We start from the raw sequence: 51,324 nt of genomic DNA, 5'->3' as shown, positions 1-51,324 counted from the left end.
GTGCTCGGCCCGCAACGGCTCGGCCAGCAACGGGTTGTCCAGCAGGTAGATCTGACCGACCGACAGATAGTTGGCCGCGCGCCAGTAGGCGTCGACGTGCGCGAGTGCGTCCATACATCGACAGTTCCTCAACTGAGGCGTTCGAACCCCGGACGGCGAACTCCCCCTACCGCATTGGGGTGGAATGTACGAAGATCTCCGGATGAGTCGAGAGCGACGTACGGGTGCGTTCGAGGCTGCTGTGGTTCCCGTCACCGGGAGCATCGGGAGTGAACGATGAGGTTTGTCGGTTTTCGGGATGGGCGCCAGATCCAGGTGGGCGTGCTGACCGGTGGAGACCGGGTGGCGCCGCTGGCCGAGGCGGGCGAGTTCTACGAGGATCTGCCCCGCTGGACCGCGAGGGCGCGCGAGCTCACCAGGCAGGAACTCGCCGGGCGGGAGCTCGCCGGGCTGAGCCTGGCCCCGGCGGTGGCCGGTTCCGCGCGGGTGGTGTGCGTCGGGCTGAACTACCGGGCGCACGCCGCCGAGGGCGGTTTCCCGATCCCGGAGACACCGGCGATCTTCGGGCGGTGGACGGCGTCGCTCGCGGTCGACGGGACGCCGGTCCCGGTGCCGCCGGACGAGGCGGGCCTGGACTGGGAGGTCGAGCTGGTCGCGGTGGTCGGCGCGGAGCTGCGGTGCGTGGACGAGGAGACCGCGCTGGCGGGGGTGTTCGGCTACGCGACCTTCAACGACCTGAGCGCCCGCCGGGCGCAGCGGCTGACCGCGCAGTGGACGCTCGGCAAGAACTCCGACCACAGCGGGCCGATCGGGCCGGTGGTGACCGCCGACGAGGTGGGCGACCCGGCCGGCGGGCTCCGGCTGGTGACCCGGGTCAACGGCGAGGTCGTCCAGGACGGCGACACCAAGGACATGATCTTCCCGGTCGGGCGGGTGCTGGCGCACCTGAGCCGGACCATGACGCTGCGCCCCGGCGACCTGGTGGCGACCGGCACCCCCGCCGGGGTGGGGCACGCGCGCACCCCGGCACGCTTCCTGCGGCCCGGGGACGTGGTCGAGGTGGAGATCGACCGGCTGGGGTCGGTGCGCAACCCGATCGTGGCCTGGCCGGAGAGCTGACCGATGTCGCAGACCTCGCATTTCAGCCATTCCCCTCATGAGGGTTTCAGCCACTCCTCCCATGAGCAAGACACCCACCCTCGCGCCGGGCGGGTGTCGCGCTCGGGGCTGGAGGAACGGCCGGGAGACTTCAACGTCACCCTCATCACCTTCGCCGCGATGGCACTGTACGACGCCCTGGACGGCGAGCAGCGGGCCCGCGCGCTGCTGCCCTTCGACGACGCCGACCGCTCGAACTGGAACTTCCTGCCCGCCTCGGGACGCGCCGGGGTGCCGCTGCGGGACCTGAGCTTCGACCAGGGCATCCTGGCGCACCGGCTGATCGCCCAGTGCTGCTCGGAGCGGGCGTACGCGCAGGTGGTGCAGGTGATCTCGCTGGAGCACGTGCTGCGCGAGCTGAACCTGGAGCGGTTCGGGCACGTGGCCAGGGAGTTCCGTAATCCGGGGATGTACTTCCTGACCTTCTTCGGACAGCCCAACCCCGACTCGGTGTGGGGATGGCGGCTGGTCGGCCACCACCTGTCGCTGAACTTCACGGTCGTCAACCAGGACCACCTGGCGGTGACGCCGTTCCTGCTGGGCTCGGAACCGGCCCGCTTCGGCCCGTACCGGGTGCTGGGCGAGGAGGAGGACCTGGGGTTCGCGCTGCTGCGCTCCCTGGACGACGGGCGGCGGGCGCGGGCGATCATCCACCCGGTGCCCCCGGCGGACTTCGTCACCCGCACGGTTCCGAGGATCGGCGAGGTGGAGCTGCCCGACCTGCACGGGGTCGGGCGGCGGGACGCGATGATCACCGAGGCCGACCGGCAGGCCCTGCGCTACATCAGGTCGCACCCGCGCGGGATCGCCGCCGCCGACCTGACCGCCCCGCAGCGGCGCGCGTTCGACGAGCTGCTGGAGTGCTATCTCGACCGGGCCAGGCCCGGCCAGGTGGCCGCCGAGATGGACCGCGTCCGCGCCGCCGGTGGCAGTGGCGGTGAAGGCGACCTGCACTTCGCCTGGGCCGGCGCCGACGACTACGGGCTCGGCCACTACTACCGGATCCAGGGCCCGGTCACGTTGATCGAGTTCGACAACACCGAGGACGACGCCGACCACGCCCACAGCGTGTGGCGCGACCCGTCCAACGACTTCGGCGAGGACCTGCTGATGAGACACCTCATCGAGGAGCACCGCGGTACCGCGGGGTGAGACGCCGCCCGACGAGAGGAACCCCTGAGTGAAGATCGCCATTGTCGGAGGAGGCCTCGGCGGGCTGGCCACCGCGCTACTGCTGCGGCAGGCCGGCCTCGAGGCCGTCGTGTACGAGCAGGCCGCCGAGCTGCGCGAGGTCGGCGCGGGGATCGTGGTGGGCCCCAACATGGTCCGCCCCCTGGTCCGGGCGGGGCTCGGCGAGCGGCTGGCGTCCTTCGCCGTACCCCTGGAGACCGCCTGGGAGTTCAGGCGCTGGGAGGACGGCCGGGTGCTGTCCTCCCAGCCGATGGGAGAGGAGTGCCGGCGGCTGTACGGCACCGACTGCTACGTCGCGCACCGGGCCGACCTGCTCGACATGCTGCTGGAGGCACTGCCCGCCGACGCGGTCAGGACCGACCGGCGGCTGGAGGTGCTGCGGCAGGACCGCGAGGGGGCCGAGCTGGTCTTCACCGGCGCCGGCGGCGTGAAGACGACGGTGACCGCCGACGTGGTGATCGGCGCGGACGGCATCCACTCGGCCGTACGGCCCGCGATCGTCGACGAGGAGCCGCCGCGCTTCTCCGGGCTGTGCGCCTACCGGTGCCTGGTCGACGCCGAGCGGGCGCCGGAGCTGGCGCTGCGCCGGGTGCAGACGCTCTGGCTGGGTCCTGGCCGCCACTTCGTCCACTATCCCATCAGGGACAGAAAGCTGATCAACATCGTCGCGATCGTGCCCGCGGGCGAGTGGCGCGTCGAGTCGTGGACGGCCGACGGGCGGCTCGAGGACCTGGCGCGCGAGTTCGAGACCTGGGACCCCCGGCTGGGACGGCTGATCGCCGCGGCCACCGAGACCAAGCGCTGGGCGCTGTACGACCGCGCCCCCCTGGAGCGCTGGACGTCGGGGCGGGTGGCCCTGCTGGGTGACGCCGCCCACTCGATGCTGCCCTTCTTCGGCCAGGGCGCCGCCCAGGCGGTCGAGGACGCGGTGGTCCTCACGAGCTGCCTGCGCGAGGCCACCGGCGACACGGTGGCCAAGGCGCTGACCCGCTACGAGGAGATCCGCAGGCCCCGGGCCTCGCGGGTGCAGCTGATGAGCCGGGGCCGTGAGGTGCAGAACCACCTGCCCGACGGGCCGGCCCAGCTGGAGCGCGACGCGGCCCTGGCCGGCAGCGACCCGCTCCGGCAGAGCGCCTGGCTCTACGGCCACGACCCCGAGACCGCCATGGCGGGCTGAGCGGCGGGCCGGACGACGGGCCCGGCGGGTGCGACGGGCGGGCGGTGCGGCGGGACGGCCCGGCCGTCGGGCAGCAGCTCGCCGGTGTCCTCGAAGAGCACCACCCCGTTGCAGAGCAGGCTCCAGCCCTGCTCGGGGTGGGAGGCGATCGGCCTCGCGGCCTCCCTGCCGGGGGCGTAGGCCGGGGGACACGGGGTTTCGTGCCGGCACATGGCGTACCTCACTGATCTGCGCTGGTCTGCCTCGTGGCGGCGGTCCGCCGCCGTCTTCCCGCAGGATGCGCCTGCGGGGACATCCTGTCCCGGTACAAATCCGCACAGGGGTCCCTCGGGAGGCGATATGTGAGAACCGCGCCTCCCGCCGGGCCTCACTCGGTCTTGCGCACCCTTCCCAGGAACCGGTGGGCGATCACCACGAGGGCGAGGAAGAGCCCGCTGACCACCTGCTGGAAGGAGGCGTTGAGGTTGCCGACCGGGTTGATCAGGTTCTGGATCACGCCGAGCAGCAGCGCCCCGGCGATCGTGCCGCCGAGGGCTCCGGCTCCCCCGGTGAGCGGGGTGCCGCCGATGGCGTAGACGTTCTGCCCGAAGCCGGTGCGCCGCAGCAGGACCATCCCCGCGCCCAGCAGGACGGCGGCGGCGAACACCGGGTAGCCGACGTTCAGGACGGAGCCCTGGCCGAGCAGCGCGAAGGACGGGTCCTCGGCCAGGTAGGTCGCGGCGCCCTCGTCGGAGACGGCCAGCATCAGCCCCCGCGCGCCCAGCAGCCCGGCCAGGGTGACGATGAACGGCGCCATCCCGGTCCTGGCGATGATCAGCCCGTGGACCAGGCCGAACAGCCCGGACACCGCGAGCGGCAGGGCGAGCGCGACCAGGAACCCGTACTGCGATCCGTACGCCGCCAGGACGCCGCCGAGCACGAAGAGCGACCCCACCGACAGGTCGATGCCGCCGGAGATGATGAAGAAGGTCATGCCGATCGCGATGATCGCCAGGAACGAGGAGGATGTGGCGATGTTGCCGACGTTCGCCACCGTGGCGAAGGAGTCGAAGGCCGGCGAGCCGAAGACGGCGGGCACGGCGAGCACGCCGGAGATGACGTAGACCAGCAGCGCGGCGACTCTTCCCGGACGACTCGTGAGCAGGGTCATGGTGCCCTCCTGGACAGGAGGATGGAACGTCGATGCGCTCGATGTTCATCCGGCCAGGAAACAAAATCGTAAAGAAATGGACATCAATGGATCACGATTGATCGTATCCGATCAGATTCGGTCACCAGATTGTCGGAACCTCAGCCTTTCCCGATCGTCAGATCCGGGCGACGTGGATCCGCACCCCCCGCCCCGTCAGGTCGTCCAGCACCTCCCTGGGCGCCTCGTCGTCGGTGATCAGGTGGGTGATCTCCTCGGTCGGCACGGTCTGCACCATCGTGTCGACCCCCACCTTGGTGTGGTCGATCAGCACGACCACCTCCTCGGCCGCCGCCGCCAAGGCCCGGTCGACGCTCGCGACCTGCATGTTGGGCGTCGACAGGCCCCGCTCCGCGGTCAGCCCGTTGCCCGAGATGAAGGCCCTGCGCACCCGCAGGCCGGCCAGGGAGCGCTCGGCGGCGCTGCCGACCAGGGCGTGGATGGAGCCGCGCAGGGTGCCGCCGGTCATGACCACCTCGACCCGGGGCGAGTCGGTGAGCGCCTGCGCGACCAGCAGGGAGTTGGTCACCACGGCCAGCTCCGTCACCCGGGCCAGGCGCCGGGCGAAGTCCTGGGTGGTGGTGCCCGCTCCGACCACGATCGCGTCGCCGTCCTCGACCAGGGAGACCGCGAGATCGGCGATGGCCCGCTTCTCCGCGGCCGCCGTCTGCGTCTTCTGCGAGTACGTCGGCTCGCGCGACAGCTCGCCGGGGAGCGTGGCACCGCCGTGGTGCCGGTTGAGCAGGCCCTCGGCCTCCAGCGCGCGCAGGTCGCGCCGGACCGTCACCTCCGACGACTGAACCGACTGGGCCAGATCCCGGAGGGAGACCGCGCCGTTGGCGCGTACCAGCTCAAGGATGCGCTGACGACGCTCCGCGGCGAACACGGGACGACGATACTCCGCCTGACCCGGACTCTCTCCCCCACTTTTCACGACCGACCCCGTCCGCTCCGAATCATATGATCTGAGCCGATCATAATCGGTCGTCGAGTGACAGGCCGGGCCGCGAAACCGCTAGCCGCGCGCCTCGGCGCGCAACTCGGCGAGCAGCTCACCCTGCTCGGCGAGCACCTCGGCCAGGATCGACCGCGCCACGGACATCAGCTCGGCCAGGTCCTGGGTGGACAGGGCGTAGACGACGGTGGCGCCGTCCCGGGTGGCGGTCACGACTCCCGCGCGGCGCAGCACAGCGAGCTGCTGGGAGAGGTTGGAGGCCTCGACGTCGATGGCGCTCAGGAGATCCCGCACCGGCAGGGGGCCGTCCCGCAGCAACTCCAGCACCTGGATGCGGACCGGATGGCCGATGGTGCGGAAGAATTCGGCCTTGGCCTGGTGCAGCGGCACCGGCATGATCACACAGCTCCGGCGACGGGCCCGCCACCGGCGTACCGCACGTCGACGCCGTGCCGGTCGGCGATGCGCAGCAGGTTCTCCAGCCGCCCGGACAGGACCTCGACCGCGTGATCGTCGAAGGCCTGGCGCATGAGCTCCAGCTCGCCGTCGACATCGGCGATGCGCGCCCGTAGCTCCGCCGCGAACTCGCTCATGTCCCCCACCTCCCGTGGATCAGGTCACTCCCCGGCGTCTGGTTTATCGGCACACCGTTCCTCATGATGTGGCAAATTGCATAATTCTTCAAATCGTAATGACGTTGGCTATGATGGCGAAGGCCGTTTTCCAACAGGGCCCGCAGCCGGTTCGAGCCCGATCGATGACGGATCGACCGCGAAGCGGGATACTTGGTACGGCTACCGCAGACTGACCTGCGGCGTCAGAGCGCGCCAGCCGGCGATGCGACAGTGACGAGAGGCCGAGCACGGCCTGCGCGAGGGAGTACAGCCAATGGGACGGGGCCGAGCCAAGGCTAAGCAGACGAAGGTTGCTCGCGAGCTGAAGTACAGCAGCCACAGCATGGACATCGACCGGTTGCGCAAGGAGCTCGGCGCCGGCGACGATCCCGCGCCGGAGAGCGAGGCCGACGACCCCACCGGTGAGCCGACCGGCAGGTGACGCCGCGGGCGGGCCACGGACCCCGGCCGGACGCCATGGCGCCGGCGGGGCCCGGCTCCGTGACCTCGCGTGAGCCGGCGGGGCCTCGCGGTCCCGATCGCGCGGCCTGCCCGCGAGGCTCCTCCCGGGGTGCGCCGGCCGGCCGGCGCACCGATCGGCCGGCGAACGCCCGTGGCGGCGTCCGCCGCGCGACGGCGAATTCCACGCAACATCCGGCAACACCATTGAGGCACCCGCCCAGGGCTGCTTACCGTCACGGTTGTGCGTACCGCAGTGCGGCGGTCACGCACCCCCGGTCAGCGCGTCGACGGAGAGCTCTGGCGGGTCCCACTCATCCCACGGTGACCGGCTACCCTTCCCCCGCCGGGCATCGGGATCTGCCAGTTCACACGCCGTGGCCCCGGGACGAATCGCCGGATCGCGCGAGGTCGCGCCTCGCGCGGGCGGAAAGTCTCCCCGGGCCACGGCCACCACTCACCCCCCGTGTCCTCGCGTGTCCCCTCGGGCGACGCCCGGCGGCGACGGGCCGCGGGCGCTCGCGGACCGGTGCCTTCCCGCCGGAGGAACGGTGACGAGCCGCTACGGGCCCCAGTTCGGGCCCGACATCACCTTCCTCGGCGTCGAGCGGTGCTCGCTGGACGATCCCGCGAGTCACGCGGGCGCCGACATCGTGATCGTGGGGGCGCCGTTCGACGGCGGCACCTCGCACCGGCCGGGCGCGCGCTTCGGGCCGCAGGCGATCCGGATGACCGACTACCTGCCGCACGACGGGGCGCGTCCCAGCCTGGCGCTGCGCACCGACGGGCTGCGCGACCTGCGCGTCCTGGACGCGGGCGACGTCGAGATGCCGCCCGGCGACATCCTGGCGTCGCTGGCCGCCCTGGAGGCCGCCGTCGAGAAGGTCGCCCGTTCCGGAGCCGTCCCGGTGATCCTGGGCGGTGACCACTCGATCGCCTTCCCCGACGCCAAGGGGGTGGCCAACGTCCTCGGGCACGGCCGGATCTCGATGATCCACTTCGATGCCCACGCGGACACCGGCGACATCGAGTTCGGCTCGCTGTGGGGGCACGGGCAGCCGATGCGCAGGCTCATCGAGTCGGGGGCGCTGCGCGGCGACCGGTTCCTGCAGATCGGCCTGCGCGGCTACTGGCCGCCGCCGGAGACGCTGGACTGGATGGCCGAACGGGCGATGCGCTCGTACGAGATGACCGAGATCACGCACCGCGGCCTGCAGGAGTGCCTGACCGAGGCCTTCGCCATCGCCGTCGACGAGTGCGACGGCGTCTTCCTGTCCGTCGACATCGACGTGTGCGACCCGGGCCACGCGCCGGGCACCGGGACGCCCGAGCCCGGCGGACTCACCGCGCGCCAGCTCCTGGACTCCGTACGGCGCGTCTGCCTGGAGCTGCCGGTCGTCGGGATCGACGTCGTGGAGGTGAGCCCGCCCTACGACCACGCCGACATCACCGCCGCGCTGGCCAACCGCGTGGTGCTGGAGGCGTTGAGCGCCATCGCCCGGCGGCGGCGCGACGCCCGGGACGGGACCGCCTGGAACCCGCTGCTGCCGCTGCTCGCCGAGCGCCCGGACCGCGCGGCCGGCCCGCTCGACCGGCACGACCGGCCGGACCGCTGAGGCGCCCGCCGGACGCTCGCCTCCCCCGCGGTCGCCGCGGGTTCCGGGGCCTGTTTCATAAGTTGATCACAGCCACTCGTTGATGGCGGCGACGGTCACGGTAGCCTCGTACCGGACGGCGAGCTCGTCGTACCTGGTCGCGACGGCTCGGTGGCGTTTGAGCCGGTTGATGCCGCATTCCGATGTTCAAGGACGTCCAGCGCGGCCAGGGCACCTTCGTCTGAGACGCCATCACCGCCGGAGTCTTCCCGGACCGCACGCTCGTCAAGCGGTCGGAGGAGCGATACATCGACACCAAGCGCTTCTGGCCCCTCTACGTGGACATCATGCGCAACCAGTGAGATTTGGGTACGGGGGTACTCAGGCGCCGGACCAGCCCACGACGGACGATGCTCCTCTGGCAGCGCTCCAGGGGAGGACATCATGGGCTTGAGAACGAAGGCTGGTCTGTCATTCGCGGCGATGCTGGCGCTGTTCCTGGCCTCCATACCGCTCATCGCCACTCCTGCGGCGGCGGCGCCCCCCGGCATCAAGATCATATTCGAGATCGAGTACCTCTTCCAGGTCGAGGACCCGGACAGCGGAGGGGTGGGCGACGGCGACTACTTCCCCAGGGTGAAGATCGCCGATGGCCCGCTGGTGACGGGCCCCCGCATCGAGGACGACGAGTTCGAGCCCCGCGGCCTGCCCGAGGCGCCCGGCGGCTGGACCTTCACCTACGAGAACTGGCCCGGTGACAAGCCCACCGTGGACATCACGGTCGCGATGTGGGACTACGACAGCGATTTCAACTCCAACTCCGACCGGATGGACATCAGCCCCAACGACGAGGACTGGGAGCTGAACCTCACCTACGACCTGCGCTCGGGCACGCTCTCGGGCGACCAGCTCGTCTTCGGCACCCCGTGCGTCCGGTCCGACGGCCAGACGGCCAAGGGCCGGTCCTGCATCCAGGGCGACGGCGACCATGGCATCCCCCGCAACAACGACGGCCGGATCACCAAGATCGGTATCACCGCCGGCGCCGAGATGCCGGACACCGACCTCGACGGCATCCCGGACCTCATCGAGCTGTCCGGCATCAGGAACGCGGCCGGTGACGTGCTCGTCGATCTGCCCGCGCTCGGCGCCGACCCGTGCCGCAAGACGGTCATCCTGCAGCTCGACCACATGGAGGACGCCGCCCCCGCCACCAGGCACTCGCACGAGCCCAAGGCGGGCGCGATCACCCTGGTCAAGAACGCCCTGGAGGACGCGCCCATCGCGGCCACGAGTCCCTGCCCCTACCCGGGGACGCGTCAGGACGGCATCGACTTCATCTACCGGGAGGGCGCGCAGCTGGCCGAACAGGCCCAGCTGGGCCTGGACACCAATGCCTTCCGCAACGCGCGCGCCGCCGGCTTCCCGGCCGAGCTCGCCCCCTACGCGCACTACGGGATCTTCGCGCACCGCCTGCTGAACGCCCTCGGAACCTCCGGCCAGTGCTGCGAACCCGTCCGTGACAACAACAAGGACTTCATCGTCACCCTCGGCGACTGGCGGACCATGTGCGTGGCCGACTTCACCGCCGACTACGGCGGCGACGGCATGCTGCAGACGACCGCGGCCGGAGACGACGTCACCACCGGAACCCAGATCCACGTCGGCGCCAACCGCAGGTGCGACACCACCAGCGCCCACACGACGGACGTGCAGGTGCTCACCCCGGGCACGGGCGACGCCGACGCCAATGTCGGCACCGAACAGGACCAGGCCGGCACCATCCTGCACGAGCTCTTCCACGCCATGGCCCTGCGGCACGGCGGCAACGAGAACGTCAACAACAAGCCCAACTACCTCAGCGTCATGAACTACTTCTTCCAGACGGGCATCCCCAACAGCGCGCCGCCGTTGCTGGTCGACGAGTTCCGCGACTGGAGGGTGGGCGCAGTGCGGCTGGACCTGTCCGACGGCGGGCTGCCCCAGCTGGTCGAAGGCGGGCTGAACGAGACAGCGGGCATCGGCGACGGCACGGACTGGACGTTCTGGTGGGCCCCCAACGTCGCCAACCCGGGCGGCGACCCCGTGATCCGGGCCGGCGCCGGCAACGGACCGCTCAACTGGAACGACAACCGCACGGCCGGCACCAACGTCCCGATCATCGACACGACGAACCAGCCGGTGAACATCAACAACGAAGGCGGCCTGACCACGCTCACGGACCACAACGACTGGCCCGCGATCAGGTTCAGGGCACAGTCCCCCGACCGCGCCGGCTGGGCCTGCAGCACCTGGCCCGCAGGCGCGCCCGCCTGCGGAGGCGCCGGGGGCGACGTGGAGCCGGAACTGACCTTCGACACCGCGATCCGGCAGGAGATGTCCTTCTTCAACCTCTACAACCCCGACCTGGCCATCGAGAAGACCGTCGACAAGGCCGACGCCGAGCCCGGCGACACCCTCACCTATCAGGTCAAGCTGGACAACATCGGCACAGGCGCAGCGACCCAGACAAGCGTGAAGGACACCCCGCCGACCGGCGACGTCCAGACGCGTCAGGCCGGGCAGCTCGGCGCGGGCGGAACGAAGACCGAGGCGTTCACCTATGAGATCCCCTGCGACACCGAGGACGCGAAGGTCCTGACCAACAAGGCCGAGGTGACCGCGAAGGACCTCGCCGGTGGAGCCGAGGCCAACACGGCGAACAACTCCGCGACCGCCTCGACCAGGGTCCACGCGCCCAAGCTCACCCTGGACAAGCGCGCGACCGCCACGGTCAACGCGGGCGAGGCGATCACGGTCGACCTGAAGGTCGCCAACGTCGGCAGCGGCAAGGCCACCGGCGTCGTCCTGACCGACACGCTCCCCAAGGAGGTCTACTACAGCCAGGCCCTCGACCAGGGCACGGGCCCCAGGCCGACCGGGGTCACCCGCAACGCCGACGGGACGACGACGCTGACGTGGTCGCTGGGCGAGCTGGCCGCGAGCGGTGACCGGTCGGTGCAGTTCACGGCCAGGCCCAGCCTGCTGTTCGTCGCCGGGGACAAGCTGACCGACCACGCCTCCGTGGCGTACGGCAACGCCAACGGCTGCGCCTACGAGCCGGTGGCCGCGTCGGCCACCACGACGATCACCGAGGTCACGCCGACCCGTGACCCGCGCTCGCACGGCTACTGGAAGACCCACCCCGAGGCCCGCACCGCCGAGTTGCTGGCCCGGGTCCAGGCCACCTACCAGCGGTTCGACAGCTCCGCGAACGGGGCGCTCGACAACACCGAGGCCGCCGCGGTGCTCTCGGCCGGCGGTCCACAGCCTGGTCCCGCCAGGTTCCAGCTGCTGGCGACTCTGTTCGACCTGGCCGCGCGGCAGATCAACGCCTCGACGAAGATCGACAGCAAGCTCACCCGCGCGCTCGGGACGACCACGGTCGGACAGGCCGTCCGGTATGGCTTCGCCACGCTGGACCTGCCGGTCAACAGCTCGACGGCCCAGCGCTACGCCGACACCACCGCCCTGCTCGACGAGATCGTCAACAACAGGAGCGAGGTCTACTAGCGGGTACCAGGTCTGTTTCAGAAGTGGATCATATGAATGATCCACTTCTGAAACGATCTCTAACGGGTTCTCGGGCGGTTGCCCCATCTGGGCTTGCGGAAGAGGTCGCGGCGCTCCAGCAGGTAGACGAGCTTCGCGGCCGCGGTCCTGACGGCCTCCTCGTGGCGGTGGCGCTTCTGCGGGACGACGGCGCTCCAGCGTTCGAGCAGGAGGGCGATCTCCTCGGCGAGCTCGCCGATCACCCGATAGCGGGTGCTGAAGGCGTAGAGGTCGCCGTGCACCTCGTTCACCAGGTCCTCGTCGACCCGATGGGCGAGCGGCCTGACCCTGCGGAGGATCCCCGCCTCCATCGCCGGGGTGACCGGCGCCCGCCGGGCGTCGCCCTCGGGCACCATGATGAGGGCCCGGACCCGCGCGACGGCCAGGGTGCGCTCGGCCTGCGAGGTCGCGGGGTGCTCGGCGAGGTCCAGGAGGCGGCGGAGGGTCTCCTGCGTCTTGTCGTCGAACATGGAAAACCCGTTCCGCCTTCGTGTCCCCGTTTCCCGCCGGACCGGGAGGGAGGCCTCGGCGTCGGCACCGGCGCATGCCGCGCACGTGCCATCACATGCTATTCGACCCGATAGGCAGGGACGCGTACCGGTGTGACCCGTGAGCGCGAGGTGAATTGGGATATGCCCGGTGTGCGCGAACGGCCGCCGCGCTCCCGGGCCGCCCACCCTCGCGCACCGGGACCGGAGCGGGGATCGGGAGCCGGCGGCCGGCACGGGTGGGCAGTCGATGGTAGGTGCTGCGGGGGCGCCTTTCCCGCCTTTCGCCGAATCCGGTATTCGACAGCCTTCCGGCTCGGTTTTTTAAGCAAATAGCCTCACTTTTCCGTTTTTCTGCGAATACAGTCCAGCTTTGTCGGACGGCGCCCCCTTCTCGGAAGGGTGGAGAGAGGACGGGGTGGCTCACAGCCATGGATCCGATCGGTGACGATCTGCTCAGGACCATCAAGCCCGAACTCGGGTACCGGGAGGGATCCGGACAGCACAGCAAGTTCGGCGAGTGGTACGCGGTCAACGTGGCCCAGGACCCGCAGTACAGGACGGCCCCCTGGTGCGCGATGTTCATCGCCTGGGCGGCGGAGAAGGCGGGCGTGCAGGAGTACGTCGGGCAGTTCGCCTGGACCCCGTCGCAGGCGCGCTGGTTCGAGACCAACGACGCGTGGACCCGGACTCCGGAGCCGGGCGCCCTGGTCTTCTTCGACTGGTCCGGCGGCAAGGACATCAAGGGGATCGACCATGTCGGCGTCGTCGAGAGCGTGAGCGGTGGAACGATCCACACCATCGAGGGAAACGTCGACCGGATCTGGCTGAAGCGCAAGACGCGCGACCAGAGCAAGGTCGTCGGATACGGGCTGCCGCGCAAGGTCAAGGAGAAACTGAAGGGCGCCGACTCCGGGGAGGACGCCACGGCCCCGCAGGCCGCCGGGCGGATCGAGATCCGCCCGGCGCTCGCCCCGGGCTCCGCTCCCCCGGCGGACGTGCCGGGAACGCTCCCCGTCTCCGTGGAGACCGCTGTGATCGCGGGGGTGCTGACCTTCGCCCTCGGCGCCACGTTCGTCCTGTCCCGGCTGCGCCCCCGCGTCTCGGCGGGCCGGCACCGCAGGAGGGGCGGGCGGCGGGAACGGGCGGACCTGTGGACCGGCGTGACGTGTCCGGTCGAGGAGACGCTCCTGCGCGCGGAGGTGCCCCCGGCCTGGAAGGCGCTCCCGCACACCGTGACGCTCCATCCGGGCGGGCCGGCCGGGCAGGGCGGGCCGGGCCGGCCGGGCACCGCGCCCCGGAGCCGCGAGACGCTCCGCGTGAGCAGGCCGAGCTGGGCGTGCGAGCCGTACCGCACGGGTCTCCCGAAGCGCGCCGGCGGCGCAGGGGTCCCCGGCCGTACCGGCGCGCGGCCCGTCCCCGGGCCGGACCTCGGCGGGGAGACGCGCGAGGGCGAGGAGGCCCGCGCCGCGTGACCGTACCGGTGCGGGCCGGTGCGGGCCGGTGCGGGCCAGGTGGCCGTGGGAGCAGGATCACATGAGACCGGGACAGAACGGAGATCGCGCCGGGTTGCCGGATAAGGTTAGGCAAAGCTAAGTTGCTGGGGACGGCATTTCCCAGTGAAGGCGGCACGATGACAGCGGGCAGCGAGCAGACCCTGGAGCGCGCGGCGGAGGTTCCGGCCTATCGCGGCCACCGGGCGGAGGTCGTGCGGGCGGTGCGGCTCAGCCCGAACTTCGTCCGGGTCACCTTCGGCGGCGAGGACCTGGCGGGCTTCGCCGACAAGGGTTTCGACCAGCGGATCAAGGTCATCCTCCCGCTGCCGGACGGCAGCATCACCCCGCTGGGCGACGGAGACGACTGGTACCAGCGGTGGCGGGCGCTCCCCGACGAGCTGCGCAACCCGATCCGCACCTACACCGCGCGGGCCGTGCGGCCCGAGCTGCGCGAGCTCGACATCGACTTCGTCCTGCACGGCGAGGTCGGCCCCGCCTCCCGGTGGGCGACCCGCGTCGCCCCCGGTGACCGGGTCGTGGTGGTCGGTCCCAACGCCGCCCACTCCGGCCCCGTCGGCGGCCAGGAGTGGGCCCCGCCCGCCGGGGCGTCGCATCTGCTGCTGGCCGGGGACGAGACGGCCGTGCCCGCCATCGCCGCGATCGTCGAGTCGCTCTCCGGCTCCGTGCGCGCCACCGCGCTGCTGGAGGTCCCCGAGGCCGCCGACGCGCTCCCGCTGGACGTCCGTCCCGGCGTGGAGGTCGTCTGGCTGCCCCGCGAGGGGGCCCGCCACGGCGACCTGCTCATCCCTGCCGTACGCGACACCCTGAGCGCGCTCACCGCGCCGGGCGGCGCCCTCGCCGGCGGGCCGGCCGTCCCCGCCGCCGGTCCCGGCGCCGCGAACCCGCTCGAGGACGTCGACGTCGACGAGGAGATCCTCTGGGAGGTCCCCCAGGCCTCGAAGGGCGACGGCCTGTACGCCTGGCTGGCGGGCGAGGCGGGCGTGGTCAAGCTGCTCCGCCGCCACCTGGTGCAGGAGTCGGGGATCGACCGCTCCTCGGTGGCCTTCATGGGCTACTGGCGGCTGGGACGCTCGGAGAGCGCCTGAGCCGCGGCTCCCGGCCCTCCCGGCCCTCCCGGCCCTCCCGGCCCGGAGGCGACGCCCGCGCCCGGGCGACGGCCCGGGCCGGGAGTCACAGCCAGGAGCCGCAGCCGCGAGTCGCACCCGCGGCCGGTGACGCGGCCGTCGCCGGGCGGCCTTTGCCGTCGGCTGCGGGAAACGTGCCGACTCCTTGACGCGGGACGGAACCGGGCAGGCGTCCGGGGCACGTAGCTTGAGGGCGTAAGTGCCCTGCTCGCGACGTGAGAAGGCCGACATGACAGCAGCGGAATCCGCTCGTCAGGACCCGGCGGGCGCCCCCGGATACCGGCCCATCGCCGACCACGGGCTGATCGGAGACCTGCACACCGCGGCGCTGGTGGACACCGGCGGCACCATCGTCTGGTACTGCTGCCCGCGCTTCGACGCGCCCAGCGTGTTCGGCTCGATCCTGGACGCCGGCCGGGGCGGATCGTTCGAGCTGGGCACGGTCGCCCCTGCCCGGACCAAGCAGTTCTACTTCCCCGACACCAACGTGCTGATCACCCGCTTCTCCGCCGACGACGGGGTGGGCGAGATCCAGGACTTCATGCCGATCGTCGGCGACACGCGCGACGGCGCCCGGCACCGGCTGATCCGGCGGGTGAGGTGCGTCCGCGGGTCGCTGCCGTTCCGGGCGCGGGTGGCTCCGCGGTTCGACTACGGCAGGCAGTCCCACACCCTGAGCATGCACCGGGGCCGGGCGCTCTTCGAGTCGCCGTCGCTGTCCCTGACCCTGTCGTCCAGTACCACCCTGGAGGTGGACGGCCAGGACGTGCTGTCGGAGTTCAAGCTCAACGAGGGCGAGTGCGCGGTGTTCGCCCTCGACCGGTTCGGCGACGACGTGGCGCTGCGCGCGTGCCCGCTCGAGGAGGCCGAGGACGAGTTCGCCGCGACCGTGGCGTACTGGCGCCGCTGGCTGTCCTCGTCGAGGTACCGGGGCCGGTGGCGGGAGATGGTCCACCGGTCCGCGCTGACGCTGAAGCTCCTCACGTACGCGCCGACCGGCGGGATCGTGGCCGCCGTGACGACCAGCCTGCCCGAGCAGCTCGGCGGGGAGCGCAACTGGGACTACCGCTACGTCTGGATCCGCGACTCGGCGTTCTGCGTGTACGCGCTGCTGCGGCTGGGCTTCGGCGAGGAGGCCGAGGCGTTCATGGGATTCCTGTCCCGGCACGTCAGCCGCGACGGCGGCGGCCCCTCGGGCCCGCTGCAGATCATGTACGGCATCGACGGGCGCACCGAGCTGCCCGAGATCGAGCTGCCCCACCTCGAGGGCTACCAGGGCTCGGCCCCGGTGCGCGTCGGGAACGCCGCCGTGGACCAGCTCCAGCTGGACATCTACGGCGCCCTCCTCGACTCCGTCTACCTCTACGACAAGTGGCACCAGCCGATCTCCAGCGCCCTGTGGGACGACGTCCACATCCTGGTGGACTGGGTCTGCGACAACTGGGACCAGCCCGACGAGGGCGTGTGGGAGACGCGCGGCGGGCGCAAGGACTTCGTCTACTCGCGGCTGATGTGCTGGGTGGCGATCGAGCGGGCCATGCGGATGGCCGCCCACCGCGGGCTGCCCGCCGACACGCCGCGCTGGCAGCTGGCCCGCGACGCGATCTACCGGCAGATCATGCGGCGCGGCTGGTCGCAGGAGCTGCGGGCGTTCGTCCAGCACTTCGACGACGACGTCCTGGACGCGTCGGTGCTGATGATGCCGATGGCGAAGTTCGTCTCCCCCATCGACCCGAAGTGGCTGTCGACCCTCGACGCGCTCGGCGCGAACCTGGTGTCCGACTCGCTGGTCTACCGCTACGACCCCGCGGTCAGCCCGGACGGGCTGCGCGGCGAGGACGGCACCTTCTCGATCTGCTCGTTCTGGTACGTCGAGGGGCTCACCCGCGCCGGGCGCCTGGACGAGGCCCGGCTGGCGTTCGAGAAGATGCTCACGTACGCCAACCACCTCGGCCTGTACGCCGAGGAGATCGGGCAGACCGGCGAGCAGCTCGGCAACTTCCCGCAGGCCTTCACCCACCTCGCGCTGATCAGCGCCGCGTTCAACCTCGACCACGCCCTGGGCTGAAGGGTCCCGGGCTCTTCGCCCCGCGACACCCCCGGCCATCGGGCCGGCGACGAGACTCCGCCCGCGCGCGAATCCACCGCAATAGACTTCCCGGACGCCGCCCGGGCACAGTGGATCCGCCGCCGCGGCGGTCTGGCGGGATCGGCCGCGGCGCGGCGGGAGATTTCTCCGGAGCCGTGTCGATCGGCGGGCCGCTCGTTCGACGTATGGGGGCGAGGGCCGAGGGGCGGCCCCGCCGGACGAGGAGAACGCGATGCCGAAATACCTGCTGATCATGCGAGGCACCGACGAGACGAACGCGGCCATGATGGCCGATCTCGACGAGATGATGGCCACGACCCACCGGTTCATCGAGGACATGATGAAGGCCGGGGTCCTCGTCGCGGCCGAGGGGCTGGACGATCCGGGCCAGGGCGTCGTGGTCGACTTCGGCGGCGAGGCGCCGGTGGTCACGGACGGGCCGTACGGCGAGACCAGGGAACTGTTCGGCGGCTACTTCCTGCTCGAGGTCGCCACGAAACAGGAGGCGGTCGAGTGGGCCAAGCGGGTCCCGGCGGTCCGCGGGTCCAAGATCGAGGTCCGGCGGGTGGCCGGAGCCGACGAGGTCCCGCAGGGCGGCGAGAGCAGCGGCCGGATCTGATGGGTACTGCCGACGTCGAGGCCGTCTGGCGGATCGAGTCGGCCCGGATCGTCGCCGCGCTGACCCGGTTCACCGGCGATTTCGGGCTGGCCGAGGACGCGGCCCAGGAGGCGGTGGCCGAGGCGCTGGTGTCGTGGCCGGGCGCCTCCCCGGCCAACCCGGCCGGCTGGCTGATGGCCACGGCCCGGCGGCGGGCGATCGACGCGATCCGCCGCCGGGCCGCCCTCCAGGACCGATACGCCCTGCTGGCGGCCGACCCCGCGGTCGACCGGGAGATCGACCCCGACAGGATCGACGACGACGTCCTGGCGCTGATGTTCGTCAGCTGCCACCCGGTGCTCTCCCGCGAGGCCCGGGTGGCGCTGACCCTGCGCGTGGTCGGCGGCCTGTCCAGCGAGGAGATCGCCCGCGCGTTCCTGGTACCCGTGCCGACCGTGCAGGCCCGCATCACCCGGGGCAAGAAGACGATCGCGGCGGCCGGGGTGCCGTTCGAGCTGCCGCCGGCCGGCGAGCGCGCGGAACGGCTGGGCGGCGTGCTCAGCGTCCTCTACGTGATCTTCACCGAGGGGTCGACGGCCACGTCGGGCGAGCGGCTGCTGCGTCCCGACGTCGCGTACGAGGCGATCCGGCTGGCCCGCACGCTGGCCGCGCTGCAGCCCGACGAGCCGGAGGTGCACGGCCTGCTCGCGTTGTGCGAGCTGACGGCCGCGCGCTTCCCGGCCCGTACCGGCCCGGACGGCACGCCGATCCTGCTCGAGGACCAGGACCGGCGGCTGTGGGACCTCTCGGCGATCCGCCGGGGGCTGGCCGCGCTGGCCAGGGCGTCGGCCCGCGGCCTCGGCCCCTACGGCCTGCAGGCCGCGATCGCCGCCGTCCACGCGTCGGCGCCCTCGGTCGAGGCGACCGGCTGGGACCGGATCGTGCTGCTCTACGAGGCGCTCGGCCGGGTCGCGCCCTCGCCGGTGGTCGAGCTCAACCGGGCCGTCGCCGTGTCCATGGCCTCGGGTCCGGCGCGGGCCCTGGCCATCGTGGACGAGCTGGTCGCTTCGGACCGGCTCCCCGGTTCGCATCTGGTTCCGACCGTACGCGGGGAGTTGCTGGCCCGCCTCGGCCGGCGGCCGGAGGCGCGCGCCGAGCTGGAGCTGGCCGCCCGGCTGTGCGCCAACCGGCGCGAACGCTCGGTGCTGCTGCGCAAGGCGGCCGCGCTGGACTGACCTCCCCGGCGCCGCCGTCCTGAGCGGGCCGCCGCCGGGGCCGGTGAGGCCGTGGGTCAGGCGCCGTCCTCCAGGTCTCCCTCGGACTTGAGGTAGACCTCCTGGAGGTCGCGCAGGACGGCGGGGTCGGGGTGCTCCCACATGCCCCGGTTCGCCGCCTCCAGCAACCGCTCGGCGATCCCGTGCAGCGCCCACGGGTTGGACCTGGCCATGAACGCCTGGTTCTCCGGGTCCAGCACGTAGGTCGCGGCCAGCTTGTCGTACATCCAGTCGGCGACGACGCCGGTGGTGGCGTCGTAGCCGAACAGGTAGTCGACGGTGGCGGCCAGCTCGAAGGCGCCCTTGTAACCGTGCCTACGCATCGCGGCCAGCCAGCGGGGGTTGACCACCCTGGCGCGGAAGATCCTGGACGTCTCCTCGGAGAGCGTCCTGGTGCGGACCGCGTCCGGCCTGGTGCTGTCGCCGATGTAGGCGGCCGGTGCCTTCCCGGTGAGCGCCCGGACGGTGGCGATCATGCCTCCGTGGTACTGGAAGTAGTCGTCGGAGTCGGCGATGTCGTGCTCGCGGGTGTCGACGTTCTTGGCCGCCACGGCGATCCTGCGGTAGGCCGTCTCCATGTCCTGCCTGGCGGGAACGCCGTCGACGCCCCGGCCGTAGGCGAAGCCGCCCCAGACCGCGTACACCTCGGCCAGGTCGGCGTCGTCGCGCCAGTTGCGGCTGTCGATCAGCGGCAGCAGCCCGGCCCCGTACGCCCCCGGCCGGGAGCCGAAGATGCGCATGGTGGCCCTGCGCTCGTCGCCGTGCTCGGCCCGGTCGGCGAGCACGTGCGCCCGCACGTAGTTGAGCTCCTCGGGCTCCTCCAGCCCGGCCGCCAGCCGTACGGCGTCGTCCAGCATCGCCACGACGTGCGGGAAGGCGTCGCGGAAGAAGCCGCTGATCCTGATGGTGACGTCCACGCGCGGGCGGCCCAGCTCGGTGGCCGGGATCGGTTCCAGGCCGGTGACGCGGCGCGAGGCCTCGTCCCAGACCGGTCGCACGCCGAGCAGCGCCAGCACCTCGGCGACGTCGTCCCCGGCGGTGCGCATGGCGCTGGTCCCCCAGACCGACAGCCCGACCGAGCGCGGCCAGTCACCGGTGTCGGCGCGGTAGCGCTCCAGCAGGGAGTCGGCCATCGCCTGGCCGGTCTCCCACGCCAGCCTGCTCGGCACGGCCTTGGGATCGACCGAGTAGAAGTTGCGGCCGGTGGGAAGCACGTTGATCAGCCCGCGCAGCGGCGACCCGCTCGGCCCGGCCGGGACGTAACCGCCGTCGAGGGCGTGCAGGATCGCGTCGATCTCGTCGGTGGTGCGCGCCAGCCGGGGCACGACCTCGACGGCGGCGAACCGCAGGATCCGCTCCACCGTCCCGACGTCCGCGCCGTCCGCGCCGCCCGCGCCGCCCGCGCCGCGCTCGACGGCCGCTTCCCCGGAGGCGGGTACGCCGCTTCGACCGGTCGCGTCGTTCGTGCCGGTCGCGTCGTTCGAACCGGTCGAACCGGTCGAACCGGTCGAACCGGTCGTGCCGGGTACGCCGCTCTGAGCGGTCGCGTTCGGGCCGGTCGAACCGGCGCCCTGGGCCGGGGCGTCCGCCCGGCCCAGGACCTCGGCGGTCACCTCCCCCGCCGCCGACGGGTCCCAGCCGCGCCGCTCCATGGCCTCGACCAGGGCTCGGGCCAGGGTCTCGGCCTCGTCGACGCCGATCCGCCCGGCGCTGCCGTCCTCGGCCAGGCCGAGGGCCTCGCGCAGCCCGACGAGCGCCTCGCTGCCCGCCCACATCTGCCGGGCGCGGAGCATGGCTAGCACCAGGTCGACGCGCGGCCGCCCCTCGGGAGCGACTCCCAGCACGTGCAGGCCGTCGCGGATCTGGACGTCCTTGACCTCGCACAGCCAGCCGTCGATGTGCAGCAGGAAGTCGTCGAACTCGGCGTCGTGCGGGCGGTCGGCGACGCCGAGGTCGTGGTCGAGCCTGGCGGCCTGGATCAGCGTCCAGATCTGGGCGCGGATCGCGGGCAGCTTGGCCGGGTCCATCGCCGCGATGGAGGCGTGCTCGTCGAGGAGCTGCTCCAGCCTGGCCATGTCCCCGTAGCTGTCGGCGCGGGCCATCGGCGGGACGAGGTGGTCGACCAGGGTGGCGTGCGCGCGGCGCTTGGCCTGGGTGCCCTCGCCGGGGTCGTTGACGAGGAACGGGTAGATGAGCGGCAGGTCGCCGAGCGCGGCGTCCGGGCCGCAGGAGGCCGACAGGCCCGCCGACTTGCCGGGCAGCCACTCCAGGTTGCCGTGCTTGCCCACGTGGACCACGGCGTGCGCGCCGAAGCCGTCGGCCAGCCAGCGGTAGGCGGCCAGGTAGTGGTGGCTGGGCGGCAGGTCGGGGTCGTGGTAGATCGCGATGGGGTTCTCGCCGAAGCCGCGCGGCGGCTGCACCATCACCACCACGTTGCCCGAGCGCAGCGCGGCCAGCACGATCTCGCCCTCCGGGTCGCGCGACCTGTCCACGAACAGCTCGCCGGGCGCCGGGCCCCAGTGTTCCTCCATCCGGGCGCGCAGGTCCGCCGGGAGGGTGGCGTACCACTCGGCGTACCGGCTCGCCGCGATGCGCACCGGGTTCCCGGCGAGCTGCTCCTCGGTGAGCCAGTCCTGGTCCTGCCCGCCCGCGGCGATCAGCGCGTGGATGAGCGCGTCGCCGTCCTGCCCGGTCACCCCGGGCAGCTCGTCCTCGGCGCCGATGTCGTACCCGCGCTCACGCAGCGCGGCCAGCAGCCGCACCAGGCTGGCCGGGGTGTCCAGGCCGACGGCGTTGCCGATGCGGGCGTGCTTGGTGGGGTAGGCCGACAGCATCAGCACCAGCCGCCGCTCGGCGGGCGGGATGTGCCGCAGCGCGGCGTGGCGCACCGCGATGCCCGCCACCCGCGAGGCCCGCTCGGGGTCGGCCACGTAGACGGTGAGCCCGTCCTCGTCGATCTCCTTGAAGGAGAACGGCACCGTGATGATCCGCCCGTCGAACTCGGGGATCGCGACCTGGGTGGCGGCGTCCAGCGGGGACAGGCCGTCGTCGTTCTCCTCCCAGGAGGCCCGGCTGCTCGTCAGGCACAGGCCCTGCAGGATCGGCACGTCCAGCTCGGCGAGCGCGCCGACGTCCCAGGCCTCGTCGTCCCCGCCCGCCGACGCCGTCGCCGGACGGGTGCCGCCCGCGGCGAGCACGGTCACCACCAGGGCGTCCACCGTGCGCAGGACCTCCACCAGGCCGGGCTCGGCGGTGCGCAGGGAGGCGCAGTACACCGGCAGCGCCCGCGCCCCCGCGTCCTCGACCGCCGAGCACAGCGCCTCGACGAAGGCGGTGTTGCCGGCCACGTGGTGGGCCCGGTAGTAGAGCACGCCGACGACGGGACCGTCCTGGTCGCGCGCCTCGCGCTCCAGCGTTCCCCAGGTGGGGGTGGGCTCGGGCGCGGCGAAACCGTGGCCGGTGAGCAGCAGCGTGTCGGACAGGAAACGGTGCAGCTCGGTCAGGTTGGCCGGGCCGCCGTGGGCGAGGTAGGCGTGCGCCTCGGCGCAGACCCCGCCGGGCACCGTGGACAGCTCCATCAGCTCGGCGTCGGGCGCCTGCTCGCCACCGAGCACGACGACGGGCCGGGGGCCGGCGAGCAGGGCGTCCAGTCCCTCCTCCCAGGCGCGGCGCCCGCCCAGCAGGCGTACCACGACCAGGTCTGCGCCCTCCAGCAGCGGCGGGAGGTCGGCGGCGGTGAGCCTGGCGGGGTTGCCGAGCCGGTAGCCGGCGCCGCTCGCGCGAGCGCTCAGCAGGTCGGTGTCGGAGGTCGAGAGCAGGAGGATCACGCGCCACACTCCAGGACAGGCAGGGCGGTACGGCCCGGGGATGCCACGGCGTGGCGGGGGAACGGGGATGCCACGGCGTGGCGGGGGAACGGGGAAAAGCGCGCGGCGTGGCGGGGCGGCGGTGATGCCGCCGTGCTGCTGGGGAACAGCGAAGAACGCGCGGCATCACGGAGGAACGGAGATGCCACGGTGTCGCGGGGGAACGGCGAAGAGCGCACGGAGCTTCCTCCCTCGGGGTCCTCGCCCCGGGTCGTCGTCGGCCGCGACGGCTGGAGTCTCCTGGCTCCCGGATCGGTGCTCACCCCGGCCTTCCCGCCCGTCGTCGGACAGTGGCCCGGGTGGGGTTCGCTCCCCGGTTACAGTGGCGGGACCGCGCCGGATTCACACCGGCTTCCTCCCTTTGCCGTCGCCAACGATGACACTACGGCAGTCCGGTTCGTTGCAAGAAACTGGCGTTAACATCCTTCGAGTGTCCATTGCCGACTTTTCCGGACGATCGCGACTCGACGCGTGTCCCGGGGCGCTTCAGGTCCATGCCGCCGCGGACGGCGGCCTGGCCCGCGTCCGCGTTCCCGGAGGCCGTCTCACCCCCTTCCAGCTGCGCGAACTCGCCGAGGCCGCAGCTGAGTACGGCAGCGGCGTCATCGAGCTGACCTCCCGCGCGAACGTCCAGGTGCGCGGCCTCGGCCCGGAGGATCCGGACAGCGGTACGGGGGACGGCACGGGGAACGGGTTCGCCGCGCGGATGGCGCGGGCGGGCCTGCTGCCCTCGGCGACGCACGAGCGGATCCGCAACATCCTCGCCTCCCCGCTGACCGGACTGGACGGACCGGCCGGGCCGAGCGGACCGACCGGGTCGAGCGAACCGGGCGGACCGGGCGGACCGGATGCTCCGGACAGCACGAACGGTCCGGGCCATCCGGACGGCGGCGGGATCGCCGACGTCACACCGCTGATCGGCGAGCTGGACCGGCGGCTGTGCGCCCGCCCCGCCCTCGCCGCCCTGCCGGGGCGATTCATGTTCGCCCTCGACGACGGCCGGGGGGACGTGGCCGGCCTGGGCGCGGACGCCGGGGTCCTGCTCACGGGGCCGGACGAGGCCGCGCTGATCCTCGCCGGGACCGACACCGGCCTGCGCGTCCCGCCGGCCGGAGCCGTGACCGCCCTGCTCGCCGCCGCCGAGGCGTTCCTCGACGAGCTGGCCACCCGGGACGTCACCGCCTGGCGGATCGCCGAACTCCCCGGCGGCCCCGCCCTGATCGCCGCCCGCGTGCGGACCGCCCTCGGGGTTCCCGGTACGACGCCCTTCACCCCGGTGAGACCGCGGGTCGTGTCCCTCGGGCCGGTCGGCGTCATCGGGAGCACGGACGGGACGAGGAGCGAAACCGGTGCCGGAGGAGAGACGGGTCCCGCGAGCGGCACCCGGGACGGCGTCGGGAACGGCACCGGGGACGGGGGCGCGCGGGTCGCGCTCGGGGTGGCGGTCCCGCTGGGGCGGCTGACCTCCGCGCTGGCGCTGCTGCTCGCGGACGCCGCCTCGGGCGGGGAGATCCGGCTCACGCCATGGCGTGGCGTGGTCCTGCCCGGCCTGGACCGCGCCGAGGTCGCGGGCACGGCCGCCCGCCTGGAGGCCGCCGGGCTGGTCGTCGACCCCGCCTCGCCGTGGATCGGTGTGACGGCCTGCACCGGCCGCCCCGGCTGCGCCAAGTCCCTGGCCGACGTCCAGGCCGACGCGGCCGCCGCCATCGCCATCGCCACCACCACAGCCACCACCACAGCCACCACCACCGCCACCACCACCGCCACAGCCGTCGGCACGACCTCGCCGCCCGCCGTCCCGCCGCCCGCGGCCGTACAGCCCACGGCCGTACAGCCCACGGCCGTACCGCTCACGACCGCACCGCCCACGACCGCACCGCCCACGGCCGTACAGCCAGGAAGGGAGCGGTCCGGGAGCGGGCCGTCCGCGGCCCCGCCGTCAGCCCCGCCGTCCGGGAGCGGGCCGGGCACCGATACGCTCCCCGTGCACTGGGCGGGCTGCGGCAGGCGCTGCGGCCGTCCGAGAGGGCGGGTCGCGGATGTCGTCGCCACCGGTGACGGCTACCGCCTGGAGCTGGACGGCACCGATCTGACCTGCTCCGGCATCGAGGACACCGCGGCCGCGCTGGCGGCCGCCAGAGGGGAACTGTGATCGACTACGTCCGCGACGGCGCGGAGATCTACCGCCGCTCCTTCGCCACCATCCGCGCGGAGGCCGACCTGTCCGGCCTGCCCGCCGACGTCGCCCGGGTCGCGGTCCGCATGATCCACGCCTGCGGGATGGTCGACCTGGTGAGCGATCTGCGCTGGTCACCCGGCGTGGTGGCCTCCGCGCGCGAGGCGCTGCGCGCGGGCGCGCCGGTGCTCTGCGACGCCATGATGGTCGCCTCCGGGGTGACCCGGCGGCGCCTGCCCGCGGGCAATGAGGTGATCTGCACCCTCGGCGACCCCCGGGTGCCGGACCTCGCCGCGGAACTGGGCACCACCCGCAGCGCCGCCGCGCTGGAGCTGTGGCGCGACAGGCTCCAGGGTTCGGTGGTCGCGATCGGCAACGCGCCGACCGCGCTGTTCCGGCTGCTGGAGATGGTCGAGGAGGGCGCGGGCCGCCCGGCCGCCGTGATCGGCGTCCCGGTCGGTTTCATCGGTGCCGCCGAGTCCAAGCAGGCCCTCGCCGAGCACCCGGCGAACCTGGAGTACCTGGTCGTGAACGGGCGGCGGGGCGGAAGCGCGATGACCGCCGCCGCGGTCAACGCGATGGCGAGCGAGGAAGAGTGAACGACGACGTGACCGGACGCGTGACCGGACGGCTGTGGGGCGTGGGGCTCGGGCCCGGCGACCCCGAACTGGTGACCGTCAAGGCCGCCCGCCTGATCGGCGAGGCGGATGTGATCGCCTTCCACAGCGCCCGCCACGGCCGGAGCATCGCCCGCTCGGTGGCCGCCCCCTACCTGCGGGAGGGCCAGGTCGAAGAGGCGCTCATCTACCCGCTCACCACCGAGACCACCGACCACCCCGGCGGCTACCAGGGGGCGATCGACGACTTCTACGCCGCCTGCGCGGTGCGGCTCGCGGCCCACCTGGACGCCGGTCGCGACGTGGTGGTGCTGTGCGAGGGCGACCCGCTCTTCTACGGCTCGTACATGCACATGCACAAGCGCCTGTCGCACCGCTACGTCACCGAGGTCGTGCCGGGCGTGACGTCGGTGAGCGGCGCCTCGGCGGTCCTGGGGCGCCCGCTGGTCGAGCGGGACGAGGTCCTGACCGTGCTGCCGGGAACGCTCCCGGCCGAGGTGCTCGCCGAGCGCCTGGCGGCCACCGACTCGGCGGCGGTGCTGAAGCTCGGCCGTACGTTCACCAAGGTCCGCGACGCGCTGGCCCGGGCCGGGCGGCTCGACGAGGCCTGGTACGTCGAGCGCGCCACCACCGGGCAGCAGCGCCTGGCCCCCCTCGCCGAGGTCGACCCGGACAGCGTCCCGTACTTCTCGCTGGCGCTGATCCCGAGCCCCGTCAACGCGGCGGGTCCCGCGCCTGTCGCCGAGGCCGGGAGCGTGAGCGACGTGAGAGCGCGCGGCGAGGTGGTCGTGGTGGGGCTCGGTCCCGCCGGGCGGCCGTGGCTGACGCCGGAGGCGCAGGAGGCGCTGGCCGGGGTCGACGAGCTCGTCGGGTACGGCCCCTACCTGGACCGCGTCCCGCCCAACCCGCGCCAGCGCCGCCACCCCACCGACAACCGGGTCGAGGCCGAACGGGCCGCGCACGCGCTGGAGCTGGCCGCGGCCGGATCGAGGGTGGCCGTGGTGTCCTCGGGCGACCCCGGGGTGTTCGCGATGGCCAGCGCGGTGCTGGAGGTGGCGTGCGAGCCGAGGTTCGCGGACGTGCCGGTACGGGTGCTGCCCGGCCTGACCGCGGCGCACGCGGTGGCGAGCAGGGCCGGTGCGCCCCTCGGCCACGACTACTGCGTGCTGTCGCTGTCGGACCTGCTCAAGCCCTGGGAGGTGGTCGCCGGACGGATCAGCGCCGCCGCGAAGGCCGACCTCGTCCTGGCGATCTACAACCCGGCGTCGAAGAGCCGCACCTGGCAGGTGGCCGCCGCGCGGGACCTGCTGCTGGAGCACCGGGCGCCGGAGACCCCCGTGGTCGTCGGCCGCGACGTCGGCGGGCCCCGGGAGAGCATGACCGTCACCACCCTCGGCGATCTGGACCCCGACGCGATCGACATGCGCTGCCTGCTGCTGGTGGGCTCGTCCACCACGCGAGTGGCCGAGCGGGGCGACGGCGGCCGGGTGGTGTTCACCCCCCGCCGCTATCCCGCGTGACGCACCGGGCCGCGCCGGGCCGCACCAGGGGTGGCGCGGCGCGCCCGTCGCGGGGGCCGATCCGGGCCGCCCCCGACCGGTCCGGGCCGTCGGGTAACCGCAGCCGAATGGCTTCTTCGACGCGGGGGCCGGAGCGAGCGGGGGAACTCAGCGGGATGGGCGCCGTCATGGCCGACCGTCAGCCGACCGTCAGCCGTCCGCGCATCGGCCCACAGCCGCCCTTCGTCAGCGGTCGGGAGCCCCTCCGCACAGACCGTCGCGACCTCCGGCCGCGCGTTACGGCCGGCGGTCGCGGGGCTTCGCCGGAACGGTCTCCGGCGAAGCCCGTGATGCGAGTTTCGGTTTCGCTCCGATCGATCAGGGCGCCCTAGATCACCAGCACCGGTTGGCCACGCAGAGCTGCAGGCCTCCCGGCGGCGGCGGTTGGGGGTCGTCCGGCATGGGGGTGGTCGTACCGGTCGTGCCGGCGCCGTTGTTGAACCAGGCCTTCACCCCGCCCAGAGTGTCGTGGACGAGGTAGTCGGCCCTGCGGTCACCGTTGATCTCGGCCAGACCGATGTTCGCGCGGGCCACGCCGACGCCGGAAGCGATCTCGCCAGCCGCCGGCCAGGCCGACCCGGAGCCGCCCCGGTTGTTGGTCCAGGCGCGGATCTGGCCGTAGTCGCCGAGGACCAGGTAGTCCTCGCGGCGATCGCCGTCGACGTCGGCGAAGGTCACCGTGGGACCGCTCGCGCCGACGCCGGAGGCGATCTCGCCCTGACTGACCCACGAGACGGCATCGCGGGTGCCGGTGTTGCGCCAGAGCCGGACCCTGCCCTGGTCGTCGACCACGAGGTAGTCGTCTCGGTTGTCGCCGTCGATGTCGGCGAACCTGATCTGGTCGCGGGGGGCGGAGCCCGAGGCGAGCCGGCCCTTGCTCGTCCAGGCGACGGCGTCACCGGTGCCGCTGTTGAACCAGGCCGTGACCTGGCCCTGGTCGCCGACCACGAGATAGTCGTCGCGGTTGTCGCCGTTCAGGTCGGCGAAGCGGATGTGGTCGCGCGGACCCGATCCGGACGCGACCTCGCCGCGGAAGTTCCAGCCGACGCGATCGGTCTCCCGGACGTTCAGCCAGGCCTGCACCCTGCCGTTGTCCTTCACCAGAAGGTAGTCGTCGCGGCCGTCGCCGTTCAGGTCGGCGAACCTGACCTCCTGGCGGGGCGCGTCGGTGGAGGCGATCTGGCCCTGGTAGTCCCACGGGTCGGCACGGCCCCAGCGTTCGTTCAGCCAGGCCGCGACCTCGCCTGCGGCGTTGACGATCAGGTAGTCGTCGCGGCCGTTCCCGTCGATGTCGGCCATGACCACCTCGTCACGGGAGGCGCCCACGCCACCGACGACGGCGCCCTGGTAGATCCACGGCCGGTTGCCGCCGACGTTGTTCAGCCAGGCCTTGGTGTAGCCGGTGTCGTCGAACACCAGGTAGTCGTCGTCGCCGTCACCGTCGAGGTCGTGGAATCGCACCTGGTCACGGGTGGCGCCGACACCCGAGGCGATCTCGCCCCGGTACGACCACCCCCCGCCGCCGACGGTGAACTGGTTCAGCCAGGCACGCACCCGGCCCTGGTCGTCGACCACCAGGTAGTCGTCGCGGCCGTCGACGTCAATGTCGGCGAACCGCACCTGGTCACGGGTGGCGCCGACATCCGTGGCGACCACGCCCTGAGCCACCCAGCTGACGGCGTCGCCTGTGCCGGCGTTGCGCCACATCGAGACCTGGCCCTGGTCGCCGACCACGAGATAGTCGTCACGGCCGTCGCCGTTCACGTCCGCGAACCGCACCTGCCGGCGGGGGGCCGCTCCGGCGGCGATCTCGCCGATGTGGTTCCAGCCGCCACCCTGACCGGCGCGGTTGTTGAGCCAGGCCCTGACCTGGCCCTGCTCACCGACCAGGAGGTAGTCGTCGCGGCCGTCGCCGTTCACGTCGGCGAAGCGGACCTGCGCACGGCTCGCGCCGGAAACCGAGGCGATCTTGCCGGCGTAGTCCCAGCCCGCGGGAGCGGGGCCCGTCGGGGGCGGCGGCGGGCTGGCCGGCGCCGGGGTGCACGACCGGTTGTCGCCGGGGAGCGCGGGCATGATCAGGCCCTCGTCCATCGCGGCGTTGATCGCGTTGTGGTAGGCGTTGGCCATCTTGCGGTAGCCGGAGTTGTTGGGGTGCAGCGAGTCGTTCAGGTCGGCCGCGGTGAATCCAAGAGCGCCGCTGCCGACCAGCCTGACGCGTTTGCCCTCGGCGCGGAGGTTGTTGACGACGGCCGGCAGCCTGGCGTTGTACATCGCGATCAGCGCGTTGTCCCTCTCGTCCCTCGCCGGCACGAGGCTGGAGACGAGGACCGTGGTGAGCGGCGAGATGTCGGTGATCCTGTCGACCAGCCCGCCGAGGCGGATGTGGGCCGTGTCGGGCTCCTCGTCGTTCGCCAGGTCGTTGGTCCCGATGTGCAACACGACGACGTTGGGCCGGTAGCGGTTGATCGTGCACTCGGCCGCCAGGGTGTCGATCTGGCTGATCCGCCAGCGGGGGTGCCCCTCGTGGTCGGTGTCGGGGATGTTGCCGTGCCCGGAGTCCACGGAGCCGACGAAGTCGAGCGCGCTCGCGTCGTCCTGCAACAGGTCCCACAGGCGGGCGCGATAGCCGACGCCGCCGGGGGTCCCGCCGACGCCGTGGGTGATGGAGTCACCGAGGGGCATCACCCGCAGGAGCTCGGGGGCCGCGCCGCGCCGCAGGGCGGCGAGCTCGATCGCCTCCACGTACCGGGGGACGTTGTGTTGAATGGTTCCGCCCACGTTTTCCATGGTCAGGCCGAGGTTTCCCGCCCACCACCAGGACTTCACGTTCCTGCCGGCATCCCGCACATTTCGCGCGATGTTCGAGAACCACTCCGCTCCGGAGGTGTTGAGGCCGGGCCCGAAGAAGCCGTCCCATAGAGCCGAGCTCGCGCCGAGGACGAAAGAGGTGATGAGGAGGTTCCACCAGGCGTCCGGATCGGGGTTGTCCTCGAAAGCGATCGTGAGCGCCCCTCTGGCGAAACTCCCGAAGAACGTCGCCAGCCCCGAGCATGCCGCGTTGGCGATAGGCGCCAGCGGACCCGATTCGGGAAGGAAGAACAACGTGCAGGCGACTCGGATGGTGAAGTAGACCGCCGCACCGGCGATGGCGATCCCGAGGGCCCCCCACGGGGTCACCTCGCTGAGCGCGATGTCGCTCTCCACCGTGAACGCGAGTTTGGAACCCCTCACCGCGATGGTTCCGTCGAAGTCGACCCAGTCGTCCAGTATCGTAACCGGCAAGGACCCCCTGTTGTTCAGCCATTCCTCTTTGATGGAGTCGCTGAGCAGGCCGTCGCGGTCGTTCATTTCGTCGACCCAGTCGCCGATCTCGGTACGATCGAACCCCTCGGGGAGCTCGAATTCCATCGAAACCGTGGTCGCGGCCCTCGCGGTGGGCTGGAAGCCCATCTGGAGCAGCAGTGAAAGGGCCACCAGCAGGGTCGTCAGGACCCTGCCTCTTCTTCTCAATCGGGTGAACATCCTGCCGCGGGATGCGGGCACGGTCCCTCCACCTGTTCATCCGCCGGCGGCTCGCCGAGCGGGTGGGTTGATCAAAGACGCTCGCCGGGATGCCGGGGCGGCCAGGACCGCGCCCGGCGCAGGTCGTGTGAGGCTCCGCTTCCCGTCACGTCGGTCGCGGACGCGGGGCGAGGCGAGGCGCGCCGACGACCGCGGCCCCGCCGGCGACGGACGGGCGGGAGATGACTTCCTTCCGTCCCCGGCGAGGCCGGACGACACGAGAACCCGGTGACGCGCTTACGCGTCGTGGTTCCACTGCTGGTGGAGGCCACCGTTCCACGCCTGCGCGTAAGCGTTGCCATCCTGCGGCCGGGCCGAGCCCAGGCGCTTCTGGTATCGAACATTCTTCCTCCGATTTTGGGACACCCCGATTGGCGCCTCCATTTCTCTTGATCCCGCATACAACCGTGAAAAAAGCGCCATCCGGTGTACGCCAGATGAACGACTTCCTCTGACAACATGACAAGAAAGATCCAATGGAGCCATTTCGCACCGAGTTGCGGCTCGGCCGCACCTGGTGGTCATGTTTCCAGCACATTAAATTTCCAGCGCATTAAAGGAGTGCGGCCGGATCGCAGCGGGAATCCGTGCCGTCAACCTGAGAGTGACTCGCCGACAACGTGAGAACGACCGCCGCGTCCACGTGTTCAGCAAACGAACACCGGGCTCCGCCCGCGGCGTGGCCGATCCCGCCAACAGTCCGCCGATATCGTGTTGTCAACGCTTGAGTTCTTACAGACTCACTTGTCGACTCCGCCTCCAGTTGCGGCACATCCGTATCGCCACAAGGGCCGGCGCAGGTGTCACCAGATGAAATGAATACCGAGATGGAACGGAAACTCATGCCACGCGCGGCGAACGAGCCGCACATCCTTTGGGTACGGCGCCCGTTGAACCGACGCCCTGACACGAAATCCATGCCCATCACATGCGGGATGTCGGAGCCCGCCTTTTCGACATTGTCGTCGTCGCCGAGATCCTCGGCTACGCCGACTCGACGCCACCCGCCGCTCCACCCCGCCCTCCCACGGCCTTGGTCGCCGAGGTGCCGTCCCGCCCGCGGCCTCAGTCGTCGAGGAGCCGCCAGGTGGTGAGGGCGACCCCGGCCCTTATCAGGCCGGCGGGCTCGGTGAGTTCGACGCCCAGGGTCCTTCCGATCTGTTCGAGGCGGCGGGAGACGCTGCTGTGGTGCAGGTGGAGGAGGTCGGCGGCCCGGCGCAGGGAGCCGGTGGCGCAGTAGGCGTCCAGGGTGTCCAGATCCTCCGGGTTGCCGGCCATCCGGGCGATCGCCGTCACGTCGGCGTTGTCCCGCGCGGCGTCCCGGGGCACCTGCGCGAGCAACGCCAGCACGCCCAGGTCGTCGTGGTGGACGACCGGCCGGCGGGCGGTGGTGAAGCGGAGGGCGGTGCGGGCCTCCCGCCAGGATCGGTCGGGGCTCTCGGCGGCGCCGATCCCCGCGCGCACGCCCGCCGGGAACCGGGTCGGGTCCATGGTGGTGGCCAGGATGACGCCCACGCCGGCGACCGGGGCCGCCTTCACCGGGCGGTTCGGGCAGATCAGGCCACCGACCTGGTCGAGCGGGCGCCGCGAGCGTACGGCGATGACGCGGATCGGCAGGTCGGCGGCGAAACCCAGGAGTCGCAGGGCGCGGGCCCTGGCCGCCTCGTCGCTGTCGGAACTGATCACCAGTTCGACGAGCGCGGGGTCGGCCATGGTCGTGCGGGCCGGGCCGTACCTCTCGACGACCGCCGTGGCGGCGATGGCGAACCGGTCCAGCAGCAGCTCGTCGAGCGGGCCAGGCGGGCCGGGGCGTTCCAGCCACACCGTGCCGACCTCCTCCCCGTCGAGGGTGATCGGCGTCGTGGCCGACGCGGGCGGCGCCGGGGCGGACGCCTCCCCGCCGCCGGGCGACATGCGGATCACCCGCCCGGTGCCGTGCAGCCGGACCCCGGCCGCGCACTCGGCCAGGCCCGCCGAGGCCCGCGCGAGCGCCGGGAGATCCACCCGTCGGCGCATCAGCGTGTCGTAGAACATCACGACGCGGAGCGCGCCCCCGGCCTCCGCGTCCAGCTGCGAGAGCCGTGCGGCCAATGCCTCCATGCCCGAAGGATATGCGGCGATCGTCGCGCGACGGGGGTGGAATGCCCGACGAGTGGCGGATGATCCCCGGGACTTCGGCTGTGAGGATCGTGGTCATGGATCCCGAACTGGAAGCATTCCTCCCGCTCATTCCGAAGGCACACCTGACCGACCCGGTCACCGAACGCAAGAACTTCAGCGAACTGGCCACCTCGATACCGGTACCCGCCGTCGCGGACATGGAGATCGAGGACCGTACGGTGCCCGCCGACCCGGAGGTGGCGGTGCGGATCTATCGCCCGCACCGGGCGCGGGGCGCCGTCGTCTGGATGCACGGCGGTGGATTCGTCATGGGTGACGTGGACACCGAGCACCCGTGGGCCACCCGGCTCGCGGAAGCCTCCGGCGTGGTGGTGATCTCGGTGGGCTACCGCCTCGCCCCCGAGCATCCGTTCCCCGCCGCCCTGGACGACACCTACGCCGTGCTGACCTGGGCGGCCGAGCACGCGGCCGAGCTCGGCGTCGACCCGGAGCTGATCGCGGTCGGGGGTCACAGCGCCGGCGCGGGGCTCGCGGCCGGGGTGGCGTTGCGGGCGCGTGACCAGCGGGGGCCGCGGATCCGCTTCCAGCTGCTCAACCAGCCAGGGCTCGACGACCGGCAGGAGACGTGGTCGGCGCGGAACTTCACCGACACGCCCTGGATGAACCGCGACACGGTCACCGCGGCCTGGCGGCACTATCTGGGCTCCGCGCCCGCCTCGCCGTACGCCACCCCGGCGCGGGCCACCGATCTGTCCGGCCTGCCACCCGCCTACATCGCCACCGCGGAGCTCTGCCCGAACCGCGACGAGGACATCGCCTACGCGCTGCGCCTGCTGGAGGCGGGGGTGTCGGTCGAACTGCACCAGTGGCCCGGCACCTTCCACGGATCGCACGCGATCCTGTCCGCCGAGGTGTCGCAACGGCAGATCGCCGAGCTCGCCGCGGCCCTGCGCCGGGCCCTGGCCGGGTGAGACCGGCGCGCACGACCCGGCAGGCCGGCGCCGGCCCGGTCACGTGCCCGGTCACATGCTCGGTCGCGTGCCTGGTCACGTGCCCGATCACGTACTCGGTCACGTACTCGGTCGCGTGCCCGATCGCGACGAGACCGACGAGGAGGAGAGAGCGATGAACGCCACCGCCGTCGCCGAGGCGAGGGAGCGGTCCGCACCACCACCGGATGCCGATCCCGCGGCCGGGCAGAGCCTGACGCGGCTGCTGCACCCCTACCGCCGGGGTTTCGCCGCCGTCGTCATCCTGCAGGTCATCGGCGTCGTCGCGGGTCTGGCGCCGCTGCTGGCGGTCGTCGAGCTGGGCCGTGCGCTGTTGTCGCCAGGCCCGATCGATCACGGTCATGTCCGGCTCGTCGTGATCGCGGGAGCGATCGGCTTCTTCGTCCGGCTGCTGTTCACGGCCGCGTCATCCGGCATCGGGCACGTCCTCGACGACCACGTGCAGCTGTCGTTCCGCCGGCGACTGGCCATGCGACTGGGGCGCGTACCGATCGGCTGGCTCTCCCGGCGCCGGACCGGTGAGCTGGCGAAGGTGGTGGGGCGGGACGTGAGTGCCATGCATCCGCTCATCGCCCACGCCCCCGGCGAGCTCGTCTCCGCGTTCGTGGTGCCGCCGGTGTCGCTGGTCTACCTGCTCACCGTCGACTGGCGGCTCACGCTGATCACGCTGATCCCGGTGGCGCTGGCGGTGGCGCTGGTCCCGCTGATGATGACCCCGACCCGGCTGCGCGAGCAGAAGGAGTTCGACGCCGCCATGGAACGGATCGCGAACTCCGTCGTCGAGTTCGTCCAGGGCATCTCGGTGATCAAGGCGTTCGGCGGGGTCGAGCGCGCACACCGTGAATTCCGCGCGGCCGCGGACGATTTCGCCCGCGTCTTCTACCGGATGGTGCGCGGTCTCTCCGCGCTCGGCGCGGCGATGCAGGTGGCACTGTCGCCGCCGTTCGTGCTGCTGGTCGTGCTGACCGGCGGTACGGCTCTGATCACCACCGGTTCCATGGCCCCGGCGGACCTGCTTCCCTTCCTGCTGCTGGGACTGGGCCTCACCGCTCCGGTGGCGGCTCTCGGCCACGGTTTCGACGACCTGCAGGCCGCCCGGCGCGCGGCCGGCCGGATCCTGGACGTGCTCGCGGTGCGGTCGCTGCCCGAACCCGCGCACCCGGTCATGCCACGGGGGCACCGGGTGGAACTGCGTGACGTCCGGTTCGGTTACGAAACCGGCCACGAGGTGCTGCGCGGGATCGACCTGGTGCTCGAACCGGGGACGGTCACCGCGGTCGTGGGACCGTCGGGAAGCGGGAAGTCCACGCTGGTCCGGCTGCTGCCCCGGTTCTTCGACCCGACCCACGGTTCGGTCGTCCTGGGCGGTGCCGATCTGCGCGAGCTCGGCGGCGGGGAGCTCCACCGGATGGTCTCCTTCGTCTTCCAGGACGTCCGGCTGCTGCGCGCGTCGGTCGCGGACAACATCGCGCTGGCCGTGCCGCGGGCCGGCCGCGACGACGTGGTGCGCGCCGCCCGGCTGGCGAACATCCACGATCGGATTCTCGCGCTGCCGCGCGGATACGAGTCGGTGATCGGTGAGGACGTCACGCTGTCGGGTGGCGAGGCGCAGCGGATCTCGATCGCACGCGCGCTGCTCGCCGACACGCCCGTCCTGGTGCTCGACGAGGCGACCGCCTTCGCCGACCCGCGGACCGAACAGGCGGTACGCGACGCCCTGGTGACACCCGCGGGCGAGCGGACGGTCCTGGTCATCGCCCACCGCCTGGAGACGGTCGCCGGCGCCGACACCGTCGTGGTCCTGGAGAACGGGGTGATCGTCGAACGCGGCAGGCCCGCCGACCTGCTGGCACAGAACGGAAAGTTCGCCGCGTTCTGGCAATCCCACCCGTCCGCGAGCGCCGACGGGACCGAAACCCGCCGTGGCATACCGCAAGGAGACCAGCCTCGATGATTCGAATGCTGCTGCGCGTGCTGGGACACCGGTACGCCCGCCCGGTACGTCGCACCGTGGCCCTGATGACGGCGACCGCGATAGCCGAGGGCCTGTCCTACGCACTGCTGGTTCCCGTGCTGCGGGCCCTGTTCGGGGGCACGCCCGGGGACGCCCGGCCCTGGCTGATCGCGTTCGGGGTCGCGGTCGCGGTCTACGCGGCACTGCGCTACTACAGCGATCTATCCGGTTTCCGCGTCGGGACCACGATGTTGCGCGGCATGTATCACCGGCTCGGCGATCACCTGGCCCGCCTGCCCGTCGGCTGGTACAGCGCCGGCCGGGTCGGCGAGCTGTCCGTCCTGGCCGGCCGCGGCGTCCTGGAGGCGATGAGCGCGATCGCGCATCTGCTGGCACCGTCCATCTCCGCCGCCGTGACCCCCCTGACGATCATTGTCGTGATGCTCGCCTTCAACCGGCAGATGGGACTGGCCGCGCTGGCCGCCGCCCCGGTCGTGGCGGCGGTCCAGATCTGGACGGCACGGTCGACGGCCGCCGGCGACGCCGAGCGCGCGGAACGCGACCACGAGGCCACCGGGCGGGTCATCGAATACCTCCAGGCCCAGCCGGTGCTGCGAGCCGGCGGCCGGAGCGCCGAACGCTTCCGGTTGCTCGACGACTCACTGCGAGAGGTCCAGCGCGCGTCCCGCCGTACCCTGCTGGCGACGCTGCCCGGCGCCGTGGGCCTGACGCTCACCGTGCAGGCGGTGTTCACCGTCCTGCTGGTCCTGGGCGCCTACCTCGCGCTCGGCGGGAGCATCGGCGCGGCGGAGGTGCTGGCCGTCCTGGTGCTCGCCGCCCGCTGCGCCGATCCGCTGCTGTCGCTGGCCGACATCGGCAGCCAGCTACGCGGCGCACGTTCCGAGCTGGCCAGACTCGACGCGGTGTTGCGCACCGAGCCCCTGCCGGAACCGAGCGAGCCGATCCAGCCGCGACGACATGACCTGGAGTTCGACTCCGTCACCTTCCGGCACGGCGGCCACACGGTGATCGACGAGGTGTCGCTGTCCGTACCGCAGGGACAGCGGCTCGCCGTCGTCGGGCCGTCGGGCGCGGGCAAGAGCACCCTGCTGCAGTTGCTCGCGCGTTTCCACGACGTGGACGGGGGCGCGGTGCGCGTGGGAGGTGTGGACGTGCGCGCGATCGACACCGAGGTGTTGATGGCTCAGATCGCCATCGTCTTCCAGGACGTCTATCTCTTCGACGGCACGATCGAGGAGAACGTGCGTCTGGGCCGTCCCGACGCCGGCGAGGCCGAGGTACGGGCGGCGGCGACCGCCGCGCGGCTGGACGAGGTGATCGAGCGGCTGCCCGGCGGGTGGGCGGCGAACGTCGGCGAGGGCGGCGCGCTGCTGTCGGGGGGCGAGCGCCAGCGTGTCTCGATCGCGCGGGCGCTGCTGAAGGACGCGCCCGTCGTGCTGCTGGACGAGGTGACCTCCGCCCTGGACCCGGTGAACGAGACGGCCGTCCACGAAGGCATCGAGCGCCTGATGGCGGGCCGGACGGTGGTGATGGTGGCGCATCGGATGCGGACCGTCCAGCGCGCCGACCGCGTCGTCTTCCTGGACCGCGGCCGGATCGTGGAGGAGGGCGGCCACGACGACCTGCTGCGCCGCGGCGGCCGCTATGCCGATTTCTGGGAGATCTCCATGACACCGGGAACGCCCTGATTCCGGAGCGGGACGGGGTGCCGGTGAGACTCACGCCGGCGGCCGGCGGCCGGCCGCGGTCTCCAGCCAGGCGAGCGCGGCCTCGACGGTCCCCACCGAGGTCACCCCCCCGGGCGAGGGCGGGCGGCGCACGATGACGACCGGCAGCCCCAGCTCGCGGGCGGCGAACAGCTTCGCGGTGGTCATCTCGCCGCCGCTGTCCTTGGTGACCAGCACCTCCACCCGGTGCTCGCGCATCAGGGCCAGCTCCCCGTCCACCGTGAACGGCCCCCGGCTGAGCAGCACCTCCAGGCGCCGCGGGACGACCGGCCCCGGCAGGTCCACCGAGCGGGCCAGGAACCACTGGCCGTCGAGGCCGGCGAAGACCGGCAGGCTGCGACGTCCCGTGGTGAGGAACACCCGCTCCCCCAGCGAGGGCAGCAGCTCGGCGGCGGCCTCCAGGGAGGGCACCCAGCGCCAGTCGTCGCCGGGAGCCTGCCGCCAGCCGGGACGCCGCAGGATCAGCAGCGGCAGGCCCGTCCGGCGCGCCGCCTCGACCGCCGAGGCGGTCATCCTGGCCGCGAACGGGTGCGTGGCGTCCACGACGACGTCGACGCCGTGCTCCGCCAGCCACGCCGCGAGCCCCCCGGGGCCGCCGAAACCGCCCTCCCGCACCTCCCCCACCGGCAGCTTCGGGTCGCGGACCCGGCCCGCCAGCGAGGACACCACGCGCGTCCCCGCGCGCCCGGCGAGCGCGGCGGCCAGCCGCCTGGCCTCGTCGGTGCCGCCCAGGATCAGCACGTTCAGCGTGTCCGGCACGCCGTCACCTCGGAACGCGGGCTCAGTCACGGCAGCGGGCCGCCGAGTACAGGTGGCTGTCGGGGAACTCCGAGGCGGTCAGCACGCGGCCCACCACGATCACCGCGGTACGGAGGATCCCCGCGTCGCGGACCTGATCGGCGATGTCGGCCAGGGTGCCGCGCAGGATCACCTCGTCGTCGCGGCTGGCCCTCGCCACCACGGCCACCGGGCAGTCGGCGCCGTAGTTGGGGACGAGCTCCGCCGCGACGGCCTCGATGCGCTGCACCGCCAGGTGCAGGACCATCGTGGCCCGGCTGCGGCCGAGCGTGCCGAGGTCCTCGCCCTCGGGCATGGGGGTGGCGCGCACCGAGGTGCGGGTCAGCACGACCGTCTGCCCCACCCCCGGCACGGTGAGCTCGCGCCGCAGCGACGCCGCGGCGGCGGCGAAGGCGGGCACGCCCGGGATCACCTCGTACGGCACCCCCTCGGCGTCCAGCCTGCGCATCTGCTCGGCCATCGCGCTGAACACCGACGGGTCGCCGGAGTGCAGCCTGGCCACGTCGTGCCCGGCCCCGTGGGCGGCGACCATCTCCGCGACGATCTCCTCCAGCGCCATCCTCGCGGTGTCGACCAGCCGCGCGCCCGGCGGGCACGACTCCAGCAGCTCCGCCGGGACCAGCGACCCGGCGTACAGGCACACCGGCGCGGACGCGATCGCCCGCTGGCCCCGCACGGTGACGAGGTCCGCGGCGCCCGGCCCGGCCCCGACGAAACGTACCGTCATCGCTTCTCCTCCGGGACCGGCGGCTTGACCGCGGTCCAGATCGTGACGGGCATCATGGGCCGCCAGCCGGTGAACCCGCCGACCGGGGCGGCCCGGCTGACCGCGAGCCGGACCATGCCGCCGCCGAGCCTGCCGTGCCAGCGGGCCAGGACCGCCTCGGACTCGACGGTCACCGCGTTGGCCACCAGCCTGCCGCCCGGCCGCAGCGCCCCCCAGCAGGCCTCCACCATCCCGGGAACGGTCACCCCGCCGCCGACGAAGACGGCGTCGGGCGGCTCCAGCCCGGCGAGCGCGTCGGGCGCGGCGCCGGTCACCACGTCGAGACCGGGAACGCCCAGCGCCGCGGCGTTGCGGGCGACCGCGGCCGCCCTGCCCGGGTGGGACTCCACCGCGACGGCCCGGTTGTCCGGGTGCGCGCGCATCCACTCGATGCCGATGCTGCCCGCCCCCGCGCCCACGTCCCACAGCAGCTGCCCGGGGACGGGCGCCAGCCGGGACAGGGTGACCGCGCGCACCTCGCTCTTGGTGAGCTGGCCGTCGTGCTCGAACGCCTCGTCGGGCAGGCCGGGCAGCCGGGGCAGCGGAACGGTCCCGGCGTCGGCGCGGCACTCCACGGCGACGACGTTGAGGTCGTGGGTGGCGGGCAGCGACCAGGTGGCGGCCGTACCGGAGACCGCGCGCTCCCCGGCGCCGCCGAGCCGTTCCAGGACCGTCATCGGGCTCGCGCCGTAGCCTCGGGCGTTGAGCAGCCCGGCGACCCGGGCCGGGGTGCGGCCGTCGGCGCTGAGGACCAGCACGCGGCGGCCGTCGTGGACGACCGGGTGCAGCACCTCGGCGGGGCGCGCCACGAGGCTGACCACCTCGACGCGGTCGGCCGCCCACCCGAGCCTGGCGCAGGCCAGCGAGACCGACGACGGGTGCGGCAGGACCCGGACCCGGTCCGCGCCGAGCAGCCGTACCAGGGTCGTGCCGATGCCGTGGAACATGGGGTCGCCGCTGGCCAGCACGCACACCCTGCGTCCCCGGTGGGAGGCGATCAGCGCGGGCAGGGCCGGGAGCAGCGGCGAGGGCCAGACGACGCGCTCGGCACCGGGTTCGATCCCGGGCCCGGCGCCGTGCCCTGCTCCCCGCCCTGCTCCCCGCCCCGCTCCCTGCCCCGCTCCGGGTCCGGCACCGGTTTCCGGGACGAGCCCCAACTGCCGTGCGCCGCCCATCAGGACCTCGGCGGCGCGCAGCTCGCGCCGCGCCGCCTCGGAGAGACCGGCCCAGCCGTCGTCCCCGATCCCGACGACGGTGACGACGGGATCCACGGCACCGACGGTTGCGGAGGCGACGCCGGCGAGGTCGGAGGTGGCGGGGTCAGACATTGCCCAGCACCCGGGTGATGCGGATCTCGACCACGACGCGGGCGGGGTTCTCCCGGGGCGCGCGGTAGCGCTCGGCGTAGCGGCGCTCGGCGTCGGCGACCGACCCGGGGTCGGTACGGATCACCGCGCGCCCCTCCAGGGTCGACCAGCGGCGCCCGTCCACCTGGCAGACCGCGACGGCCGCGCCCTCCTCCCCCGCCGCGAGCACGTGGCGGACCTTGTGCGAGCCACCCGAGGTGATCACCCTGGCGATCCCCGCGTCGGCGTCCAGCGTCACCCCCACCGGGATGACGTGCGGCGTGCCGTCGGCGCGCACGGTGGTCATCGTGCACAGGTGACGCTCCCGCCAGAACGCGCGGAGTTCCTCCCCGAGATCCTTCAACAGCCGTTCCTTCCCCGATACCGTTTACCGGGCGACATGGTAGCCCCGGGCCGCGTCCGCCACCGGACCCGGCCGCCGGTCGGACCCCGTGATCGCCCCTGCCGGCAAGGCCTGCCCGCTCGCCCGGCCGGCGCACCCCGGGCAGGCGGCATCCTGGTAGGCATGAGCTATCGCATATGCGTGGTGTGCATGGGCAACATCTGCCGCTCCCCCATGGCCGAGGTCGTGCTGAGGAAGACCCTCGACGACCACGGCCTCGGTGATCTCGTCACGGTCGACAGCGCGGGCACCGGCGGCTGGCACCAGGGCGGCCCGATGGACGCGCGGGCCGCCGAGACGCTCTCCGAGCACGGCTACGACGGTTCGGAGCACCGGGCCCGGCAGTTCCTGAGCGAGTGGTACGACCGGGTCGACCTGGTGCTGGCCATGGACGCCCACAACCTCGGCGCCCTGCGCCGCCTCGCCCCCGACGGCGCGGACGTGCGCCTGTTCCGCTCCTTCGACCCCGCCGCCCCCGAGGGTGCCGAGGTGCCCGACCCCTACTACGGCGAGCGCGAGGGCTTCGCCGAGGTGCTGGATATGGTCGAGGCCGCCTCCAAGGGCCTGGCCGAGCACCTGGCGGCCACCCTCAGGTGAGATCTCCCGCCGGACCCGCTCCACGTCCGGCCGTCGCCGGCCGGAGCCTCCACCACCGGTGAGGGGTCCGGTTTTTCCGTGACGGGATTTCGTCCGCGCCACCGCCTTTACAATGTAGATCAAAAGCTGGCCTCCGGAGTTCGCGCCCCCTCACTTCGCGCCCCCTCACGAGGGCGGGCCTCGTCCCGCCCGGCCCTCCGGGTGAGCGCCGCGCGCTCCCGTACGGGGGCCGGCGCGCGAGCGGGCCCACGGCATCGAGCGCGATGCCTACGCGTGGCGGCCGGATGAGCGGGAGCCGATACGCACCCGGCCCCTTCTCCCCCGCGTCCAGGCAGCTCGCCGCGATGGCCGGCCGAAGCCAGATCGTCCCGATGCCGGTAATTCGAATGACCGCACCGGGGAAGATCGGAACAATCAGGAGGTATGCGCCACTGGCCCCTGCTGAACCTGCGATTGATCACGCCCCGGCTTGAGCTGCGGATCCCCTCGCCGGACGATCTCGACGAACTGGCCGACCGGGCCCTGGAGGGTGTCCACGACCCCGAGCTGATGCCGTTCGGCGTCCCGTGGACCGACGCTCCCGCAGACGAGCTACCGGGCAACATCGTCCGGTTCCATCTCGGCGTCATCTCGCGGTGGCGACCGGAGCGTTGGTGCTGCAACTTCGTCGTCGTTCACGAGGGACGCGTGGTCGGTGTTCAGGACGTGTCCGCCTCCGACTTCCCGGTCACCCGTGAGGTGCATACCGGCTCGTGGCTGGGCCGCACCTACCAGGGCGACGGGATCGGCACCGAGATGCGCGCCGCTGCGCTGCATCTGGCCTTCGCCGGGCTTGGCGCGCTGACGGCGGTGTCCGGCGCCTTTCTGGACAACCCGGCTTCGCTGGCCGTCTCCGGCAGGCTCGGCTACCGGCCGGACGGCCTGTCGGTGCACCAGGTGCGCGGTCAGGGGGCCGTTCAGCAGCGTCTGCGCCTCGATCGGGACGGTTTCACCAGCCCGGTCCCGGTGGAGATCCACGGCCTGCAGCCGTGCCTGCCACACTTCGGCCTGCGATGACCGCACACCCGTTCCGCCGGCTCGTTGCGAGCCGTTCCCGTACCGGCCGGGAACCGCAGCGGGATTCGTAAGCGTTGAACTGGTCGTGTTGCTCAGGGAATTCCGCTCGCTGGAGTTCCACCGCAACTACGGCCGGCGTCCGGGGGCCGACCCGGATGTCGCCGGCCCCGCGCCGCGGTCAGCGGCCGTAGGCCTCCAGCAGCCGCAGCCACACCTCGTTGACCGTGGGGAACGCCGGAACCGCGTGCCACAGCCGGTCCAGCGGGACCTCGCCGACGACCGCGATCGTCGCGGCGTGCAGCAGCTCTGCGACGTCCGGGCCGGCGAGCGTGAAACCGACGATCACTTTCCGGTCCTCGTCGACGACCATGCGGGCGTGCCCCCGGTAGCCGTCGGCGTGCAGGGCGGATCCGGCGACGGCGCCCAGGTCGTAGTCGACGACGCGGATCCGCACTCCGGCGGCCTCGGCCGCGGCCGCGGTCAGCCCCACCGACGCGATCTCCGGCTCGGTGAAGACCACCTGGGGCACCGCGCGCTCGTCGGCCGTGGCCGCGTGCCGGCCCCAGCGGCCGTCCTCGACCGCTTCGCCCCTCGCCCGCGCCACGATGACGTCGCCGACCGCGCGGGCCTGGTACTTGCCCTGGTGGGTCAGCAGCACTCGCCGGTTGACGTCACCGGCGGCGTACAGCCACCCGTCACCGATCGGCGCCCCGTCCTCCCCGACCACGCGCAGCGTGTCGTCCACGGTGAGCCAGGCGCCCGGTGTCAGGCCGACGGCGCCGAGACCGATGTCCTGGGTGTTCGGTGTCCGGCCGATCGCCACCAGAACCTCGTCGGCCTCGACCTGCCCGCCGTCGGTCGTCGTGATGCGCACCGTTCCGGCCTCGTCGCGGTGCACCGACGCGGCCTCCGCGCCGAGGCGTACCGACACACCGGCCTCCCGCAGCGACTCGGTGATCCGCTCGCCGGCGAACGGCTCGGCCAGCGGCAGCACACCGTCACGAGCCAGCATCGTCACCGAGGACCCCAGGGCGGCGAAGGCGGTCGCCATCTCCGACGCCACCACGCCCCCGCCGATGACCGCGAACCGGCCGGGGACCGCGCTCGCGGCGGCCGCCTCCCGGCTGGTCCACGGCGCGGCCTCGCGCAAGCCGGGAACGTCCGGCAGCAACGCGCCGCTTCCGGTCGCGACGACCACCGCGTGCCGGGCCGTCAACGTGACCGGGACGCCGTCGTCGCCGGTCACCTCGACCACGTTCGCGGACACGATCCGGCCCTGACCGCGGTGCAGAGCGATCCCGGCCGAATCGAGCCAGCCGGCCTGGCCGTCATCCTTCCAGTGCGAGGCGAAGGAGTCCCGACGGCCCAGTACCGCGGCCGCGTCGAGACCACCGGTCACCGCCTCGCGCGCTCCCGGCAACCGGCGCGCCGCCCGTAACGCCGCCGCGCTGCGCAGCAGTGCCTTGGTCGGCATGCAGGCCCAGTAGGAGCATTCCCCGCCGACGAGCTCGCGCTCGACGACGGCGGCGCTCAGCCCGCCCTGCACCACCCGGTCGGCGATGTTCTCCCCGACCGGGCCGGCCCCGAGGACGACGACGTCGTAGGTGTTGCCGTCCATCTCAGTTTCCCTTCGCGGCGCGGCCGAGGCGGAGCGCCGAGATGAGGAAGAAGATGCCGCCGGGGATGGCGTAGCCGGCCGCGTTGATCAGCGTCGGGTTGGGCGCGGAGGCACCGGCGATGAACGACGCGCCGGCGAGTACGGAGATACCACCGCTGATGATCATCGGCCACTGGCCGCCCATCTTGCGGCGGGTGACACCCACGATCAGCTGGACCAGCCCGGCCACGACCGCCCAGGCGCCCCACACGCGCAGCACCGCCGGGATACCGGACGCGCAGGCGACGGCCACGCCGACGGCGGTGATCAGACTGACCACGACGTTCACGTACAGCAGGGCAGGTGATCCGGTGCCGCGCGTCGCGCGGGCGTCGACGATGGCGGCGGCCACGTCGAACAGCGGGTAGATCACGAGCAGGGTGACCGCGACCGGACCCAGTTGCGAGGCGGTCGTGAACATCACGAGGGCCCAGACGATGGCGAACGCGAACCGGACGAAGTACAGCCGCCGCAGTGCGGACGCGGTCCCGGAGATGCCGGGCGAAGCAGCGATGGTGCTCATGACGATCCTTTCAGTGGATGAGTGGCGAGGAGCGCGGTTCGGCGCGTCCCGCGGCCGGCCTTCTCGATCAGGTGTGCGGCCAGGCCGGCATGGCCGACCGGGCCGGCTTCACGAAGGCCGGGGAGAGCGAGGTCAGTGCCGCGGACGCCGAGACCGCCGCCGACAGGCCGACCGCGAGTGACCACGGCTGTACCGACGGGCAGCGGGGCGGTGCGCACTTGCATACCCGAGCCACTGGAACACCCTCATAAGAAGACAGAACGTTCTATCGCGACACAGCATGGCAACCTACGATGCGAACTGTCAAGACCGAACGTTCTACCCACCAAGACCCGACTTGCAGGCGGGCTCCATCCACGCCCACCGACCTGGAACGCTGGCTGCGCGGGCACGACCTGCGCGCGGATGAGCGAGCACCGGCCTCTCCCGGCCGGGGAAGCCGGTCGCCGGGCGGCCCGTTCCCCGCGATGACACCACCGCGCGGAACCCGGCCTCGTCCCGTCACGCATGTCCATGGGGAGGCTCGCCGCCAGGCCGCTCCGCCGGAGCGGCCTTTCGCGTGGCGATGAGGTATGTGACCGCGGCCGTGAAGGCCAGCAGGGCGGTCCAGTCGTTGAGGCGCAGGCCGAGGATGTGGTGGGTGGGGTCGATGCGGAGCCACTCGATCCAGGCGCGACCGGCGGCGTAGGCGGCGACGTAGAGCGCGAACGTCCGGCCACGGCCGAGCCGGAACCGCCGTTCGGCCCAGATGACGAACCCGGCCACGCCCAGGTTCCACAGCGACTCGTAGAGGAAGGTCGGATGGTAGGTGGCGGTGGATTCCATACCGGGCGGCCGATGGGCGGGGTCGATCTCCAGCGCCCAGGGCAGGGTCGTCGGCCTGCCGTACAGCTCCTGGTTGAACCAGTTGCCCCAGCGGGCGATCGCCTGCCCGAGCGCGATGCCGGGCGCGACGGCGTCGGCGAAGTCGCGCAGCGCGATGCCGCTCCGGCGGCAGGTCAGCCACGCGCCCACCGCGCCGCCCGCGACGGCGCCCCAGATGCTGATCCCGCCCTCCCAGATCGCGAACGCGCGCAGCGGGTCGTCGCCGGGACCGAAGTACTGCTGCCAGTCGGTGGCCACGTGGTAGAGCCGGGCACCGACCATGCCGAACGGCACGGCCCAGGTGGCGATGTCCCCGACCGCGCCGGGCTCGCCGCCGCGAGCGACCCAGCGGCGCCGGGTCACCCAGATGCCGACGAGGACGGCGAGCAGCATCAGCAGGGAGTAGGCGCGGATCGGGAGCGGGCCGAGGTGCCAGACGGCTTGGGCCGGGCTGGGGATGGCGGTCACGCCGTCGAGTCTGGTTCCGGTACGGCGGCTCCCGCATCGAGCGGAATGCTGATCATGTGATCAGTCGACTGGTTGATGCCGAACGGACGGGTGGTTGATTATCGTCGGCGGTGTGGAGTCCTGGGAGCGGTCGCAGCGCCGGTGGCAGCACGCCTTCTTCGCCTCATGGCTGGTGCTGACCTCGGCCGGCCCCCTGGGGGAGGCGGGCCGGGTGCTCCCGTTCGTGCTGGTGGCCGGGCTGGCCGCCTGGTACGCGGTGTGGTTCGTGCTGCGCACGCCACCCCCCGACGGCGTGCCCGCGCCGTACACGCTCGGCGGCGGGTTGCTCTGGCTGGGGTTGTTCGCCATCGATTCCTCCTTCCTGGTGGTCGTGCTGAGCGTGCTCGTGCCGTACTGCATGGACGCCGTGCGGGTCGGGCTGGTCGCGGTGGTGTCGTGTGCCGGGGGCTGGCTGTGGCATCGTTTCCACGCGACCGGGTCGATCACCTGGACCGAGATCGTCATCGCCGCGTTGATCGCGATCAGCGCGGCCACCGCGGTCGGGTACTTCGGCTCGGTGTCCCGGCAGAGCGCCGAGCGCAAGCGGCTGCTCGACCGGCTGCAGGTCGAGCAGGAGGCGCGGGCGGCGGCCGAACGGCAGGCGGGCGTGGCGGCCGAGCGGCAGCGGCTGGCCCGCGACATCCACGACAGCCTGACCCAGGGGTTCGCCAGCGTGGCGATGTTGCTGGAGGCGGCCCAGGCGACCCTGCCGGACAACAGGCACCTGACCCAGGCGCTGCGGGCGGCACGGGAGAATCTGGCCGAGAGCCGCCGGGTGGTGAGAGCGCTGCGCCCCGGCCAGCTCGACGAGTGCGGCCTGCCGGAGGCCCTGCAGGGGCTGTCCGGCCGGCTGTCGGACGAGACCGGCGTCCACGCGCACACCGTGATCACCGGCAAGCTCCGGCCGCTCGAAGCCCAGGTTCAGGCGGAGCTGCTGCGCGTGGCGCAGGAGGCGGTGGCCAACGTTCGCCGCCATGCCCGCGCCGAGCAGGTCACGCTGACCCTGTCGTACATGGAGGACCTGGTCGTGCTCGACGTCCACGACGACGGCGACGGTTTCGATCCCGGGCGGGCCGCCTTCGGACACGGCCTTTCGATCATGCGGGAGAGGATGGAGCAGCTCGGCGGCACGCTGCTCGTGGAGAGTGCCCCGGGCGCGGGCGCCACGGTGGCGGCCAGCCTTCCGGTGGTCGCGCTGAGCGGGGCGCGATGACCGTCCGGGTCCTGATCGCCGACGACCACCCGGTGGTCCGCGACGGCATCCGGGCGATGCTGGGCACCCAGGACGACCTGGAGGTGGTCGGCGAGGCGGTCTCCGGCGCGGACGCGGTGCGGCTGGCGCGCGACCTGCGGCCCGACGTCACCCTGATGGACCTGCAGCTGCCCGAGATCGACGGCGCGACGGCGATCGGCCGGATCCGCGAACACGACCCGGGCGCCAAGGTGATCGTCTTGACCACTTACGACACCGATGGCGACATCTCGCGCGCCATCGACGCGGGAGCCATCGGCTACCTGCTCAAGGACACCGGCCGTGAGCAGCTGTTCGACGCGATCCGGGCGGCGGCGCGAGGGGAGAGCGCCCTGTCGCCGGCGATCGCGACCCGAGTGTTGTCGTGGGCGCGGGCCGATGCCCCCGATGCCCTCAGCGGCCGGGAGATCGAGGTCCTCGGCGCGGTCGCCCAGGGTATGAGCAACAAGGCCATCGCCGCCCACCTGTGCATCAGCGAGGCCACGGTCAAGACCCACCTGCTGCACATCTTCGCCAAGCTCGGCGTGGACGACCGCACCGCCGCGGTGACGGTCGCCGCTTCCCGCGGCATCATCCGGCTGGGCGGTCAGCCGCTCTCCGGCTGAGATCGCGGTGAGCGGGCCGGCTGAGGCTTCCCCTTTTCGTATTTCGTGACGGAAGGGGCCGATAGCCGGTGGCTTGTGGTTACGATCGGGGTTCTTGGCCGGTGCGTGCGGGGTGTGGGAGGTCGGGTGGCGGAGCTCGGGTTGGCTGAGGCGATCGAGCAGGTGCGTGAGGAGCTGCGGCAGGCGATCGTCGCGGGCGCGGATGCGGATGTCCGGTTCCCGGTGGGTCAGGTAACGTTGGAGTTCCAGGTCGGTCTCAAGAAGAGCGGGGAGGGCAGCGGGAAGGTCAAGGTGTGGGTGCTGGAGGCCGGCACCAGCGGGAAGATCGAGCATGACGAGGTCCAGAAGGTGACCGTCGTGTTGCAGCCCCCGGTCGATCCGTCCGGTAACCCGATCAAGGTCGCGGCCTCCTTTCAGGTCAAGCCCGGTTAGCCGGCGCTGCCGTGGCGCTCCAGGACGCGGCCGAGGGGGCGATCCAGGACCGGTTCGTCGAGGTGCTGGCCGACCTCGGCCCCGGCGCCCGGCCGCGCTGGCGGTGCGCGTCGGGGTTTCTGGTCGACGGCCGCCATGTGCTCACCTCCCTGCACGCCGTCATCGGCGGTGAGCTGACCGTCCGGCGGGCCGGCGATGCGCCCGGCGGCCCGAAGCGGGAATGGCCGGCCAGGTTGCTGCTGGCCGGAGACCTCGAGGGTGCGGATCTGGCGATCCTCACCCTTGAGCAAGATGCCGGGCCGCTGCGCCCGGCGGGGTATGCGCAGGTCGCACGCCGCACCCCGCAACCGGTCGTGATCGAGCGATGCAGCGCGGTCGGGTTTCCCCGCTTCACCGCGCGCAGCGACGCCGAGGACGCCGTGCGCGACAGCGCGCATGTCGAGGGCCGTATCCCGACCTCCCAGAACCTGGTGTCGGGGCTGCTGACCTTGCAGACCACCCATACCCCCCAGCCGTTGCCGCCCGCGCGGAGCGGGCTGAGCGCCTCCGCGTGGTCGGGGATGTCCGGTGCCGCCGTCCTGGCCGGTGGGCGGATCATCGCGGTGGTGTCCGAGCACGCCCCTCGCCAGGGCCCCTCCGACCTCACCGTGGTGCCGATCACGTTGATCGACACCCTGCCCGAGGCCGATGCCTGGTGGGCCGTCCTGGCCACCCGTCCCGCACTGCTGCCGACCCTGCCGCCACCCGCACCGCCGCCCGCACCGGCGTCGGTGATCTCGCAGCCGCCGGGACAACTCCTGGAGCACGTCACCGACCCGTTCGATCTCGAGGTTCACCGTCCCATCCGCGTGATCGGCCACGGTGGGGATCTGCCGGCGCTGCCGCGGTACGTGCGGCGCGCCCACGACGATCAGCTCGCCGCGATCACCGCCCGGGCGCAGGCCGGGCACAGCGGCCTGGCCGTCTTGGTCGGCGGGTCTTCGACCGGTAAGACCCGCGCCTGCTGGGAGGCGCTCACCGTGTTGCGGCGATCGGGGCAGGGGTGGCGGTTGTGGCATCCGATCGACCCCACCCGCCCCGAGGCCGCCCTGGCCGCCCTGGCCGAGGTCGGCCCGTACACGGTGGTGTGGTTGAACGAGGCCCAGTTCTACCTGAGCCCCGACGGGCTCGGCGACAAGGTCGCCGCCGGCCTGCGTGCGCTGCTGCGCGATCCCACCCGCGGCCCGGTCCTCATCATGGCCACCTTGTGGCCCGAGCACTGGAGCACCCTGACCACCCGCCCGGTGGGGGGTGAGGATCCGCACGCCCAGGCCCGGGAACTGCTGGCCGACCGCAAGATCCACCTTCCCGACGCCTTCACCGATCACGACAGCCGGCACCTCGCCGACGCCGCCGCCGCCGATCCTCGGCTGGCCGAGGCCCGCCACCACGCCGCCGAGGGAAAGATCACCCAGTATCTGGCCGGTGTGCCGGTGCTGCTCGATCGCTACAGCGAGGCCCCACCCGCGGCCAGGGCCCTGATCCACGCCGCGATGGACGCCCGCCGGCTCGGTCACGGACCTCACCTGCCCTACCAGTTGCTGGCCGAAGCCGCCCCCGGCTACCTCACCGACACCGAATGGAACGACGTTGACGACGACTGGCTGGAAGCCGCCCTGGCCTACACCGCCCAGCCCTGCAACGGCATCCCCGGGCCCTTGACCCGGATCCGTCCCCGCACCCCCGCCCCCGGCCCGCCCGTCTACCGGCTCGCCGACTACCTCGAACAAACCGGTCGCACCGCCCGCGCCGGCCACTACCCGCCCGAGACTTTCTGGACCGCCGCCACCCAGCTCACCAGCGCCGACACCCTGCACACCCTCGGCCACGCCGCCCGCAACCGCGGCCTCCTCCAAACCGCCGCCCACCTGTGGAAACACGCCACCCGACTCGGCCACCCAGAAGCAGCGCTCCACCTCACCACCCTCCTCACCCACGCCCACCCCCACGACCAGCGCCCCGCCCGATACGCCGCCCGGCACGCCACGCTCGACGACCCGCGCGCGATCGGCCGGCTGCTGGACGGCCTGCAAAGGGCAGGCGCGGACGAGCAGGTGGCGCTACTGGCCGACCGAGCCGCCCGGCACGCCACGCTCGACGACCCGGACACGGTCGGCCGGCTGCTGGACGGCCTGCAAAGGGCAGGCGCGGACGAGCAGGTGGCGCTACTGGCCGACCGAGCCGCCCGACACGCCGCACTCGACGACCCGGACACGGTCGGCCGGCTGCTGGACCGCCTGCGAAGGGCAGGCACAAACGAGCAGATCGCGCTACTGCTCGGCCGCGACCCCGCCCGGCACACCGCGCTCGACGACCCGGACTCGGTCGGCTACCTGCTGGACAGCCTGCGGGAGGCAGGGGCGGACGAGCAGATCGCGGCACTGGCCGACCGAGCCGCCCGGCACGCCACACTCGACGACCCGGACACGGTCGGCCGGCTGCTGGACAGCCTGCGAAGAGCGGGCGCGAACGAGCAGATCGCGCTACTGCTCGGCCGCGACCCCGCCCGGCACACCGCGCTCGACGACCCGCGCTCGGTCGGCTACCTGCTGGACAGCCTGCGGGAGGCAGGGGCGGACGAGCAGATCGCGGCACTGGCCGACCGAGCCATCCGGCACACCGCGGTCGACGACCCGCGCGCGATCGGCCGGCTGCTGGACAGCCTGCGAAGGGTGGACGCAAACGAGCAGATCGCGGCACTGCTCGGCCGCGACCCCGCCCGGCACGCCACACTCGACGACCTGGACGCGATCGGCCGGCTGCTGGACAGCCTGCAGGAGGCGGGGGCGCACGAGCAGGTCGCGCTACTTGCCGACCGAGCCGCCCGGCACATCGCGGTCGACGACCC

General features: G+C 72.6%; 40 protein-coding genes, 1 pseudogene and 1 riboswitch. Of the genes and pseudogenes, 23 read left to right on the top strand and 18 right to left on the bottom strand.

Features of this window, described 5'->3' with window-relative positions; translation table 11 throughout:
* Window positions 1-114: hypothetical protein (locus AB0F88_RS36250; protein WP_362695043.1), on the bottom strand; the 114-nt coding region annotated here is incomplete at its 3' end.
* A 162-nt stretch (window positions 115-276) separates the two neighbouring features.
* Between AB0F88_RS36250 and AB0F88_RS36245 the strand changes: the two genes are divergently transcribed.
* From AB0F88_RS36245 to AB0F88_RS36235, 3 genes are all read left to right on the top strand, one after another.
* A complete protein-coding gene (locus AB0F88_RS36245) occupies window positions 277-1,119 on the top strand; it encodes a fumarylacetoacetate hydrolase family protein (RefSeq protein WP_362695028.1) in 843 nt (280 codons plus the stop codon).
* A gap of 93 nt (window positions 1,120-1,212) precedes the next feature.
* The gene (locus AB0F88_RS36240) at window positions 1,213-2,310 is read left to right on the top strand and encodes a DUF3500 domain-containing protein (RefSeq protein WP_362695025.1); all 1,098 of its coding nucleotides are present in this window, start codon (window positions 1,213-1,215) and stop codon (window positions 2,308-2,310) included.
* A 28-nt stretch (window positions 2,311-2,338) separates the two neighbouring features.
* Window positions 2,339-3,526: an FAD-dependent monooxygenase gene (locus AB0F88_RS36235; protein ID WP_362695022.1), complete on the top strand. Its 1,188-nt coding sequence runs from the start codon at window positions 2,339-2,341 to the stop codon at window positions 3,524-3,526.
* On the opposite strand, the gene AB0F88_RS36230 is transcribed toward AB0F88_RS36235, so the two are convergent.
* From AB0F88_RS36230 to AB0F88_RS36210, 5 genes are all read right to left on the bottom strand, one after another.
* Window positions 3,490-3,738: a DUF5999 family protein gene (locus AB0F88_RS36230; protein WP_362695019.1), complete on the bottom strand. Its 249-nt coding sequence runs from the start codon at window positions 3,736-3,738 to the stop codon at window positions 3,490-3,492. The genes AB0F88_RS36235 and AB0F88_RS36230 overlap by 37 nt on opposite strands.
* Window positions 3,739-3,893: 155 nt before the next feature.
* Window positions 3,894-4,676: an ABC transporter permease gene (locus AB0F88_RS36225; RefSeq protein WP_362695016.1), complete on the bottom strand. Its 783-nt coding sequence runs from the start codon at window positions 4,674-4,676 to the stop codon at window positions 3,894-3,896.
* A 157-nt stretch (window positions 4,677-4,833) separates the two neighbouring features.
* Window positions 4,834-5,601, bottom strand: coding sequence for a DeoR/GlpR family DNA-binding transcription regulator (locus AB0F88_RS36220; protein ID WP_362695013.1), 768 nt, complete (start codon window positions 5,599-5,601; stop codon window positions 4,834-4,836).
* A gap of 129 nt (window positions 5,602-5,730) precedes the next feature.
* Entirely contained in the window at window positions 5,731-6,066 is a 336-nt protein-coding gene (locus AB0F88_RS36215; RefSeq protein ID WP_362695010.1) for a metalloregulator ArsR/SmtB family transcription factor, read from the bottom strand.
* Window positions 6,067-6,068: 2 nt separating this feature from the next.
* Window positions 6,069-6,263: a hypothetical protein gene (locus AB0F88_RS36210; protein WP_362695007.1), complete on the bottom strand. Its 195-nt coding sequence runs from the start codon at window positions 6,261-6,263 to the stop codon at window positions 6,069-6,071.
* A 295-nt stretch (window positions 6,264-6,558) separates the two neighbouring features.
* On the opposite strand from AB0F88_RS36210, the gene AB0F88_RS36205 reads away from it, so the two are divergent.
* Window positions 6,559-6,726, top strand: coding sequence for a DUF3073 domain-containing protein (locus AB0F88_RS36205; RefSeq protein WP_344743362.1), 168 nt, complete (start codon window positions 6,559-6,561; stop codon window positions 6,724-6,726).
* Between the two features lie 568 nt (window positions 6,727-7,294).
* Window positions 7,295-8,359, top strand: a complete 1,065-nt coding sequence (gene speB, locus AB0F88_RS36200; protein WP_362695003.1) for an agmatinase — start codon at window positions 7,295-7,297, stop codon at window positions 8,357-8,359.
* Window positions 8,360-8,425: 66 nt separating this feature from the next.
* Here the strand turns inward: speB and AB0F88_RS36195 are convergent.
* Window positions 8,426-8,530 (bottom strand): annotated as a pseudogene (locus AB0F88_RS36195) (IS5/IS1182 family transposase); the annotation flags it as partial.
* A gap of 252 nt (window positions 8,531-8,782) precedes the next feature.
* Here AB0F88_RS36195 and AB0F88_RS36190 point away from each other — a divergent pair.
* Window positions 8,783-11,890, top strand: coding sequence for a CARDB domain-containing protein (locus AB0F88_RS36190; RefSeq protein WP_362695000.1), 3,108 nt, complete (start codon window positions 8,783-8,785; stop codon window positions 11,888-11,890).
* A gap of 59 nt (window positions 11,891-11,949) precedes the next feature.
* Here AB0F88_RS36190 and AB0F88_RS36185 read toward each other — a convergent pair whose 3' ends face one another.
* Window positions 11,950-12,399, bottom strand: coding sequence for a hypothetical protein (locus AB0F88_RS36185; protein ID WP_362694997.1), 450 nt, complete (start codon window positions 12,397-12,399; stop codon window positions 11,950-11,952).
* A gap of 449 nt (window positions 12,400-12,848) precedes the next feature.
* Here AB0F88_RS36185 and AB0F88_RS36180 point away from each other — a divergent pair, with 449 nt between their 5' ends.
* From AB0F88_RS36180 to AB0F88_RS36160, 5 genes are all read left to right on the top strand, one after another.
* Window positions 12,849-13,892 (top strand): CHAP domain-containing protein, encoded by a 1,044-nt coding sequence (locus tag AB0F88_RS36180; RefSeq protein ID WP_362694994.1) that lies wholly within the window; start codon window positions 12,849-12,851, stop codon window positions 13,890-13,892.
* 158 nt (window positions 13,893-14,050) lie between these two features.
* Entirely contained in the window at window positions 14,051-15,019 is a 969-nt protein-coding gene (locus tag AB0F88_RS36175; RefSeq protein WP_362694991.1) for a siderophore-interacting protein, read from the top strand.
* A gap of 268 nt (window positions 15,020-15,287) precedes the next feature.
* Window positions 15,288-17,126, top strand: a complete 1,839-nt coding sequence (locus AB0F88_RS36170) for a glycoside hydrolase family 15 protein (protein WP_362694988.1) — start codon at window positions 15,288-15,290, stop codon at window positions 17,124-17,126.
* Window positions 17,127-17,379: 253 nt separating this feature from the next.
* Complete coding sequence (locus AB0F88_RS36165) at window positions 17,380-17,766, top strand: YciI family protein (protein WP_362694985.1); 387 nt, start codon at window positions 17,380-17,382, stop codon at window positions 17,764-17,766.
* Entirely contained in the window at window positions 17,766-18,980 is a 1,215-nt protein-coding gene (locus tag AB0F88_RS36160; RefSeq protein ID WP_362694982.1) for a DUF6596 domain-containing protein, read from the top strand. The genes AB0F88_RS36165 and AB0F88_RS36160 overlap by 1 nt, the downstream gene beginning before the upstream one ends.
* Before the next feature lie 56 nt (window positions 18,981-19,036).
* Here the strand turns inward: AB0F88_RS36160 and cobN are convergent, their stop codons facing one another.
* Complete coding sequence (gene cobN / locus AB0F88_RS36155) at window positions 19,037-22,846, bottom strand: cobaltochelatase subunit CobN (RefSeq protein WP_362694979.1); 3,810 nt, start codon at window positions 22,844-22,846, stop codon at window positions 19,037-19,039.
* Between the two features lie 272 nt (window positions 22,847-23,118).
* Window positions 23,119-23,267: riboswitch (cobalamin riboswitch) on the bottom strand.
* A gap of 48 nt (window positions 23,268-23,315) precedes the next feature.
* On the opposite strand from cobN, the gene AB0F88_RS36150 reads away from it, so the two are divergent.
* The 3 genes from AB0F88_RS36150 to AB0F88_RS36140 are packed head-to-tail and all read left to right on the top strand — an operon-like array spanning window position 23,316 to window position 27,198.
* Window positions 23,316-25,037, top strand: coding sequence for a precorrin-3B synthase (locus AB0F88_RS36150; protein WP_362694976.1), 1,722 nt, complete (start codon window positions 23,316-23,318; stop codon window positions 25,035-25,037).
* Window positions 25,034-25,660, top strand: coding sequence for a precorrin-8X methylmutase (locus AB0F88_RS36145; RefSeq protein WP_362694973.1), 627 nt, complete (start codon window positions 25,034-25,036; stop codon window positions 25,658-25,660). The genes AB0F88_RS36150 and AB0F88_RS36145 overlap by 4 nt, the downstream gene beginning before the upstream one ends.
* Before the next feature lie 20 nt (window positions 25,661-25,680).
* Window positions 25,681-27,198 carry a precorrin-2 C(20)-methyltransferase gene (locus tag AB0F88_RS36140; protein ID WP_362695040.1) on the top strand — a complete coding sequence of 506 codons (1,518 nt, stop codon included), beginning with the start codon at window positions 25,681-25,683 and terminating at the stop codon, window positions 27,196-27,198.
* Between the two features lie 372 nt (window positions 27,199-27,570).
* On the opposite strand, the gene AB0F88_RS36135 is transcribed toward AB0F88_RS36140, so the two are convergent.
* The gene (locus AB0F88_RS36135; RefSeq protein WP_362694970.1) at window positions 27,571-30,747 is read right to left on the bottom strand and encodes an FG-GAP-like repeat-containing protein; all 3,177 of its coding nucleotides are present in this window, start codon (window positions 30,745-30,747) and stop codon (window positions 27,571-27,573) included.
* 1,116 nt (window positions 30,748-31,863) lie between these two features.
* Window positions 31,864-32,898 (bottom strand): helix-turn-helix domain-containing protein, encoded by a 1,035-nt coding sequence (locus AB0F88_RS36130; protein WP_362694967.1) that lies wholly within the window; start codon window positions 32,896-32,898, stop codon window positions 31,864-31,866.
* Between the two features lie 95 nt (window positions 32,899-32,993).
* Between AB0F88_RS36130 and AB0F88_RS36125 the strand changes: the two genes are divergently transcribed.
* The 3 genes from AB0F88_RS36125 to AB0F88_RS36115 all read left to right on the top strand — a co-directional run bounded on the left by AB0F88_RS36125 (window position 32,994) and on the right by AB0F88_RS36115 (window position 37,592).
* Window positions 32,994-33,890 (top strand): alpha/beta hydrolase, encoded by an 897-nt coding sequence (locus tag AB0F88_RS36125; protein ID WP_362694964.1) that lies wholly within the window; start codon window positions 32,994-32,996, stop codon window positions 33,888-33,890.
* Between the two features lie 115 nt (window positions 33,891-34,005).
* Complete coding sequence (locus AB0F88_RS36120; protein WP_362694961.1) at window positions 34,006-35,883, top strand: ABC transporter ATP-binding protein; 1,878 nt, start codon at window positions 34,006-34,008, stop codon at window positions 35,881-35,883.
* On the top strand, window positions 35,880-37,592 hold the full coding sequence (locus tag AB0F88_RS36115; RefSeq protein ID WP_362694958.1) for an ABC transporter ATP-binding protein: 1,713 nt from the start codon (window positions 35,880-35,882) through the stop codon (window positions 37,590-37,592). The genes AB0F88_RS36120 and AB0F88_RS36115 overlap by 4 nt, the downstream gene beginning before the upstream one ends.
* Before the next feature lie 30 nt (window positions 37,593-37,622).
* On the opposite strand, the gene AB0F88_RS36110 is transcribed toward AB0F88_RS36115, so the two are convergent.
* The 4 genes from AB0F88_RS36110 to AB0F88_RS36095 are packed head-to-tail and all read right to left on the bottom strand — an operon-like array spanning window position 37,623 to window position 40,905.
* Window positions 37,623-38,378, bottom strand: a complete 756-nt coding sequence (locus AB0F88_RS36110; protein ID WP_362695037.1) for a cobalt-precorrin-6A reductase — start codon at window positions 38,376-38,378, stop codon at window positions 37,623-37,625.
* Between the two features lie 34 nt (window positions 38,379-38,412).
* Window positions 38,413-39,156, bottom strand: a complete 744-nt coding sequence (cobM, locus tag AB0F88_RS36105; protein ID WP_362694955.1) for a precorrin-4 C(11)-methyltransferase — start codon at window positions 39,154-39,156, stop codon at window positions 38,413-38,415.
* Window positions 39,153-40,523: a precorrin-6y C5,15-methyltransferase (decarboxylating) subunit CbiE gene (cbiE, locus tag AB0F88_RS36100; RefSeq protein WP_362694952.1), complete on the bottom strand. Its 1,371-nt coding sequence runs from the start codon at window positions 40,521-40,523 to the stop codon at window positions 39,153-39,155. Before cbiE ends, cobM begins: the two co-directional genes overlap by 4 nt.
* Entirely contained in the window at window positions 40,516-40,905 is a 390-nt protein-coding gene (locus tag AB0F88_RS36095; protein WP_362694949.1) for a TIGR03618 family F420-dependent PPOX class oxidoreductase, read from the bottom strand. The genes cbiE and AB0F88_RS36095 overlap by 8 nt, the downstream gene beginning before the upstream one ends.
* Window positions 40,906-41,067: 162 nt before the next feature.
* On the opposite strand from AB0F88_RS36095, the gene AB0F88_RS36090 reads away from it, so the two are divergent.
* Together AB0F88_RS36090 and AB0F88_RS36085 are read left to right on the top strand one after the other, a co-directional pair.
* Window positions 41,068-41,541 carry a low molecular weight protein-tyrosine-phosphatase gene (locus tag AB0F88_RS36090; protein ID WP_362694946.1) on the top strand — a complete coding sequence of 158 codons (474 nt, stop codon included), beginning with the start codon at window positions 41,068-41,070 and terminating at the stop codon, window positions 41,539-41,541.
* A gap of 423 nt (window positions 41,542-41,964) precedes the next feature.
* Window positions 41,965-42,597 (top strand): GNAT family N-acetyltransferase, encoded by a 633-nt coding sequence (locus tag AB0F88_RS36085; protein WP_362694943.1) that lies wholly within the window; start codon window positions 41,965-41,967, stop codon window positions 42,595-42,597.
* A gap of 178 nt (window positions 42,598-42,775) precedes the next feature.
* On the opposite strand, the gene AB0F88_RS36080 is transcribed toward AB0F88_RS36085, so the two are convergent.
* From AB0F88_RS36080 to lgt, 3 genes are all read right to left on the bottom strand, one after another.
* Window positions 42,776-44,215 carry an NAD(P)/FAD-dependent oxidoreductase gene (locus AB0F88_RS36080; RefSeq protein WP_362694940.1) on the bottom strand — a complete coding sequence of 480 codons (1,440 nt, stop codon included), beginning with the start codon at window positions 44,213-44,215 and terminating at the stop codon, window positions 42,776-42,778.
* Between the two features lies 1 nt (window position 44,216).
* The gene (locus tag AB0F88_RS36075) at window positions 44,217-44,777 is read right to left on the bottom strand and encodes a hypothetical protein (RefSeq protein WP_362694937.1); all 561 of its coding nucleotides are present in this window, start codon (window positions 44,775-44,777) and stop codon (window positions 44,217-44,219) included.
* A 501-nt stretch (window positions 44,778-45,278) separates the two neighbouring features.
* Entirely contained in the window at window positions 45,279-46,109 is an 831-nt protein-coding gene (gene lgt / locus AB0F88_RS36070) for a prolipoprotein diacylglyceryl transferase (RefSeq protein ID WP_362694934.1), read from the bottom strand.
* Window positions 46,110-46,221: 112 nt separating this feature from the next.
* On the opposite strand from lgt, the gene AB0F88_RS36065 reads away from it, so the two are divergent.
* The 4 genes from AB0F88_RS36065 to AB0F88_RS36050 all read left to right on the top strand — a co-directional run.
* Window positions 46,222-47,361, top strand: a complete 1,140-nt coding sequence (locus tag AB0F88_RS36065; protein ID WP_362694931.1) for a sensor histidine kinase — start codon at window positions 46,222-46,224, stop codon at window positions 47,359-47,361.
* On the top strand, window positions 47,358-48,005 hold the full coding sequence (locus AB0F88_RS36060) for a response regulator transcription factor (RefSeq protein ID WP_362694928.1): 648 nt from the start codon (window positions 47,358-47,360) through the stop codon (window positions 48,003-48,005). The genes AB0F88_RS36065 and AB0F88_RS36060 overlap by 4 nt, the downstream gene beginning before the upstream one ends.
* A gap of 126 nt (window positions 48,006-48,131) precedes the next feature.
* The gene (locus tag AB0F88_RS36055; protein ID WP_362694925.1) at window positions 48,132-48,437 is read left to right on the top strand and encodes a trypco2 family protein; all 306 of its coding nucleotides are present in this window, start codon (window positions 48,132-48,134) and stop codon (window positions 48,435-48,437) included.
* Window positions 48,438-48,448: 11 nt separating this feature from the next.
* Window positions 48,449-51,324 (top strand): trypsin-like peptidase domain-containing protein (locus AB0F88_RS36050; protein WP_362694922.1); only part of this gene is annotated, 2,876 nt, incomplete at its 3' end.

The organism is Streptosporangium sp. NPDC023963, from assembly GCF_040639135.1.
Taxonomy (GTDB): Bacteria; Actinomycetota; Actinomycetes; order Streptosporangiales; family Streptosporangiaceae; genus Streptosporangium.
The sequence above is the reverse complement of the archived record's forward strand: the minus strand, read 5'-3'. Positions and strand labels throughout refer to the sequence as shown.

Bases quoted from the DNA above. Each gene is read 5' to 3' on its own strand.
- AB0F88_RS36245 (WP_362695028.1), top strand. From the start codon at position 277: ATGAGGTTTGTCGGTTTTCGGGATGGGCGCCAGATCCAGGTGGGCGTG.
- AB0F88_RS36230 (WP_362695019.1), bottom strand. From the start codon at position 3,738: ATGTGCCGGCACGAAACCCCGTGTCCCCCGGCCTACGCCCCCGGCAGG.
- AB0F88_RS36225 (WP_362695016.1), bottom strand. From the start codon at position 4,676: ATGACCCTGCTCACGAGTCGTCCGGGAAGAGTCGCCGCGCTGCTGGTC.
- AB0F88_RS36215 (WP_362695010.1), bottom strand. From the start codon at position 6,066: ATGCCGGTGCCGCTGCACCAGGCCAAGGCCGAATTCTTCCGCACCATC.
- AB0F88_RS36210 (WP_362695007.1), bottom strand. From the start codon at position 6,263: ATGAGCGAGTTCGCGGCGGAGCTACGGGCGCGCATCGCCGATGTCGAC.
- AB0F88_RS36205 (WP_344743362.1), top strand. From the start codon at position 6,559: ATGGGACGGGGCCGAGCCAAGGCTAAGCAGACGAAGGTTGCTCGCGAG.
- AB0F88_RS36190 (WP_362695000.1), top strand. From the start codon at position 8,783: ATGGGCTTGAGAACGAAGGCTGGTCTGTCATTCGCGGCGATGCTGGCG.
- AB0F88_RS36185 (WP_362694997.1), bottom strand. From the start codon at position 12,399: ATGTTCGACGACAAGACGCAGGAGACCCTCCGCCGCCTCCTGGACCTC.
- AB0F88_RS36180 (WP_362694994.1), top strand. From the start codon at position 12,849: ATGGATCCGATCGGTGACGATCTGCTCAGGACCATCAAGCCCGAACTC.
- AB0F88_RS36175 (WP_362694991.1), top strand. From the start codon at position 14,051: ATGACAGCGGGCAGCGAGCAGACCCTGGAGCGCGCGGCGGAGGTTCCG.
- AB0F88_RS36170 (WP_362694988.1), top strand. From the start codon at position 15,288: ATGACAGCAGCGGAATCCGCTCGTCAGGACCCGGCGGGCGCCCCCGGA.
- AB0F88_RS36165 (WP_362694985.1), top strand. From the start codon at position 17,380: ATGCCGAAATACCTGCTGATCATGCGAGGCACCGACGAGACGAACGCG.
- AB0F88_RS36160 (WP_362694982.1), top strand. From the start codon at position 17,766: ATGGGTACTGCCGACGTCGAGGCCGTCTGGCGGATCGAGTCGGCCCGG.
- AB0F88_RS36130 (WP_362694967.1), bottom strand. From the start codon at position 32,898: ATGGAGGCATTGGCCGCACGGCTCTCGCAGCTGGACGCGGAGGCCGGG.
- AB0F88_RS36125 (WP_362694964.1), top strand. From the start codon at position 32,994: ATGGATCCCGAACTGGAAGCATTCCTCCCGCTCATTCCGAAGGCACAC.
- AB0F88_RS36115 (WP_362694958.1), top strand. From the start codon at position 35,880: ATGATTCGAATGCTGCTGCGCGTGCTGGGACACCGGTACGCCCGCCCG.
- cobM (WP_362694955.1), bottom strand. From the start codon at position 39,156: ATGACGGTACGTTTCGTCGGGGCCGGGCCGGGCGCCGCGGACCTCGTC.
- cbiE (WP_362694952.1), bottom strand. From the start codon at position 40,523: ATGTCTGACCCCGCCACCTCCGACCTCGCCGGCGTCGCCTCCGCAACC.
- AB0F88_RS36090 (WP_362694946.1), top strand. From the start codon at position 41,068: ATGAGCTATCGCATATGCGTGGTGTGCATGGGCAACATCTGCCGCTCC.
- AB0F88_RS36085 (WP_362694943.1), top strand. From the start codon at position 41,965: ATGCGCCACTGGCCCCTGCTGAACCTGCGATTGATCACGCCCCGGCTT.
- AB0F88_RS36080 (WP_362694940.1), bottom strand. From the start codon at position 44,215: ATGGACGGCAACACCTACGACGTCGTCGTCCTCGGGGCCGGCCCGGTC.
- AB0F88_RS36075 (WP_362694937.1), bottom strand. From the start codon at position 44,777: ATGAGCACCATCGCTGCTTCGCCCGGCATCTCCGGGACCGCGTCCGCA.
- AB0F88_RS36060 (WP_362694928.1), top strand. From the start codon at position 47,358: ATGACCGTCCGGGTCCTGATCGCCGACGACCACCCGGTGGTCCGCGAC.